Raw genomic sequence first — 55,146 nt, 5'->3', positions numbered from 1 at the left:
ACGCGACGGGTCGCTTTGCGCAGGGCGGCACCGTTGCAGACCAGAGGGTCCGGAACAATGGCGGGGACGGAAGGATCGGCGGCGGACATGGCGGCGGGAACGGCAACGGGAAAGGACAAAGCCATTACGCTACTGCCGGGCCGGACGCGCGTCCAGTTCATTCTTGACAGGTATTGGCATATGCACGTAAATTTTACCGCATCCCGTTCCGGTCACGCCCCATGTCAGCGACGCCTCCGCCACGCCCCGCCAATGCGCGCTTGCAAGCCATGCTTGAGGCGCCCATCGCCCCCACGCTGGCACGCTTGGCATGGCCCAATATTCTGATGATGTCGGCGCAGTCCGCCACCGGCCTGATCGAGACCTGGTTCCTGGCCCGGCTGGGCACCTCCGTGCTGGCGGGCGTGGCGCTGGTGGTGCCGGTGCTGTTCCTGATGGGGAACATGTCGCAGGGCGCGATGGGCGGCGGCATTTCCGCCGCCGTGGCGCGCGCGCTGGGCGGTGGCCGCCAACAAGAGGCGGACCAGCTGGTGCTGCACGCCGTGGTGCTGAACGCGCTGTTGGGATTGGTCTTCTGCGTGTTGCTGCTGGTTTTCGGGCCGCAGCTGTATCGCGCCCTGGGCGCCGAAGGCGAAGCACTGGATGCCGCCCTGGCCTACTCCAATGTCATCTTCGGCGGCATCGTCCTGATGTGGCTGATGAATGCGTTCGCCAGCGTCATCCGGGGCACCGGCAACATGCTGGTGCCCGGCGCGGTGATCTGCGGCGGCGCGTTGCTGCTGATCCCGCTGTCGCCATGCCTGATCTTCGGCTGGGGGCCGTTCCCCGCGCTGGGCGTGGCAGGCGGCGGGTGGGCGCTCGTCATCTACTACGGCGTGGGCGCGCTGATCCTGGGGGCCTACTGCGCCAGCGGCCGCAACCCCGCGCGGCTTGTCCTCAGCCGGCTGCACCCCAACCTGATGCGCAGCATCCTCAGCGTGGGCGCGCTGGCCACGTTGAACCCCTTGCTGACCAATGCGCTGGTGGCGCTGACGGCGGCCCTGGTCGGCGCCTATGCGGGCACGGCCGCCGTGGCGGGCTACGGCATCGCCGTGCGGCTGGAGTATCTGCTGATTCCCATTGCCTTCGGATTGGGCGCGCCCATGGTCGCCATGGTGGCGTCCAACATCGGCGCGGGCCAGCCCGAACGCGCGATGCGAATCGCGTTGACGGGCGGCGCGATGGCCTTCGTGCTGGCCGAAGCCATCGGGCTGGCGGCCGCGTGCTTCCCTGAAGCGTGGTTGCGGCTGTTCGGCGCCGAAGAACACATGCTGCAAGCCGGCTCTGCGTATCTGCGCACGGTGGGCCCGGTCTACGGGTTCTTTGCGCTGGGATTCTCGATGTACTTCGCTTCGCAAGGCGCGGGCCGGCTGAAATGGCCGTTGGTCGCGGGCTGCCTGCGCCTCTTGACCGCCGTGGGCGCGGGCGGCGTGGCGCTGCACCTGACCGGATCGCTGACGGTGTTCTTCCTGATCGCCGCGGTGGCGATGTGCCTGTACGGCTTGATCATCCTGGCGGCCGTCGCTTCCGGCTCGTGGTTCGACCGGGGCCACCTGCGAAACCCCCATCCCGTGGCGCGCTCGTAGCCTCGGGCGCATCGCGCAGCGCGTACGCGACCAGCTCGGCGGCGTAGGCCGGCAGCGCCTCGCGCATGCACAGCACCAGGTCGCGCGCGGCCCAGTCGTCGGCCAGCGCCACGCGCAGCACGCCGGCGGCTCGGCCGTAGCGCATCGCGGCCACGCGCGGCACGATGCCGATGCCCACGCCTTGCCCGACCATCCGGCATACCGCGTCGAAACTACGCAGGCGCACGCGGTACGACAGCACTTTTCCGCCGCGCCGCGCATGGTGCGCGATGTGTTCCTGCAACGCGCTGCCCTCCACCAGGCCCACGAACTCCTCGTCCGCCACCTCGGCCAGCGTGACCGCCGGACGGCCCGCCAACACATGCCCGCGCGGCACGACCAGCGTCAAGGGATCATGGCGGAAAGTCAGCGTATGCAAACCGTTCAGATCGGCCGAATCGGCCAGCACGCCGATGTCGCACGTGCCCGCGCGCAGCGCATCGGCGATCTCGTGGCTAAGCCGTTCTTCCAGGTCCACCGACACACGCGGATGATCCTTCAGGAAAGCACCCAGCACCGGCGGCAGGTATTCGCTTAGCGCCGTGGTGTTGCACAGCACGCGCACATGGCCTTTCAGCCCGTGGCCGTAATGGTCCAGTTCGCCGCGCATGCGGTCCATCTGGGCCAGCACCACCCGCGCATGGTGGGCCAATGTCCGGCCTGCCGGCGTGGGCTCGACGCCGCGAGGCTCGCGCAGCAGCAAGGGCACGCCCAAGGTGTCTTCCATGCTGCGGATGCGTTCACTGGCAGAAGCCAGCGTCATATGGGAACGTTTGGCGCCTGCGGTGATGGAGCCGGTTTCCTGCACGTTCAGGAAGAGCCGCAGGTCGGTCAGGTCGAATCGCATCTGGCCAGCGTAGCACGACGACCCTCAGGCTGAACCATAGGCTATCTATGCCATTTCCCGATATCGATTGCCGGCCATGGCGGCGCAGAATAACGGCAATCTTCCACGAACCCGTTGAACTGAACCGTTAAGGTGACCATGATGACCTTCAATCGAAGCGGCCGTCGGTTGCGGTGGCCAGGCGTCGCGCTGCTGATACTTGCCGTGCACACCTCAGGCAGCGCCATAGCCCAACCGGGCCTTACCGCTTACACCACGCCCGCGCAGAAGTATGCGCTGGCGCTGGAGGCCCAGACCGAAGGAGACGTGCCGGGCATGATGGCCTGGCTGCGCGCCGCGGCCCGTGAAGACCATGCGCCGGCGCAACGCCTGCTGGGCATGGCCCTGATCGGCGGCCCGACGCTGTACGGCGCGGCCCTGCCGGCGGACCTGTGTGAAGCGCGGCAATGGCTGCTGCGCGCCGCGCGCCAGGACGGCGCGCCGCCAGGGGACGTCGCCTACGCCCTGTTCGGCCGGCCCAGGCAGGCACAACCCGTCCAATGCGAGCGTTCATGAATCCGATGGACCTGCTTCCCGGCGGCCCTCCCACGTTGCTGGCATTGACGGCCGCGGTGTTCATCCTGGCCGGCGTCGTGAAAGGCGTGGTCGGGTTGGGCCTGCCCACCATTTCCATGGCGATGCTGGCCCTGATCATGGCGCCCGCGCAAGCCGCCGCGCTGCTGATCGTGCCGTCGCTGGTTACCAATCTGTGGCAGGCGCGGCCCTGGCCGACGCTGTTGCCCACCTTGCGCCGCATCGGCGCCATGCAGGCGGGCGTCTGCGTCGGCACGGTCGTCGGCGCGCTATGGCTGGGCGCACCCAGTGGCCATTGGGCCGGCGTATGCCTGGGGTTGGCGTTGATCGCCTACGCGGGCTGGGGGCTGTTCGGCTCGCCGCTTGGCGTGCCGCGCCGGTACGAACAGGCGCTAGGCGCGGTGGTCGGGGCGATCACGGGCGTGATCACCGCAGCCACGGGCGTGTTCGTGATTCCTGCCGTGCCTTTTCTACAGGCGCTGAACCTGGGCCGGGACGGCCTGATCCAGGCCATGGGCATTTCCTTCACGGTGTCGACGGTGGCCCTGGCGGCGGGGTTGTGGCTGAACGGTGGCTACAGTTCCAGCGCAGCCGGCGCCTCGGTGCTGATGCTGCTGCCCGCGCTGATCGGCATGGCGCTGGGCCAATGGCTGCGCCACCGGCTGTCCCCGCGCACCTTCAAGCTGTGCTTCATGATCAGCCTGGCGCTGCTGGGTGCCTACCAGGTTGCGCAAGGCTTTACGGCATAGCGCCCGGCCCGCGCCCCAAGATCAAGCCGCCAGCCGCCGTTCGTCGACAGAACCGATCGACACCGACATCTCGCGCCAGCGCGCCAACTCCTGCTGCACCGACTGGATCTTGCCGCGTGCCTGGTCGAACGCGTCACGGCCCAGGAACAGATGCAACGGCGCGTACTGCGCCTGCGCCGCGCTGATCAGCGCTTGCGCGGCCTTCGCCGGATCGCTGCCCGAGGCTTGCAGCAAGGGATCGCGCGCCGGCATGGCGGACGCATCGCCGCGACCCGCCACCGACGCCGCGCGCATGGCGCCCGGATACACCAGCGACACCCGCACGCCCCAGGCCGATGCCTCGGCGGCCAGCGCTTCGGTCAACCCGCTGACCGCGAACTTGGCCGCGCTGTAGGCGCCCCATTCCGCGTGGCCGCCGTCAAAGCCCAGGATCGACGAGATGTTGAACACATGCCCGCTGCGTTGCGCGCGCATGCGGGGCAGCACGGCGCGGATCACATTCAACATGCCAAAGACATTGATGTCGAAGGTGCCGCGCAATGCATCGTCGGACAAGCTGTCCAGGGCGCCTTGCAAGGCGTCGCCGGCATGGTTGACCACCACGTCCACGCCGCCGAACGCGGCGACCGTAGCGGCCACCGCGCGGCGCACGTTGCGTTCGTCGGCCAGGTCCACCGACAAGGGCAGAAACTGCCCTTCCAGCTTGGCCCCCACGGCTTCCAGCAGTGCATCGCCATCACGGGCCGTCGCCGCCACCTTGACCCCTCGGTCCAGCAGCATCTTCACCAGTACCAGGCCCAAGCCCGTCGACGCGCCCGTCACCAACCAGATTTTTTCGGTATTCATGCGATTCCCATCCCTTGCTAGCCTGCATGCTTGCAGCCGTCGGCAAGATGCCGTGCGGCCAGGCCAGGCGAAGCGTTCATGCCCGACACTTCGGCCCTGAGCCTGGTAGGGATATTAAGAATCGTGCGGATCGGCGTACAGGCTCGTTCTTGCGTGAAACCTGCCTATTTCTCCGCTGATGCCTGTTGCGCCGCGTCGCAGCGCACGCGCTCAGCCCAGCGCGCTACGGTAATGCTCGCGGTCGAACGCGGGCGCGGTGTCTTGCGTGACGGCGGCGGGCGCCGCCGGTTCTTCCGCCGCCTGAACGCCGAACAGCGAGAGTTCCGCGTTGACCAATGCCAGTATGAAATTCGCCATGATGACTCCTTGAGTAAAGCGTCCCGGCCGGCGGACTGCGCGCCGGCCTTGGTAAGGACTTGAGCGTCATGGTGCGGGCCATGGCGCGCGCCGTCTATTTGCTTTACTCAATGGCGGCGATAAACGCTGGCGATGCCTGCACGGATCAGCGCCCGAAGCGCCGCCGCTGGCCCGTCTGCCTGACGGCCGCCACCAATGCCTGCACCGCAGGCTCGGCGGAACGCAGATACGCGTAGAACCGCGTCATGGGAAGGTCGGGCATGCCGTCATCCGCCGACAGCGCGCGCAAGCCCTCGCGCAGTTGGCTGCGAGCCACGGGGGCCACCGCAAACCCCGCCAGCGCGGCGGCCAGGCAGCCGGCCATGCTGCCGCTTTCGAATACAGGCGCCCATCCTTGCCGCGTGTGCCCCAATGCCGCGATGGCCGCCTCGCGGTACACGCAAGGCTCCGGGAACACGGCCAACGGCACCTGCCGCCCCGGTTTCCATGGCTTGTCCGCCCCCCAGGCCCACACCAGATCTTCTTCCCACAACAGTTCACCTTCGTCCTGCACACGCGAACATTGCTTGCCGAAGACCACGTCAAGCTTGCCCCGCGCCTGCTGGCGCAACAGATCGGCGGTGACGCCTACCTTCAGCTCGATCGAGGCTTCGGGATGCCCACGGTGAAAAGCGTGCAGCACCTCTGCCAGCCACGCGCCCGCGAAATCCTCGGACGAGCCGATGCGCAAGCGCCCCTTCAGGCGCGTGCCGCTCAGCCGGGCCCGTGCCTCGCGTTCCAGATCGACGATGTTGCGCGCGTAGGCATACAGCGTCTCGCCCGCCGGCGTCACCTCGAAACTGCGCGTGGTACGGTCCAGCAAGGTGGCGCCCGCCAATACCTCCAGCCGCTTGATGTGTCCGCTGACGGCCGACGGCGTCAACGCCAGGGCATCGGCGGCCAACGCAAAGCCGCCGCTGTCCACCACCTCCAGGAACGTGCGCAAGAGCGTCAGGTCCAGCACCGCGCCAGAGGAGTCGTTCAAGGTATCCATGCGTGCCATCCTTATATTCATGATTTATTGATAATAGATGCCTATTCATCAAGAATCATGACAAGCCGGACCACTATCGTGACAGCTCCGTCACCGACAGAAGGAACCCGTCATGCCCGCCTACGCCACCGTCCAGACTCCGTTGCTGGATGTCGCCTACCTGGAATGGAATCCCTCCGGATCCCGCACCGCCGTGCTGTTGCACGGCTGGCCCGACAGCCCTGAAAGCTGGAATACCGTGGCTGCACGCCTTGCGGCGGAAGACTACCGCGTGCTGTGCCCCGCGCTGCGCGGCTTCGGCCCGCCGCGTTTCCGGGACGCCGCCACGCCGCGCAGCGGCGAACTTGCCGCCTTGGGGCGTGACCTGCTGGACGTCGTCGACGCGCTGGGCTTGCGGCACCCCCTGCTGGTGGGCCACGACTGGGGCGCGCGCGCCGCGGCCAACGCCTGCGGTCTGCGGCCCGGCGTAGCGGCGCAACTGGTGCTGCTGTCGGTTGGCTACGGCACCAATGATCCGAGCCAGACGCTGTCGCTGGCCCAGGCCCGAAACTACTGGTATCACTGGTTCATGGCGACGCCACGGGGCGCCGAGACGGTACGCGGCGACCGCCGCGAATTCACCCGCTTCATGTGGGACACCTGGTCCCCTGGCGCCTGGTACGCGCCCGAGGACTTCGACGAAGCGGCGCGGGCGTTCGACAACCCCGACTGGGCCGACGTGGTGCTGCATTCCTATCGCCACCGCTGGGGCAATGCGGAAGGCGACCCGGCTTACTTGGCCGACACGGCCCTGCTGACGCCCGCGCCGGTGTTGACCGTCCCGACGCTGGTGCTGCATGGCGGCGCCGACACCTGCAACCAGCCCGCATCCTCGGAAGGCAAGGAGGCATTCTTCCAGGGCGGGTACGCGCGCCGCGTGCTGGATGGGGTGGGCCATTTCCCGCAACGCGAAGCGCCGCAAGCCGTCGCCGACGCCATCCTGGCGTTCTGCGCCAAAACGGGCGCCTGAGCCCGGGGGCGCCCGGACAATCGCCCCTGCTCGGGCTCGACCGGGGCGGCGGCTGGGCAGGCTGCCCCGGAATGGCGGATAATCCCTCTGTTTCCCGCCGCGGCAAGCGGCGGATTTTAGTGGGCGCGCCGCGCCCGACAGCATTCGGAGTCAGCTATGTATCGCGGCATTCAGGCGATTGAACAATTCATGGAATCCATCGGCCTGACCTGGCGCCCCGGCTCGACCGAAAGCGCCGAACTGCGCGTCAGCTACCGCATCGGCAACACTCGCCCACTGGGCATCGACCGCACGCTGGTCGAGTTCCACTGCGATGCCCGCCGCGCCAAAGTCTGGGTGCCGGAGTTTTCGCGCACCAGCTTCCACCAGTGGTTCGAAGTGCCGCTTCAAGATTTCGAGTTCACGCCCGGCGGCTCGATGCTGAAGATCAAGGCCGCCGCACGCGGCAACGCGCCTCCGTACAGCGTGGGGATCAAGCCGCTGGCTTGATTGTCGAGAGCGCCGCCGGGCACCGCCCTTCCCCGCAGATTCACGCAAGCAAAAAAGCCACCCCAAAAGGTGGCTTTGGTGTTGTCAGGCGGCAAGCCTGTGTTGGATCTTCTGCACGATGGCGGCCCTATCGCTTATTGACGGCACGATATCGTTGGCCGCAATAATGAGCCGTTTGGAGTCAAGCTTGGGGACGTCGTCCATGTCGGCGTACACGATCATCGATTCAAAGCTCTCGGCGTATTTGGACAGATGCTGGAGAATAATTGTCGTCAACCTCGCCTTGTCCCTATTCAATACACCAAAGACATATAAAGGCCTTCTACCCGTCTTGATGAAATAATCGACCGGGTAATTCTCGGCATCCGGCACGTGGGGGACCACGTATCCCTCGGTACGGCTCTCGGCAGGCACAATCGACGAGATGATCTCGCCTAAATCGTCGTAAAACGCACTCTCAACCCGCGGCCTGGTCCACAGCCCAAGGTCTTCGACCCGAGTAATGCCCTGACCCAAGGCGAACAAGCCAAACGGCAGGGAATCTCTGGCGACCTCGATGAATAGTTCGCCATCAGCCTCGGCAAGCCCGGATTCGCCCAAGACAGCTTGATAAAGGCGCTCTCGCGCGCCGCTCAAGAGCTTTGCCAAATCGTGCTCGTAGCTGAGCCGCATCAGTGTCGAACCCATGTCCGAAACGCGCCAGCCGGCGTTCATTTCGGTAACGTACGCCATGAAGTTATCGCCGTCCCGGCCCGTCATGGGAAGGCTGACGGCAATCGTCTTTTCGCCATGCGCCACGACGCCTACGTCACGACAAAACGTATGGCACAGGCTCTCACGAAGGGCTTCGACGTCAATCGTCACGGTCTTCAAATAGGGAGGATTGGCTTGGGTTCTTTAGAAGGCCTAGACCGCTCACATTGCAGTCTGATAACAACGCCAACAACGCGCCATCCACATTGGTGTAGCGGGTTGTAGCCTCGGCATAGTGTTCGGCTTTTCGGCCAGCTTCCATGTAGCGCTGAGTCGCTTTGTGGATGTGGCAACAATGCGGCATTTTACGTATTTTGTCGAGTGGGTTCCTGTGTTCGTGATCGCTGCCGTTGTATCGCGCCAGTACCACTTTCTGGCCTGATTCAGCGAGCCAGAGCAACCCGCAGGAAAACCCGTTTTCCAATCGTTGGTTCTGTCGCACGAACAATTGAAAACGGTATCCTGGCCCGACGACGTCATAGTTGATCTGCAGAGAGCCACTCTGGACCTTCTTCCGGGCCTTTGGATTGACAATCTGCTTCGGCATCCGAATCAGGCGATCGATCTCTTCATCCGTTAGAACCACGCCTTTCTCCTTGAGTTTGCCTCGCATCCAAGATGCGACAAGGCCAGGACGATCGTCCAGCAGATGAAATTCTATGGTGTATTCGCCCCCATCATCTTCTCTTAAACCGCATCCAGGACTGAGTCACGGTCACACCCGTTTGTACATGATCGTCGTGGCATCCAGCTTGCCCGCATCATGCGGATCGCGGCTGAAATCGGGGATCTTCCCGACCGCCACATAACCCAACGATGCGTATAGCGGTTCGGCGCTGTCGCCGCTGCGCGTATCCAGCGTGAGCAGGCTGCGGCCGATGCGGGCCGCGTGAGCTTCCGCCTCGCGCATCAAGCGGCGGGCGATGCCGCGGCGGCGGAAATCGGGGTGCACCAGCAGTTTGCGCACCTCGGCGCGATGCGGTTGGTTGGGCGGCGTGTCGCTGTCCAATTGCACCGATCCCGCGATGCGGCCGTCTTGCCGCGCCACCCACAACGCGAGTTTGCCGCCGGCCAGCGCCGGCAGGATCTTGGTGCGCCAGAAGGCTTGCGCGTCGTCGGGCGAATACGGCAGGACAAAACTGACGCTGGCCCCGCCCTGCACGCAGGCATGCAGCAGTTCGCCCAGCGCGGGCAGATTGGCCGCGGCGTCTTCCGCCGTCAGCAGGGTCAATTCAAGGGTAGCGTGGTGGTCGGACATGGCGGTTCAGACGATGAAGAGCAGGTAGCGGGCGCCGCGATGCGGCGGTGTAATGAAAAGGCTGGCGCCGAACAATTGGTAGCGCAGGCAATCGCCCGGCGCCAAGGCATGGGTCTGGCCGTCGACAGTGATGTGCAACTCGCCTTCCAGCATCAGCAAGTGGTGTTCAAGGCCCGGCCGGGGCGAATGGTCGTAGGCGATGCGCGCGCCGGCCGCCAGTTCGCAGGCCAGCACTTCGCCCGCCAACTGCTGCGCGGGCGGCGACACCGAACGCCGGCGGAAGCCCGCGCTGTCATCGACCCACACGGTCTGTTCGCGTTCGGGCACCAGCGGCACGAAATCGTCTTCCACCATCATCATCAGCCGCGACATCGTGAGGCCATGGGCCGCGCAGAGCTTGCCCAGCACGCTGGCGGTGGGGCTGACGTCGGCGTTTTCCAGCCGCGACAGCGTGGCGCGACTGACGCCGGCCAGGCCAGCCAATTCATCCAGGGACCAGCCGCGCTCTTGCCGCAGCGCCTTCAACCGCTGGGCGATGCGCCGGTCCAGATCGGCATCGATTGTCGTGTTTTCCATATACGGGAATTTATTCCAAATATGGAAAACCATCAAGACCCAGCTGGCCGGGGTTTTTTCGGCACAATACGGGCATGCTTTTGGCCAAACCCCTACTTATGACCGCCCTCTGCCTTTCGTTTTTAAGCGGATGCAGCCTGCCTCCGCTGGACAAGCGCAACGAATCCCGGACGCTGACGCCCGAGCAATCGGCCGCCACGTCCTTGGGCCGCGGCATCACGCCACTGGCGGCGGCCCACCCCGGCAAGTCGGGTATCCACCCGCTCTCCAACCCGTATGACGCCTTCGCCGCCCGCATGATGCTGGCGCACGTCGCCGAGCGCAGCCTGGATGTGCAGTACTACATCTGGCACGACGACATGACGGGCACGATGCTGCTGGAAGCCCTGCACGCGGCGGCCGACCGCGGCGTGCGCGTGCGCCTGCTGCTGGACGACAACGGCACGGCGGGTCTTGACACGGTGCTGGCCGCGATGGACGAACACCCCAATATCGAAGTCCGCCTGTACAACCCCTTTGTGCTGCGCTGGCCAAAGCCGCTGGGATATGTCACGGACTTCAGCCGCCTGAATCGGCGCATGCATAACAAGTCCTTCACGGCGGATAACCAGGCCACCATCATTGGCGGCCGCAATATCGGCGACGAGTACTTCGGCGCAACCAATGGCGTGCTGTTCACGGACCTGGACGTGCTGGCGATCGGCGCGGCCGTCAACGACGTATCGACGGACTTCGACCGATACTGGGCCAGCGAGTCCGCCTACCCCGTGGACCGGCTACTGAAGAAGGCGGAACCGGGCGCGCTGGCCGCGCTGGAACAACGCGCCGGCAAGGTGGAAAAGTCGCCCGAGGCCGCCACCTACGCCGACGCCATGAGGCAACTTCCGTTCATCCGGCAACTGCTGCAAGGCGATCTCAGCCTGGAATGGGCCAACACCCGCATGGTCAGCGACGACCCGCGCAAGACGCTGGGCACCGCGCCGCCCGAAGCGATGCTGCCGCACCAGCTGCATGAAATCATCGGCGCGCCGACGACCAACCTGGAACTGGTGTCGCCATATTTCGTGCCCACCGCGGCCGGCACGGAAGCCTTCGCGAAATTGGCCAAAAGCGGCGTCAAGGTGCAGGTGCTGACCAATGCCCTGGAAGCGACCGACGTCGCCGTGGTGCATTCCGGCTACGCCAAGCGCCGCAAGGACCTGCTGGCCAGCGGCGTGGAATTGTTCGAGATGAAGCGCATGTCGGGCGAGGTCGAGCGCAACAAGAGCATGGGCCCCTTCGGCAGCTCGGGTTCCAGCCTGCATGCCAAGACGTTTGCCGTGGACGGCCAGCGCATCTTCGTCGGGTCGTTCAACTTCGACCCGCGCTCGGCCACCTTGAACACGGAACTGGGTTTCGTGATCGACAGCCCGACGCTGGCGCGCCGCATCGCCGACGCCTTCAAGCAGGACCTTCCCGACGTGGCCTACCGCGTCTGCCTGGACGACAAGGGCGACCTGTACTGGCTGGAGCAGCGCAACGGGGAAACCCTTCGCCACGACACCGAACCGGGCACCACGGCGTGGAAGCGGTTTTCCGTCTGGTTCGTATCGCTGCTGCCGCTGGAGCCGCTGCTGTGAGCGTCGCGCAACAAGCGGAGTTCGCCTGACGGCGAGCAGGCGTAGACTGGTTTTTCTCCCATTTCCTGCCTGGCCGCCCCGACGTCATGGATGCCCTGCCCGCCCCCTCCTTGCCGGACCTCGATTGGGTCCGGATCGCCGAATCGCTGGATGCGCATGGCAACGCCATCGCGCCGGGGCTGCTGACGCCCGCGCAATGCGCGTCGCTTGCGGCCGGCTATTCGGCGACGGATGGCTACCGCAGCCGTATCGTGATGGCGCGGCATGGCTTCGGCCGCGGCGAATACAAGTACTTTTCCTATCCGCTACCGCCATTGCTGGCGCATCTGCGCACCGCCTTGTATCCACGGCTGGCGCCGATCGCGAATCGGTGGAACCGGCAATTGGGTATTGCCGTGCAGTATCCGGCCGATCATGCGGCCTTCCTGCAGCGCTGCCACGACGCTGGCCAGCGCCGACCCACCCCGCTGATCCTGGAATACGGCCCGGGCGACTACAACTGCCTGCATCAAGACCTGTACGGCGAACACGTGTTTCCCTTGCAGGTGGCGGTGCTCTTGTCGCGGCCCGGCGTGGATTTCACGGGAGGGGAATTCGTGATGACGGAAACCAGCAGCCGCGAGCAGCGGGCGGACGTGCTGCCGCTGCAACAGGGCGACGCGCTGATTTTCACCGTGAACCAGCGGCCCGTGCCCGGCGCGCGGGGTTGGCGCAGGACCGCAATGCGGCACGGCGTCAGCGCCTTGCGCAGCGGCCGGCGCCACACGCTGGGCCTGATCTTCCACGACGCGCAATGAGCATGACGCTGGATCTGTTTGGCGACGACGACACCGCGCAAAGCGGACGCGAGGCGATCGGCCCCCAATCGTTCGTGTTGCGCGGATTCGCGCTGCCATTCGTCGACGCGCTGCTACAGGGGGTGGACGCGGTCACTGCGCAATCGCCTTTCCGGCACATGCAGACGCCGGGCGGCTACACCATGTCGGTGGCGCTGACCAATTGCGGGCAATGGGGCTGGACGACGGACGCACACGGCTACCGCTATGCGCGCATCGACCCGCTGTCCGGCCAGCCCTGGCCGGACCTGCCGCCCGCCTTCCTGGCGTTGGCGCGGGCCGCGGCGGCCGATGCCGGTTTTCCCGGTTTTACGCCGGACGCCTGCCTGGTCAACCGGTACGAGCCGGGGTCGCGCCTGTCGCTGCACCAGGACAAGAACGAACGCGACTACAGCGCGCCCATCGTCTCCGTGTCGCTTGGCATGCCCGCCATCTTCCTGTTCGGCGGCAACGAACGCTCGGACAAAACCCTGCGCGTGCCCTTGCTCCACGGCGACGTAGTGGTCTGGGGCGGCGTGGACCGGCTGCGGTATCACGGCGTGATGCCGATGAAGGATCTGCCGCACCCCAAGCTGGGCAGCCAGCGGATCAATTTCACCTTGCGCAAGGCAGGTTGAACGCTGCCCCCCGGGCGCATGAGGGTTCCCCGCGTCTGGTCGGCCGTGCGCGGCGGCCCTACTATGTCGCACCCTTGGCCCTGCGCACCCGCGCCCGCGACTCTCCATGCGTATCCGTTCCAGCCTGTTGCTTGCCAATTTCCTGCTGTCGACCCCGCTGCTGGCGGCGCCGCCCGCCGACCCGCCTGCCGTGATCCGGAATTCGCTGGGCATGGAATTCGTGGCCATCCCCGCCGGCACCTTCCAGATGGGCAGCGACGAAGCGCCCGAGACGCTGGCGCGCGACTATCCGCAATATCCCAAGGACCGATTCGCCCAGCTGTTTGACGAAGCGCCCGTGCATACCGTGCGCATCACCCGCCCGTTCTACCTGGAACGCACGGAAGTCACGGTGGGCCAGTTCCGGCGCTTTATCGAAGCCTCCGGCTACGTGCCGGAATCCGAGGCCGACGGCACCGGCGGCTACGGCTACAACGCCGCCTACGACCCCGACCGATCCGATAGCGGTGACGCCTTCGAAGGCCGCGACCGCCGCTATTCGTGGCGCAATCCGGGCTTTGCCCAAACCGACGACCATCCCGTGGTGAACATCAGCTGGAACGACGCCCAGGCCCTGGCCCGCTGGCTCACCCAGAAGGAAGGCCGCACCTACCGGCTGCCCACTGAAGCCGAATGGGAATACGCCTGCCGCGCCGGCAGCCGCACGCGCTACCAGAACGGCGACGATCCGGCTGGCATGCCCGACGCCGGCAACGGTTTCGACGCCGACGCCCAACCGCTGTGGCCGAAATGGCAGGCATTCGCGTCCGCGCGCCACGACGGACACACCTTCACCGCGCCCGTGGCCAGCTACGCGCCGAATGCGTTCGGCCTGTATGACATGCACGGCAACGCCTGGGAATGGGTGGCGGATTGGTATGGCGAGGACTACTACGCCCATTCGCCCACCCACGACCCGCAGGGCCCCGGCAGCGGCAATGTGCGGGTTCGCCGAGGCGGCTCCTGGCACACCTGGGCGCTTTACACCCGGTCGTCCTACCGCAACTGGAACACCCAGGAAACCCGCTATCCCCTGGTGGGCCTGCGGTTGCTGCGGGAGGCCGATAGCCGGTAAAGCGCCGCGGCGGGTTAGCATAGCCGCACGCTTAACCTCAAAGAGAGTCCTGACATGCATTCGCTGGGCCGTCTTGTCCTTCTCGTGAACGACTACGACACCGCCATTTCTTTCTACCAAGACAAGCTCGGCATGGAGGTGTTCGTCGATATGCCCGTGGGCCCGCAGCGGTACGTGCACCTGCGCCTGCCGGCACAGCCTGCCGTGGGCGTCTGGCTGCTGCAAGCCCTGACCCAGGCGCAGCGCGACCGCGTCGGCGACCAGACCGGCGGCCAGCCGGTCGGCGTGTTCTACACCGACGACGTGGTGCGCGATCACAGCCAGTTCGCCGCCCGGGGCGTGCGCTTCACCAAAGAACCCGTCCATGACGACGCCACTGTCTACGCCCACTTCATCGACCTGTACGGCAACGAGTTCGTGCTGGTGCAGGTGAAGAAGTAGACCCTGCCGCGTGTCCGCCATGACGTCGGCCAAACCGAAGCAGGACTGGATACTGCGCGCCGCGCCCTCGGGCCACGTGGAGCGCATCGAAGCCTACTTCGGCGGTCATGGCTACGACATGCACCGCCACGACACGTACGCCATCGGGCGCACGCTGTCGGGCGTGCAAAGCTTCCACTACCGCCGCGCATTCCGGCACAGCCTGCCAGGCAGCACCATCGTGCTGCATCCCGACGAGCCGCATGACGGCCAGGCAGGCACCGAGGCCGGCTTCCATTACCGCATGATCTACGTCGAACCCGCGCTGATCCAGCAGATTTTGGGCGGCCGTGCGCTGCCGTTCGTCCCGGGCGGCATCTCGGCCGACCCACGGCTGCACGCCGCCAGTGGCGCGCTGCTGCAAAGCACCCAGGCCGCGATCGACCCCTTGCAGGAAGACGATGCGCTGTATGACCTGGCCCATGCGCTGTGCGCCGCCGCCGGCCGTCCGCAAGGGCGCCGCGCCGCCGATTACGCCGCGGCCGAACGCGCCCGCCAGTTCATCCACGCATCGCCGGGCCAACCCATCACGCTGGACCAGTTGGCAGAGGCGGCGGGCACCGACCGCTGGCGCCTGTCGCGCGATTTCCGCGCGCTGTTCGGCACCAGCCCCTACCGCTACGTGATGCTGCGCCGGCTGGATTTGGCCCGCCGCTTGATCGCCGCTGGCCAGCCGCTGGCGGACGCCGCGGCCAGCGCCGGTTTCACCGACCAAAGTCACCTGACGCACCGCCATGTCCAGACTTACGGCATGACGCCGGATCGCTGGCGACGGATGTTGCACGGCTGACGGCCGCCCCCCCCCGGAAACCTGCAAGAACGTACAAGACGGGGCGCGGCCAGGCGCCCTATGCTGCGGGCGTCCTTTCCTTTCGAGCCCACGTCATGTCCCTTATTCCCGCTATCAATATCGCCGGCAAACTGTCGCTGTTCTCGGAACACTGGCAGCCCAAGGTCATCGCCCAGATGAACGACTACCAGTTCAAGGTGGTCAAGGTGCAAGGCGAATTCGTCTGGCACAGCCATGCCGACACCGACGAGACCTTCATCGTCGTCAGCGGCCGCTTGCGCATCGAACTGCGCGACGGCCATGTCGACCTGGGCCCTGGCGAAATGACGATCATCCCGAAGGGCGTGGAACACAAGCCATGCGCGCAGGAAGAAACGCACCTGATGCTGATCGAGCCCTGTGGCGTCGTGAATACCGGCGATCAGGGCGGCGCGCGCAGTGCTCCCAACGACGTGTGGATTTAAGCCCCCGTTCTGCTAACGTGGCAATCACCCAGGAGAAAGCCATGTCCAAAGTCATGCTCGTCACCGGAGGCAGCCGCGGCATCGGCGCCGCCGTCGCCAAGTTGGCCGCCCGCCGCGGCTACGCCGTCGGCGTCAACTATCGCACCCATGCGGGCGCCGCCGACGCGGTCGTGGCCGACATACAGCGCCAAGGCGGCCACGCCGTCGCCATCCAGGCCGACGTTTCGCAGGAAGACCAGGTGCTGCAGATGTTCCGCACGCTGGACGAGCGCCTGGGCCGGGTGGACGCACTGGTCAACAATGCCGGCATTCTTGAAAAACAGATGCGCGTCGACGACATGGACGCCGACCGCCTGCTGCGCGTGCTGTCCACCAATGTCATCGGCGCCTTCCTCTGCGCCCGCGAGGCCGTGCGGCGGATGTCGCCCCGCCATGGTGGCCAGGGCGGCGCTATCGTCAATGTGTCGTCCGCGGCCGCGCGCCTGGGTTCGCCCAATGAATATGTGGACTATGCGGCGTCCAAAGGCGCGCTGGATACGTTGACCATCGGCCTGTCCAAGGAAGTGGCGCCCGAAGGCATCCGCGTGAACGGCGTGCGCCCCGGCACCATCTACACCGACATGCACGCCAGCGGCGGCGAGCCCGGCCGCGTCGACCGGCTGAAAAGCGTGATTCCGCTACGCCGCGGCGGTTCGGTGGAAGAAGTGGCCGGCGCGGTGCTGTGGCTGTTCTCGGACGAAGCCGGCTACACCAGCGGCTCGTTCATCGACGTGTCCGGCGGCTCTTGACTCTGCCGGCCGGGCGGGCGTCGTCATGTGTTGCCTTTCGACTTCACGCCCGGCGTAATCACGCTTTGTTCCCGCGGCGTGGAAATGCGCGCTTCCACGCGCCGCAGCACGGCCAGGACAAACAAGGCCAGCAGGGTGCTGACCAGCGCCGTCGCCTCGCGGCCCATGCCGGCCGCCACGCCGATCGCGGCAGTCATCCAGATGCTTGCCGAGGTGGTCAGCCCGCGGATTTCACGTTCGTCACTTAGCTTGATGATGGCGCCCGCGCCCAGAAAGCCGATCCCGGCGATCACGCCCTGCAGCACGCGGCTGATGTCGCCCACCTGCATGCCGCCCTGCAACGGCACCAGCACGAAAATCGCCGCGCCCAGCGCCACCAGCATGTGAGTGCGCAAGCCCGCGGCCTTGCCGCTGCGTTCGCGCTCAAAGCCCAACAGGCCACCCAGGATAACGGCCATGCCCAGCCGCAGCACGATGCGCGTGGCTTCGCCCACGTCCGGGATGTCCGCGAATTCACTGCGCACGGTGGTCCAGATTTCCAGCCAGATTTCCGACATCGCCACGTCCTTGTGGATCAGGTGGATTCAGCATAGCAGGCGCACGCGCGAACGCGCCATGCGGCGTTCAGGCTGGCACCCGGCCCGCAACTGGTTTACAACCTAAGCGTGTCCCGCAGGGGCGGGCGTCAATCGACAGGAGCGCTTCATGGACTTGCAGCTGGCCGGAAAACGCGTGCTCATCACGGGCGCATCCAAGGGCATCGGCCTGGCATGCGCGATCGCTTTCGCCCGAGAAGGCGCGGACCCGATCCTGGTGGCGCGGGACGATGCCGCGCTGCACCAGGCCACGGCCTCGATCCGCGAACGGACGGGCCGCGCCGCGCAGGCGATGGCCCTGGACCTGGCGCTGCCAGGCGCCGCCGAAAAGCTGGCGAAGGACACGGGCCCCATCGACGTGCTGGTGAACAATGCGGGCGCCGTACCGGGCGGCGCATTGGACCAGGTGCAGGACGAACGCTGGCGCGCCGGCTGGGACTTGAAGGTGCATGGCTACATCAGCCTGGCCCGCCATTACTACCCGGCCATGCGCGATGCCGGCGCCGGGGTCATCGCCAATATCATCGGCATGGCGGGGGCCGCGCCGCGCGCGGACTACATCTGCGGCGCGTCGGCCAACGCTTCGCTGATTGCCTTCACCCGCGCGCTGGGCGGCGAAGCGCCGCGCCACGGCGTGCGCGTCTTTGGGGTGAACCCGTCACGCACCCGCACCGACCGCGTGCTGACGCTGGCCCGCCAGCGCGCCCAGGCCCGTTGGGGCGACGAGACGCGTTGGCAGGAAACCCTGTCCGATCTGCCGTTTGGCCGCCTGATGGAGCCCGAAGAAGTGGCCGACATGATCGTGTTCGGCGCGTCGCCGCGCGCCGGCTACCTGAGCGGCACGGTGATCGACCTGGACGGCGGCGAACAGTACGCCAACCACGCGCGCTGACGGCGCGCGGCAGGCCCCGGCGGCCTAGCGCCCGCCGGCCTGCCAGCCCGCCAGCAGCGCGGGCAGTTGATTCATGTCGGTGAACACATGGGCCACGCCCACGCCACGCAGGGCCTCGGCCCCGCTGTGGCCGTTGGCGTCCGGGCTGTACCCGAACACCGTCGCACCCGCGGCCACGCCAGCAGTGGCGCCCGTGACGGTGTCTTCCACGACGGCGCACCGCTTCGGGTCCACGCCCAGCGCCAGGGCGGCAGCCAGGTAGACGTCCGGGAACGGCTTGCTGCGCGGCATTTCGTGGCCGCTGAAGACACGTCCATCAAAGCACTCGGCAATGCCTACCTTGGCCAGCTGCAACTCGACCTTGAGGCGGTCCGCGCCCGACGCCACCGCGATACGGCCGCCCAACGCCACGTGCAAGGCGCGCACGGCGTCCGGCGCACCAGGGATTTCCAGCAGGTCGCGGTCCAGCGCGGCATTGCGGCGCTGACGGAATTCGTTGAACCACTCGGGGCCCAGTTTGGCGCCCGTGCGCGCCTCGATCAGCGGCAGCTCGTCTTTGACGGCCTTTCCGGTAAAGAGGCGCATCGTCTCGTCATGCTTGATGTCCCAACCCAATTCGTTCAGCATCTCGGTCAGCACACCGCTGGTGATGGGTTCGGAATCAACCAGCACGCCGTCACAATCGAACAGCACGGCGTCAAAGGGGAAATCAGTCATTGCAGGCGGCATAGGGGGGTTCGTGAAGCCGTCAAGCATACTGCAAGGCCCGGAACGGTTCCCTCGAGACCGCTGCGGCCATCGCAAGCAGCGGAGTGACCCGCGCCCCGTCCGCGCTCTATCCTGCCGGAATGCGCACGCCTTCCCGCCCCACCATGACGCCTGACCTCCTGTCCCTTCCCCCGTACGATTGGAACCTTGCCGCCCAGGACCTGGACGCCGAAGGCTGGGCGTTGCTGCCCGGCTTCTTCCCGGAGGACGCCGCGCGGCGGCTGGCGCTGTCCGGCGCCGATCCGGCCGACTTCGAGCCGCTGCGCGCGGCCCTGTACCGGCAGTTGCTGCCCATCGCCCGCCGCTGGGCCGCCGCATTGCAACAAGACGCGGCATACCCGGACGACTTTCCGACCTGGGCGCAATGCAACCGCCAGGCCGGCCAGACACGGAGCCTGTCCGGCCTGCATCGGCTGTCCACCGATGGCTATCAGCCGCTGATCCAGCATGCCGACGGCGCGCACGTCTTCCCATTGCAGCTGGTCGCGCTGCTGTCGGAACCGGGCGTGGATTTCACCGGCGGCGAATTCGTCATGACCGAACAGCGCCCGCGCATGCAATCGCGCCCGATGGTCGTGCCGCTGGGATTGGGCGATGCCGCGGTGATCGCGGTGTCGCACCGCCCCGTGCACGGCGCGCGCGACATCTACCGCGTCACCGCCCGGCAGGCGGTGAGCCGGGTGCGCTCGGGGGAACGGGCCGGCCTGGAAGTAGTGCTGCACGACGCGCCGTGAGGTCTCATCCGTCCCGCTGCAAGAAAGCCAGCAGGTGTTCGGAGAACGCCTCGTGGCACTCTTCAGTCACGAAGTGGCCGCAATCCGGGATGATCACGCCGGTCAGGTCGGCGGCGTTGTCGCGCATCGTGATCAGCGGCGCGTCGCGGGTCGCGTGCTCCGTGCCGATGGCCAGCACCGGCATGCGCAGGCGGGCCTTGGAACGCGCCTGGTTCTGGCGGATCGTCTCGGGGATGGCGCGGTAGTACGCAAAGCCACTGCGCAATGCGCCCGGCGCCGAATAGGCGTCGATATAGACGTCGGCGGCGACGCGGTCGCGCCGGTGCGACCACTTGTCGAAGATGAAGCTCAAGTACGCGCACTCGCGTCCGGCAATCAACGCTTCCGGCAGGTCTTGCACCTGGTTGAACATGAAATGCCACAGGAAGATGTTGTCTTCCGGCGGGACGAATACCGGCGGCGCGGGCGCCAGGCCCGGAATCACGGCCTCGGTCAACACCAGGCGGCGGACGGCGTCGGGAAAGTCGCTGGCCAGGGCGTACGCCACCCACATGCCGATGTCGTGGCCGACCACGTGATAAGCCGTGTGGCCCAGCTGTCCCATCAAACGGTGCAGCACGCTGGCGACCGCGCCCGTGTCGTACCCGTGGGCGGGGCGGCCGGAGTCGCCCGTGCCCGGCGGGTCCACGGCAATCGCCGTATAGCCCGCTTGCGCCAGCGACTTCATGATGTGGCGCCACGTAAACCAGGTCTGCGGCCAGCCGGGAATCAGCAACACCGGCGGGCCGTCGCCCATGACCGCGCAATGCACGCGGGAACCGTCCACCAGCACGTACTGGTGCGTCACGGCGTCGGCGGGGGTGAAGAAGGTAGAGAGTGAGTGCGTCATGATTCTGTTTTCGGCGCTTATGCCAAGCCCAGCAGGGCATGGATCTGTTGTTTGTCGATGGCCCCGCCAGCGAAATCGTCGAACACCTTGGACGTGACCGGAATGATGTGGCGGTTGATGAATTCCACCCCCTCGCGCGCCCCCGTCTCCTGGTCTTTCAGGCAGCATTCCCACTCCAGCGTGGCCCAGCCGGCATAGTCGTGCTGCGCCAGCTTCGAGAAGATCGACTTGAAGTCCACCTGCCCGTCGCCCAGCGACCGGAAGCGCCCCGCCCGGTTGATCCAGGATTGGTAGCCGCCGTAAATGCCCTGCCGGCCGGTGGGATTGAACTCGGCATCCTTCACATGGAACATGCGGATGTGGTCTTTGTAGATGTCCAGGTATTCCAGGTAGTCCAGCTGCTGCAGGACAAAGTGGCTGGGGTCGAAAAGAATGGCGCAGCGGGCATGGCCGCCGACGCGTTCGTGGAACATCTCGAACGTGATCCCGTCATGCAGGTCTTCGCTGGGATGGATCTCGAAACACAGGTTCACGCCTTGCGCGTCGCAGGCGTCAAGCACCGGCATCCAGCGTCGCGCCAGTTCGTCGAATGCCGTCTCGATCAGCCCTTCGGGGCGTTGCGGAAACGGAAACAGATACGGCCACGCCAACGACCCTGAGAACGTGCCCATATCGCTCAGGCCCAGGCGCTTGGCGGCGCGAGCCGAATTCAAAAGCCCCTGTTTCGCCCAGGCCGTCCGGGCCTGTTGATTGCCGCGCGCCTCCAATGGCGCGAAGTTGTCGGCCATCGCGTCGTATGCCGGGTGCACGGCCAGGAGTTGGCCGAAGATGTGCGTGGTGAGTTCGCTTACGACCAGCCCATGCGCGGCCAGCGTACCGGTGACCTCGTCGCAATAGTCCTGGCTGGCGGCGGCCGTCTCGGCATCGAAAAACCGCTTGTCCCATGCCGGGATCTGCAACGCCTTGAAGCCCACGCCCGCCGCCCATTCCGCGATAGCCGGCAGGCTGTTGAAGGGCGCCGCGGCGTCGCTGAACTGCGCCAGATGCAGGCTGGGTCCCTTGATCGTCTTCATATCGAATCCTTAATTGTTTGTCGATCGACAAAGAATAGGCGATAAATCGGCGCGACGCAAATGCAAGGGCGGGCGGTACACTGCCTCCAGATCATTTTCCCGAGACCGTGATGGCAGGCAGACCCAGAGAATTCGACCGCGACCTAGCGCTTCAGCAAGCCATGCTGGCATTCTGGAAACAGGGGTATGAAGGCACGTCGATGGCGGATCTGGTGGCGGCGACCGGCCTGGCCTCAGCGCGGCTTTACGCGGCCTTTGGATCCAAGCAGGACCTGTTCCGCGAAGCCGTGGCGCGATACGAAGCGGGTGACGGCGCGTTTGCGGAAAAAGCGCTGGAGGCCGACGACGGGGTGCGCAGCGCCATCGAGAAGCTGCTGACCGACGCGGTGCTGACCTACACCCGGCGCGGGCGCCCACAAGGCTGCATGGTGGTCAGCGCCGCCACCAACTACGCCGCCGAAAACGAAGACGTCATGGCATGGCTCACCACGCATCGCAAGGCGCGTACGCAAGGCATCATCGACCGGCTTGAATCTGCCGTGCGAAGCGGCGAACTCAAACCCGGCACGGACGTGCAGGCGTTGGGCGACTACTACGCCGTCGTCCTGCATGGCCTGTCCGTGCAAGCGCGCGACGGCGTGGGCAAAGCGCGCCTGCTGGCGATGATCCCCCCGGCGCTTGGCGCGCTGGATGCGGTGTTGCGCCAGGGCCCTTCAAGGCCCTAACGCGCACCGGCTTTCAGTTTTCCGCCGTGATGTGGCCATCGGCCACGACCTTGGCGAAGACCGCCGTCTGCGCCTTGATGAAGGCGCGGAACTCGTCCTGGCTCATCGGCTGCACTTCGCCGCCCAGCTCGCGGATGCTGGCCACGAACTTCTCGTCGCGCAACGCGCGTCCGATCGCGGCGGCCAGTTTCTGCTGCGTGTCTACCGGCGTGCCCGCCGCGACGAACACGCCAAACCAGTTTTCAAGCGCGTAGTCCTTCAAGGGGGCATATTCGGCCACGGCGGGAATGTCCGGCGCGAACGAGGCGCGCGTGGCGGAGGTGACCGCCAACGGCTTCACCTTGCCGCTCTTGATGAAGGGCAAGGCGCCCGCCAGGCTGACGAAGGTCAGGTCCACGCTGCCCGCGGCCACATCCACCAGTTGCGCGGACGCGCCCTTGTACGGCACGTGGACCATCTTGATTCGGGCCAGCGACTGCAACAGCTCGCCGTTCAGGTGCTGCGGGTTGCCCACGCCGCTGGTTGCATAAGTCAGCTTGTCGGGATGCGCGCGGCCATAAGCCACCAATTGCTCCACATTGGCCACCGGCAGCTTGGGATTGGCGACCAGCACGTTGGGCACGCGGGCGACCAGCGCGATCGGCACCAGGTCCTTTTCCGGTTGGTATTGCATCTTGGCCTTGAAGACCAGCGGGTTGATGGCGGTTTCTCCCGCCGAGCCCAACAGCATCGTCGCGCCGTCCGGGGCCGACCGCACCACCGCCTGCGCGCCGAGCATGCCGCTGGCGCCCGGCTTGTTTTCCACCACCACGCCCTGCGGCATTTCGCTGCGCAGCCGTTCGGCCAACAAACGGCCCATGCCGTCGACGCCGCCGCCAGCGGCAAAAGGCACGATCAGGCTGACCGGGCGGCTGGCGTCGGCGGCCCGGGCGGAGGGAAACGGGAGGAAGGCGGCCACCGCCAGGGCGGCGGCGAGCAATCGGATTTGGGGCATGGTGTGTCTCCTGAGCGGCCTGTCCGGATGGCGGCCGGGTTTTTACTTAATTGCATTTTATAGATGCAATATGCAAAACTGGCAGCTATGGAAAACACCAATGCCCGACTGCGCCACACCCGCTTCACGCTGGACGGGGCCACCTATACCTGCCCGGATCTGCCCGCCACGTTCGGCGCCGACTATTTCCGGCTGCCCGTCGTGCTGCGCCTGCTGTTGGAAAACGTGTTGCGCAACGTGCAAGGCGACGAGCGCGACGCCGCGGTGGCGGCGCTGTTCGGCTGGCTGGCCCACGGCACCAGCGATGCCGAAATCGCTTTCCAGCCAGGCCGGGTGCTGATGCACGACACCACCAGCACGCCCGCGCTGGTAGACATCGCCGCCATGCGGGACGCGCTGGCCGAAGCCGGGATGGACCCCGCCGTGCTGAATCCGGTGTTGCCCGTGGACGTGTCGGTGGACCATTCGCTGGCGGTCGAAGCCTACGCCCGGCCCGATGCCGCGACGCGCAACCTGGACCTGGAACTACGCCGCAACGCCGAGCGCTACCGCTTTTTGCGTTGGGCATCCAAGGCCCTGTCCAACGTGCGCATTCATCCGCCGGGCACCGGCATCATGCACACCATCAACCTGGAGCAACTGGCCACGGTGGTCTGCCAGGGCGACGGCGGTGCGTTGTATCCCGACATGATGATCGGCACCGATAGCCACACACCGATGATCAACGGGATCGGCGTGCTGGGCTGGGGCGTCGGCGGTCTGGAAGCGCAGACGGTCATGTTCGGCATGCCCACCCTGCTGCGCATTCCGGACGTGATCGGCGTCCGGCTGACCGGGGCGCTTGCTGCAGGCGTCACCGCCACCGACCTGGCGCTGACGGTGACGCAGCGGCTGCGCGCCATCGACGTCTCGGGCGAATTCGTGGAGTTCTTCGGACCGGGCGTCGGCACGCTGTCGGCGGGCAGCCGATGCGTGGTGGCGAACATGGCGCCCGAGTACGGCGCCACCACCGGCTACTTTCCCATCGACGGCGAGACGTTGGCCTACCTGCGCCAGACGGGCCGCGCGCAGACCGACATCGCGCGCATCGCGGCCTATGCCGAACGCACGGGTATCGCGCTGGACCCGGATGCCGCTCCGCGCTATACCCGCGTGGTCGAGATCGCGCTGGACCGCGTGCAGATGCATGTGGCCGGCCCCAAGCGGCCGCAAGATCTGCATCCCTACGGCCAGACCCGCGCCATTCTGGCTGCGCTGAACTTCACGCCGGCGCCGGCCGCCCGCCGCGACCTGCCCCGCTACCCGGTCGCCCTCGCCGCCATCACCAGCTGCACCAACACGACGGATCCCCGTTTGCTGATGGCGGCCGGACTGCTGGCCCGCAAGGCACGCCAGGCCGGCCTGCGCGTGCCGTCCTGGGTCAAGACATCGCTGGGCCCGGGCTCCCCCGCCGCGGCCGATTACCTGGCCCGCGCCGGCTTGCTGGACGACCTGGCCGCGGTCGGTTTCGACATCGTGGGGTACGGCTGCACCACCTGCATCGGCAATTCCGGCCCCCTGCCCGACAGGGTGCGCGACGCCATGCAGGCCGGCGCGGTCCACCCCGTCGCGGCCCTGTCCGGCAACCGCAATTTCACCGGCCGCATCCACCCCGACCTGGACCTGGGTTTCCTGATGTCGCCCCCGCTTGTCATTGCCTTCGCGCTGGCCGGCGACGCCGAACGCGACCTTAGCCGGGAACCGGTGCAGGTCACAGCCGACGGCCGTCCGGTGCACTTACGCGAGTTATGGCCGGACGACGCCGACATCGATGCCGCGCTGGCCCAGGGTTTGCGGCCCGCCGATTTCCGCGCCGCCTTCAAGATCGCCAGCGCCAATCCGGCCTGGCAAGCGCTGCAATCGCCGGACACGCCCCGCTTTCCGTGGGACCCCGCGTCCACGGCGCTGCGGCGTCCGCCCTTCGCCTCGACAAGCGCTGGCAGCCAGCTTGGCCGTTACACCGCGCACCCGCTGCTGGTGCTGGGCGACGACGTGACCACCGACCACCTGTCGCCCGCCAGCGCCATTCCGCCCGACAGCCTGATCGCCGACTTCCTGGTGGCCCGCGGCGATGACCGTCATGACCTGAACGTGTTCGCCTCGCGACGCGGCAATTGGGAGGTCATGATGCGCGCGGCGTTCTACAGCAAAAGCCTGACGAACCTGCTCTGTCCGGATGCCCCCGTGGGCCACACGCGCCATGCGGGTAGCGGCCGCGTGGAACCCATCTGGGAAGCCGCTGAACACTACCGCCGCGAACAGCAGTCCGTGGTGCTGTTGGCCGGGGCGCGCTTCGGCACCGGCTCGTCGCGCGACTGGGCGGCAAAAGGGCAACGCCTGCTGGGCATCCGCGCCGTGCTGGCCGTGAGCTTCGAACGGATTCACCGGTCCAATCTGATCGGCATGGGCATCTTGCCCCTGAGGCTGCCCGAGGGCGTCACGCCGGCCACGCTGCGCGTGCAGTCCGGCGACCGCATCCAGATCGATGCCCCGGCGGATACGCTGGCGCCGCGCATCGCCGTGCCCGTGCGCATCCTGCGGGCCGATGGCCGGGTTGACGCGCTGCACGCCACGGCCGCGGTCGAGACCCGGCTGGACGTGCGTTTGTTGCGGATGGGCGGCGTCATTCCCGCTATCCTAGCGGATACTCTCCGGCCATCTTCCCTCCCATGAGCGCGCAAACCAATACCGTCACGAAGATCCTGGACCTGATCCGGCAAGACCGCCTGCCCGGCGGCGCGCACCTGACCGCGCAAAAGCTTGCCGACCGGCTGCGGCTGTCGCGCTCGCCCGTCAATGACGCCCTGGGCATCCTGGAGCAGCATGGCATCGTGGCGCGCAAACCCAACCGCGGCTACTTCCTGCAGCAAGGCTACGACGCCCTGCCCGACGCACGCGCCGGCCTGACGCCGCCCTCCGTCGACGACATCGTGACGCAAAGCTACTTCAAGCTGGCCGACGAGTTGCTGCGGGGCGAACTGCCCATGCAATGCAGCGAGGCCCAGTTGCGCGTGCGCTATGCGTTGACCCACGCGCAAACGCAGACGCTGCTGGCCCGCGTGTCGCAGGAAGGCTGGGCGCAGCGGCGACCTGGCTACGGCTGGGAGTTCTCGTCCATGATGACCACGCCGGACAGCCTGCTGCAGTCGTACCGCTTGCGTCTGGCGCTGGAACCCGCGGCGTTGCTGGAGCCATCGTTCCGCATTGAAAAATCCGTGATCGAACGATGCCGCGCCGCGGAAAAACACTTGCTGGACGGCGGCATCGCCACCGACACCGCCGACCAGTTGCACGAACGTGGCGTGCGCTTCCATGAATCGCTGGTGGAGGCGTCCGGCAATCCGTTCTTCATCGACACGATCAAGCGCGTCAACCGCGTCCGGCGCCTGCTGTCGTACCGGTCGATGCAAGACCGCAGCCGCTACCAGCAGCACTGCGACCAGCATCTGGAAATTCTTGACCTGCTGGAACGCGAACGCAACGAAGACGCCGCCGCCGCCTTGTCCAGCCACCTGCGCAGCACGTTGGATAACCTGGCCCGCATCAGCGGCATCCTGACTTTTTAGGCCGCGCGCCTGGCGCGCATGGCCGCTTTCTTTTCAAGCCGAGGATCGTTCCATGCACGTCTACATCGGTTCCCGCACCACGCGGGAACGCCATGCCCGCGGCGAGGGCATCAGCGTTTTCGACTATGCCCAGGACACCGGCACGCTGACGCTGACCCAAGTCGTCGGCGGCCTGGTCAACCCGTCTTATCTGCTGCCGCACCCCGCGCTGCCCGTGCTGTACACCGTGCATGGCGATAGCCATGAGGTCAGCGCCCTGCAACGCGACCCGCGTACCGGCGCGCTGACGCCATGGCGGCAGCAGGACTGCCAGGGCCGCAACCCGGTGCATCTGGCGCTGGCCCCGGCGGGCCGTTACCTGATGGTGTCGAACCACCTGAGCGGCACGCTGGCCGTGCTGCCCGTCGGCCGCGACGGCGCGCTGGCGCCCGTGGCGCAGTCCGTGCCCATGGCCGGCGAACCCGGGCCGCACCGCAAGGAACAGCCCTTCGCCAAACCACACTACAACCTGGTCGATCCATCCGGCCGCTATGTGCTGGTGCCCGACAAGGGCCTGGACCGCGTGTTCCTCTATGCCCTGGAGAACGGCGGCATCAGCGCCAACCCCGCCTGCATCACCGCCACGCGCGAAGGCGCGGGGCCGCGGCATGCGGCGTTTCACCCCGCCGGCCGCTGGCTCTACGTCGTCAACGAGCTGGACAACACGGTCGCCGCCTACTCGCTTGCGGCTGGCTCGCTGCATCCCTTCCAGATACTGCCGACGTTGCCCGACACCTATACCGGCAATAGCCGCGCGGCCGGCATCTCCCTGGATGCGCACGGCTGCCACCTGTATGTGTCCAACCGGGGCGACGACAGCATCGCGGTGTTTCGCGTGGACCCGGCCAATGGCCGCCTGACGCCCGTGCAGCATGCCGCGTCCGGCGGCAAGACGCCGCGCTTCTTCACGCTGTCGCCAGACGGCCGCTTCCTGTTCGTGCTGAACGAAGACAGCGACACGCTGGTGCGCTTTCGCGTCAATGCGCAGGACGGCGCCCTGACCCCCGACGGCTACGCGCTGCGCATCGGCAGCCCGGTCTGCATGGTGTTCGCCCGCCGCCACACCTGAACGGGACGGCGGCCGGCAGGCGGTCAGAAGTCCATCGACGCCGACAGCATGAGCGTGCGCGGCACGCCTTGCGACACCGTGCCGTAGGACGCCACGCCCGACCAGTAGGCGCGATTGGTCACGTTGACGACATTGGCCCGGAACGTCACGTCCTTGCCCTGGATCTTCGTGGCATAACGCGCACCCACGTCAAACGTCGTCCAGGACGGCACCGACTGCGTGTTGGCCTGGTCCACGTATTCGCGGCCCGTGTACATCATGCCGCCCGTCAGCGTCAGGCCCGCCACCCATGGCGTGTCCCATTCCGCGCTGAGATTGGCCGAGAACTTCGGCACACCCACCGGCCGGTTGCCCACCGTGGCCGGGTTGCTGGTGCGCGTCAGTTCGGCGTCCAGATAGGTCACGCCGCCCAACAGACGCAGGCCGCGCACCGGCTCCCCGGACAGGGTCAGCTCCAGGCCGCGGTTGCGCTGTTCGCTATCGGCGCCATACACGCCGTTGGTCAACTGGCCGCTGGGCTTCGTGATCTCGAACGCGCTGAACGTCAGCATCGCGTCGTCCAGGTCCACCTTCACGCCCACTTCCTTCTGCTTGGACTTGTAGGGCTTGAACACCTGGCCGGCGTTGGACGCGGTGGCCGGCGCCACATCTCCCTTGCTCAGCCCTTCGATGTAGTTGGCATACAGCGACACGTTGTTCCAGGGCTTGATGACCAGGCCCGCCAGCGGCGTGGTGGCGGTTTCGTCATAGCTGACGGTGCGCACGCCGGTCGTGGCGTTGAAGTTGCGCGATTCGATGCGCTGCTGGCGCACACCCAACGTCAACTGCGCGCGCTCGTCCAGGATGCTCATCGTGTCGGCCAGCGCCAGGCCCGACAGGTCCGACGACGACACCTTGGGCACATTGGCCGGCGCCGGAATGTTCTGTTCTGGGCGCGTGATGGGGTGATAGATGTTGGAGGTCAGCGGCGTGCCGGAGACGCTCGCCTGCAAGTTGCGGTCGCTGTACAGGCTGCCCATGAAGCTGATGGCATGGCGCACCGGCCCGGTGTCCAGCTTGGCGCGCAGCCCCGCGTTGTACGTGCTGCGTTCCACCTTGAAACGGAAGTTGTTGGGCGTCACCCGCGTGTCGCCGGCGCTGTTGACGATGGTGGGCGTCTGGTCCGACAGGCGCGACACCTCGGTGTCCGATCCGCCCGCATCGGCGAATACCGTCAGCCGGTCGCTGACGTCGTATTCCACGCGCAGCAGCGCCGACTGGCCGTCGGACTTCCACCAACCCCAGGGCTGGGTCGCGTTGCGGCGGCCATCGGCGGCATGCGGCACGTCGATGCCGGCCGCGACCAGGAAGGGCCGCGTCGGCGCATCCACCTTTTCGTTCTGCGTCAGCAAGTCCAGCGACGCGCGCAGGCGTTCGCCCTGATAGTCCAGCGACAGGGCGCCGATGTCGGTTCGGGAATACAGGTTGTCCAGCGGCGTGTCGCCCTGGCGGTGCATGCCGTTGACGCGCACGCCCCATTCGCCGTCGTTGCCAAAGCGGCGGCTCAGGTCCACCCGGGCGCCGAATTGCGAATCGCCCACATAATCGGCGGACACACGCGTCAGGTCTTCCGCCAGCGACCGCTTGGGCACCATATTGATCACGCCGCCCACGCCGCTATTGGGCGACATGCCGTACAGCAGCGCCGCCGGCCCCTTCAGCACTTCGACGCGTTCGATGTAATCGGTAAAGACGTGGTAGTTGGGCGCTACGCCGTAGACGCCATCGAACGCGATTTCGCCCAGGTTGCCTTCGCCGATCGGAAAGCCGCGGATGTAGAACGAATCCGTCACGCCGCCGATCTGGCCCGTGAAGCGCACCGAGGGCTCGGCATTCAAGGCATCGGCCAGCGTCACGGCCTGGCGGTTGGCCAGCAATTCCGACGTGTAGCTCGTGATATTGAACGGCGTATCCATCACATCGCGATTGCCCAGCAATCCCAAACGGCCGCCGCGCGCCACCTGGCCGCCGGCGAACTCGGCCGGCAAGGCCGAGGGGCTGACACCCGCTCCCGCGACGGTGATGCTGGGCAGCAGGGTCGCGGCGTCGCTCTCGCCCGCGGGCAGCTTGCGCAAGGAATATGCGCCCGCCCCCTGTTCCGCCAAGGCATAGCCCGATCCGCTCAACAAGCGCGTGAAGCCTTCACGCACCGTGTAGGCGCCCGTCAGGCCCTCGCTTTGCCTGCCCGTCACCAGGGCCGGATCGAAGGAAAGCGGCACGCCCGCCGCCGCTGCGAATTGGGCCAGCACGTCACCCAGCGGACCGCCGGCGATCGCGTAGGACTTGCGCGCGGTGGCCGCCCCCGAGCCTGCGGCGGCCGATGCCGCGGCGGCCGTCTTGGCATCCGCCGCCGCGACAGGCGCGGGCGCGGCGGTCACGGCCAGCAGCATCAGTCCCATGCCGGTAGTCTGGAACATTGCCGCCAACGGCGGCAGGACGGCCTTGCGACGGGGCAGGCGCGACGAACGGGAAATTCGGGAAACCATGAAACGATCCTTCGTAGGGAACTGGGTGACGCTCGCATGTCGCGACGATTCACCCGGTACACCGGACGAAGCGGAAAAAAGTGTCAGCGGATTGGCGATTAATTTGTAACGGAAGGGCGCGGCGCCACCGTGACCCAGAACGGCGTCACGCGGCTGATCCGCACGGGCAACGTTTTCTCCAGCAAGCGCAGGCTGCCGTCGGTATCCGACAGCGGAAACGCACCCGACACCCGCAGTCCCGCCACGGCCGGATCGCAACGCAGGACGCCCGGGCGGTAGCGCGCCAGCTCATCCACCAGGTCGGCCAGGCGCCAATTGCGCACGGCCAGCATGCCTTGCTCCCAAGACGTCGACGCCGCATCGGCCGCCGCCAGCGGCTGGACCTGATGGGCGTTGAATACCGTCTGCTGCCCGGCCGGCAACACCACCGCCGCCACACCCGGATCTTGCGGCTGGATTTCAACCGCGCCGTCGAACACCGCCACCCGGATGCTGTCGCGTTCATCGCGCACCATGAAGCGTGTGCCCAATGCGCGGATCGTGCCTTGAGACGTCCGCACAATGAAGGGACGATGAGCGGGCGCCGGGTCGCGGCCGGTCGTTAGCAGGATTTCGCCGGCGCGCAGCCACAGCAAGCGCTGTTCGGAGGTGTAGAGAATATCGACCGCGCTGGCCGTGTTCAGCACCAGCCGGGTGCCGTCGGCCAACTCCAGGTGGCGCTGTTCGCCCGTGGCGGTGCGCACGTCCGCGGCCCATTCGCGCCACGGCAGCGTGCGCCATCCCGCCCAAGCCGCCGGCCCCAGCACCAGCAAGCCACCCAGCGCCCGGATGGCCTGCCGCCGGCCGGGCCGGTCCAGGCGGCGCAGCGTGTCGCGCCCGATCGCGGGCGGCACCTGGCCAAACCCGCGCACCATGTCTTCCACCCGTTGCCACGCGGCACCGTGCGCGGCGCTGCGGCCGCGCCACCGGTCGAAGGCGGCGCGGTCGGATGCGGACAGGGTTTCGGATTGAAAGCGCACCAGCCAGCCGGCGGCCTCTTCCAGGATCACGGGGTCGATCGCCGCGCTCATGCCGCGTGGACCTGATAGGCGATCAAGCAGGCCGTCAGCGCCTTCTGCATGTGGCGCTTGACGGTCGCCAACGACACCCGCTGGCAGTCGGCGATGTCGGCATAGGCCATGCCGTCGAACTGCGACATCAGGAAGATCTCGCGCGTTTTCACGGGCAGGGTCCGCAACGTGGCGTCGATGGCGTGCAGGGTTTCGAGGATCAGCGCGCGTACTTCCGGCGACGGGACTTCCGGCGCGGGCAACTGCGCCACCACGGCCAGATAGGCCTCTTCCAATGCGCGCCGCCGCCAATGGTCCACCACCAGCCCCTTCGCGATATGGGTCAGCAGCGCGCGCGGCTCGGCGCCCATGCCTTCCTTGCGCCGGCCGCTCATCACACGCACGAAGGTGTCGTGGGCCAGATCCGCGGCGTCAAACGAGTTGCCGAGCTTCTTGCGCAACCAGATCGACAGCCAGCCGTGATGGTCACGATAGAGCTTCGTGACGGTATCGGCGGGCAGGAAGTCGGACGGAGGCAAGGCGCACCTCTTGGTAGCGTGTAAATGGGAACGATTTCTATTTTATCTTATCTCTGCCCGCCCGCCATTCCTCCTTCGTTCTCCCCCTTGTTCCCCCTGTTCGGCGCCCGTCGGTCGGATAAAATCAATCACCCTCAAGTCATCGTCGATAACACCATGCAGAACGACTCCCCCATGCCCTCTTTCCTTGCTGGCGGCGGCGAAATGGGCTTGCGGGTCGCCGCCTTCGACTGGGCGGCCACGCCACTAGGACCCATCGCCGAATGGCCCAGCGCCTTGCGCATCGCGACCGGCATGGTGATGGCGTCCCGATTCCCGTGTTGCCTGGTCTGGGGCAAGGAATTGATCACGCTTTACAACGACGCCTTCACGCCGATCCTGGGCACCAAGCCCGATGCACTGGGCCGGCCGTTCAGTGAAATCTGGCACGAAGCATGGACGTTGATCGGGCCCATCGCGGAACGCGCCTTCGCGGGCGAAGCCACCTTTATCGAAGACTACCCGTTGCAGATCGTGCGTTCCGGGCAGCCTGAAGACGCCACCTTCACCTTCTGCTACAGCCCGGTGCGCGACGAGGCGGGCACGGTGGTCGGCATGATGGACACGGTCATTGAAACCACCTCGCGCGTCAACGCCGAACGGGCCCAGGCCGAGGCGTTGCGGCAGGCCGAGGACACGTTGCGCCAAAGCCAGAAGATGGAAGCCGTGGGCCAACTGGCCGGGGGGCTGGCGCACGATTTCAACAACCTGCTGATGAGCATCACGGGCAGCCTGGAATTGCTGTCCATGCGGCTGGCCCAGGAACGGCACAACGACCTTGAACACCATATCCAGGTTGCGCAAAGCGGCGCCCGCAGGGCCGCCGCGCTGACCCACCGCTTGCTGGCCTTCTCCCGGCGCCAGCCGCAAGACCCCAAGGCCACCGACGTCAACCGCCTGGTGACCGGCATGGAGGAACTGATCCGCCGCAGCATCGGTCCGGGCATCACGCTGGACCTGGCACGCGAACGAGGATTGTGGCCCGCATGGGTCGACACGCATCAGCTGGAAAACGCCCTGCTCAATCTGTGCCTGAACGCGCGCGATGCGATGCCCGGGCAAGGCACGCTGGGCATCGCGACCCGCAATGTCGCGCTGGAAGCCGGGCCGGCGCGGGATCTCGGGCTGGCGCCGGGCGACTACCTGCTGCTGCGCGTCACGGACACGGGCCGCGGCATGGCGCCCGACACGGTGCAGCGCATCTTCGAACCGTTCTTCACGACCAAGTCGGCCGGTCAGGGGACGGGGCTGGGCCTGTCCATGCTGTACAGCTTCATCCGGCAATCGCGCGGGCAGGTCCACGTCCATTCGCGCCCGGGCCAGGGCACCGCGATGACGCTGTACTTCCCCCGCTATCTGGGTGCCATGGCGCCGCTGGAACACGCGGCCGTCGATACCCCCCCGGTCGCGGCCCGCGGCGAAACCATCTTGATCGCGGAAGACGATGCCGCCGTCCTGGCGGTGGCCGCCGAGTCCCTGAAAGAGCTGGGCTACACGGTGGCCGAAGCGGCCGACGGCGCGGCCGCCCTGCGCCACCTGGCGTCCGCCGAACCACTGGACCTGCTGATCTGCGACCTGGGCTTGCCCGGCGGCATCAATGGCCATCAGGTCGCCGAGGCCGCACGCCAGCTACGCCCCGGCATGAGAGTGCTGATCATGACCGGGTCGGGCCTGGACGGATGCGACGCTTCCTCGCTGGGACTCGCCGTGCCCATCCTGCCCAAGCCCTTCGCGCTGGAAGACCTGGCGCGCCAGGTCCATGCGCTGATGCACGCGTAGCCTCGCGCCGCGTTCTCCCGCCGTGAACTACAGCTTGGGCGCGTAGCGCACCGTCAGCATCACATTGCGCGGCTCGCCGTAGTAGTTGTTGCCGGACAGCGTGTTGTAGGACGGCACGTAGTACTTCTTGTCGAACACGTTGTTCAGGTTCAGGGCGAAGCTCAGTTCCGGCGTGGCCTGGTAGCCCAGGCGCGCATTCCAGACCGTGAAGCCGGCCAGCTTGAACTCGCGGTCCGAACTGATTGTGTCGGTCTGCGTATTGACGCCAGCGCCCACGCTGACGCGGTTCATCATGCCCGGCAGCTTGTAGTTGGCCCACAGGCGCAACATGTGCTTGGGCGTCCAGGTGTTGAAGACCGCGCCCTGGTTGTCGGGGTCCGACAGGTACTTGGTGGTGTTGTAGGTGTAGCCGGCGTACAGCTCCAGGCCCTTGACCACTTCGCCCGAAATCTCGGCTTCGACGCCCTGGCTGCGCACTTTGCCCGACGCGCGCGAGCAATACCAGCCGTCGCACGCGAAGCCGGCGTCGTAGTCATTGACCGCACGGTTCTTGTGGTCGTAGCGGAACACCGCCAGCGATGTATTCACGCGGCCGTCCATCAGTTCGCCCTTGACGCCGACTTCGTAATTGTTGCCCTCGATCGGCTTGAGCAGGCTGCCGTCCACGCCGCGCGCGGTCTGGGGTTCGAACACGGTGGTGTAGCTGGTGTAGGCGGACCAGTTGTCGGTCAACGCGTACACCAGCCCGACGTAAGGAATGAACTTGCCCGACGTGGTCGAGGTAGTGGTGCTGCCGCCACTGGAATAACCGTAGTCGTACCAGCCCACGCGGCCGCCGCCGATCAGCGCCAACGACTCCGTGGGCTTGACGCGCCACGTGCCGTATAGCCCTTTCTGGCGAATGTCGTAGCTGCTGCGCGAGTCATAGCCGCTTGCCGCGGCGATGCTGTCCATGTCCTGCCACGGGCGATGGTGGTCGATATCGAACACGTTGCCGCCGGACTGCCAGGCACGCGTGAAGCGGTCCGCCGTCGTCAGCTTGGAGTAGGCCGCGCCCACGACCACCTCTTGTTCCATGCCCAGCGCGGTAAAGTTGCCGCTGACCGACATGTCCAGCCCACGCTGCTTGCTCTTGAAGTCCACGCCGAAGTCGCCGTAGCTCAGCCCGCTGCCGTCCGGCATGATGGGGCCGACTGCGCGCTGATGCACCGTCGTGTTCTTCTCGTTCATGGCAACGCCGGCCAGCCTGAACCGCCACGCGTCGTTAAAGCGGTGGGTCACGTCGGCATTGAAGATGGTCTGATCGTTCTTCGCGCGGTTCCAGGTGGACCCGGTGAAGGTCGAACGCGGCAGATCGATGTCGCCGCCGTCCTTGTAGCGCGGATAGGCCACGAACATCGGCCGCGAACGGCTATAGCGATTGCTGATGCCGATGCCGACCGTGGTGTCCTCGGTCACGTCGAAATCCAGCGCGGCATACAGGTTGCGCGTCTTTTCCCACGCGTAGTCGACGAAGGAATCGCTCCGGTCCTCGTCCAGGACCACGCGGCCGCGCAACGTGCCTGCCGCGTTCAACGGCCCGCCCGCGTCCAGCTGCAAGCCATAGTCGTCCCACGATCCGGCCTTGCCGGTGATGACCACCGACGGCTCCGCGCCCCCGCGCTTGCGCACCAGGTTGATCGCGCCGCCCGGGCTGCCGGCGCCTTGCAGCAAACCCGCCGCGCCGCGCAGGATTTCCACGCGGTCGTAGAACACCAGCGAATCCTGCTCCCAGTTGCCCAGGCTGTAGCTGTTGCGCAGCAGCGCCACGCCGTCGTATTGCAGCAGGTCCACGGGGAAGCCGCGGGCGTTGATCGCCACGCCCGGCCCCACGCCCTGCACGCCCACCATGCCCGCCGTGTTGTTGATGGCGTCAGGCAGGCTCGTCATGTCCTGGTCATCCATGCGTTGGCGGGTCAGCACGGTGATGGACTGCGGAATGTCCTTCAGGGCCTGGGTGGTCTTGCCGATGGTGACGGCCGGCGACGTGTATGACGCCGTTCCGTCCGTGGTGGCGTTGTAGCTGCCCGTCACGGTCACCGGCGCCAGCGTCGCGGCCTGGCCCGCAACGGGAGCTTGCCGCAAGCGGAAGCCGCCCTCGGGCCGCGCCACCGCTTGCAAGCCCGTGCCCGCCAGCAAGCGCTCCAGCGCGGCACCCACCGGATACGTGCCGGTCACGCCACCGGTCCGGGCGCTTGCCGTCAAGGCGGGATCGGACGCCACCATGACACCGGCCTGCACGCCAAACGTCCCAAGCGCCGCGCTGAGCGGACCCGCCGGGATACTGAAGGCGACGCCCTGCTGGCCCGCCCCCGCCTGCGCGTGCACGGCGGACGGCCACGGCGCGGCCAGTACGACGGCAGGCAGCGCCAGGCGCAGCGCGGCGCTCAGGCGGGTACGGGGCAAGGTAAAGCGGGCAAGGACCGCGGCGCGGGCAGGACGAGAAGACATGAGAGGATTCCCTGGCACATGAAGGATCGGCGCAGCCGTGGAGACGGACCGTACCGGCTGCTTTCCTTACATGAAGCGCGAAGTCAGGATTTCCGCCGTTCCAGTTACAACTCGGACGCAAGACACGGAAGCGCGGCTCACGCGAGCCCGACCGTGACCCAATAACGCGTGTAGTGGCGAACGCGCACGGGCAGCACTTCTTGCAGCATGGCCAGTACCTTGTCGGTATCGGCCAGCGGGAAGGCGCCCACGACCCGGAGCGCGCCCGCCGCGTCGGAACAGTTCAACAGGCCGGGACGATAGCGCCCCAGTTCGCGCAGGAAGTCCGACAAGGGCAGTTCATCGGCGATGAACATGCCGTTCAGCCAGGCAGTGGTCGCGGGCGCCAGCGGCCCGGCCACGACACCGACGCCGGGCGAGAAGTCGGCCTGTTCACCGGCCGGTACGCGCCGGGGCGCATCGGCGGGCCCCAGGCCGCGCACATCCACCGCGCCTTCCAACACCGCCACGCGCATCGCTCTGCCATCGTCCAGGTCGCGCACCAGGAAGCGCGTCCCGACGGGCGTCAGCACACCGCTGCGCGTGCGTACCGTGAAGGGCCGGCCTTGCGGATCCTGCGCCGTGGTCACGAGGATCTCGCCTTCGCGCAGCACCAATTCGCGATGGCTGGCGGTATAGCGCAGGTCCACCGCGCTGCCCGTGTTCAGTTCCAGCAACGCGCCGTCCGGCAACGTCAGCACCCGCCGTTCACCCGTGCCGGTGCGCAGGTCGGCGGTCAGGCGGCTGATCGTGCCGCGTTCGCCCACCGCCCACGCCGCGAGGCCCATCCCGGCGGCCGACACCATCCAGCGGATCGCGTTGCGGCGCGACTGGATCAGCGGCGCCTGTCGCAAGGTGCGTCCGGCCACGCCGCTGCCCGCCTCGGTCACGCCCAGCGCCACGTCGCGCGTCAGCGCGCTCAGCCGCTGCCACGCCAATTCATGGGCGGGCTGGGCCTGGCGCCAGCGCTCGAACCCCGCGCGGTCGGCGTCGGTCGCACCCTCGCGCAGGCGCGCCCACCAGTCAGCGGCCTGGCGGATGACCTTGGGATCGATCCGGCCCGCCTCGGGCGCATGCGGCCGCAGCAGTTTGGCGCTGTCCATCCGGCCGACGCTCACCCGTAGACCGCCGTATAGCAATGCACCAGCGCGCGCGCCAGCGACTTCTGCACCGCGTTCGGCGTCAGGCCCAGCTGCTGCCCGATTTCGGCGTAGGACAAGCCATCGATCTGTGCCATCAGGAAAATCCGGCGACTCATCATCGGCAGGCTGTCCAGCAATTCGCACACCTGTTCCAGCGCCTCCAGGATCAGCGCCCGGGCTTCCACCGACGGTTCCACCGCGGCCGGCTGCAACGCCAGTGATTCGGCATAGGCCGTCTCCAGCGCCGCCCGGCGCGCGCGGCCGATCAGCAGCCGCGTGGCGATCGTGCGCAGATAGGCGCGCGGCTCGCTCAGCGGTTCGCGCACATTGGCGCGGATCAGCCGTTCAAAGGTGTCGTGCGCCACGTCGGCCGCATCGGACGCATTCCCCAGCTTGCGCTGCAGCACGCCCCGCAACCATTGGTGGTGGGCCAGATAGACGGATTGCACCTCGGCGCGAGGGGCGAATGAAGAAGAAGGCATGACGTGGCGCCCCGGCGTCGCCGCCAGATACCCGAACAAAATGAAAATGATTCGCAATTATAGTTATCTTCGATCCTTTTACAAGAATTGCGAATTTGCGCCGGGAAGCCGTATAAGCGGCCAATGCATCGCGACGGAGCCGAGGGATTGCGAATGCGAGGCGGGGGTGCTGGCGGCGGCCCGCCAGCACGCAGCCGCTTAGAACTTCGCGGTCAGGTTCACGAACACGCTTCTGGGTTCGCCGTAATACACCTGGTTGCCGATCCCGCCCAGGTAGTACTTCTTGTCGAACAGGTTGTTCAGGTTCAACTGCGCGGTCAGGTTCGAATTGAAGTCGTAGCGCGCCATCAGGTTGTAGATGGCGTAGGCCTTCTGCTTGACGGTCACGGTGTCGTTGCCTGCGCTGACATCGCTATAGGTCGAAATCTGCCAATTGACGCCGCCGCCCACCGTCAGCTTGTTGAAGTCGCCCGGCAAGCGGTACGTCGTGAACAGCTTGGCCATGGCGCGCGGGCGCTCCGGGTTGACGGACACGCCTTGGGCATCGCGGCTGGTGTAATAGGTGCCGCCCGCGTAGGCGTTCCAGCCCGTGGCCAGTTGGCCGCTGACTTCCAGTTCGACCCCCTTGGTGGTGACGCCGTCCGCCGTGGTGTAGGCCTGCTCGACCGAGCCCGGCACCAACACGTCGCCGTCCAGCACGGCCACCTTGCTTTGCTTGACCTTGAACAGCGCAAGGGACGTGTTGAGCCTGCCGTCCAGGTATTCGCCCTTCACGCCCACTTCGTAATTCTTGCCCTGCGTCGGATCCAGATAGTTGCCGTTGCGGTCGCGGTTGTCCTGCGGCTGGAAGATGTCGGTGTAGCTTGCGTAGGCCGAATACGTGTCGTTGATGTCGTACACCACGCCGGCGTACGGGATGAACTGCGAATCCTTCTGGTCGCGCGTGTCCGACTTGGATTTCCAGGTTGCGTAGCGGCCGCCCGTGATGGCGGTCAGGCCGTCCGCCAGCGACCAGCGCACGGCGCCGTATGCGCCTTCCTGGTGCGTGACGGTCGGGCGCAGGCTGGCGTCGGTCCAGGTAGGCTGCGCGAACGATCCGTCCCATTGGTAGAAGTTTCCGGTGCTGGCCAGCGAACTGCTGTCAAAACCGTAGCGGTAGAAATCCTCGCCGTAACGGCTGCGCATCGCGCCCACCACGACCTCGTGCTTGCGGCCCAGCAGCGTGAACGGCCCCTTCGCCTGCACGTCCAGCGACGTCTGCTGCGCGTAGGAATTCCAGTAGCCCGGCAGCGCCCGCAGGCCCGTGCCGGTTTCGCGGTCCAGGGCGCCGTACAGGTACAACAGCTTGGCGTCGTACTTGCTCTTGCGCTGCGACCAGTCCGCGCGCACTTCCCAATCGTTCTCGAAGCGGTGCTCCAGCGTGGCGAACATCGTCTGGTTGGTCGTGTGCCAATACGTCCAGTCCGCCGCCGTGGTCTTGGACCGGCGCCAGTCGGTGGCGGTGCCGTCGCTGAACACCACGGGCAGGCTGCCCCAGGTAGAGGCGCGCGGACGCTTGTCCTGATAGTCCGCCCCCACGCTCAGCCGCGTGTTCGGCGTCAGGTCGGCATCGATCACGCCGTAGAACACCTTCTTGTTGGCGTGGTAAAGGTCAATGTAGGAGTCGCGCCCCTGGTAGAGCGCCACCATGCGCGCGCGCACGGTGCCTTCCTCGTTCAGCGGCGTGGACATGTCCACGGTGCCGCGGTACTGGTTCCACGAGCCGAAGCCCGCGCTGACCGACCCCGTGAATGTCTTGCTATTGGCGTGCTTGCGAACCAGGTTGATCGACGCGCCGGGGTTACCCGCGCCCGTCATCAGCCCCGTCGCGCCGCGCACCACTTCAATACGGTCGTAGACGAACGAATCGTTGTCGGATTCGCCATACATGGACAAGCCAATCGTGGTCGGCACGCCGTCGTATTGCAGGCTGTCGATGTAGAACCCGCGCGACCAGAAGTCGGTGCGGTCGGTGTCCTCGCTGACCACCTGCACGCCCACGACGTTGCCCATCACCTCGTCCAGCGAACGCAGGTTCTGGTCTTCGATGCGCTGCCGCGTCACCACGCTAACGGATTGCGGCGTCTCGCGCAGCGACAAGGTCAAGCCCGTGGCGGCGGCCGTCGCCGGCGTAGTGTAGGACCCGGTGCCTTCGGTGATGGCGGGATCCGAACTGCCCGTCACCGTCACGGGCGCCAGGCTGGTCACGCCGCCGTCGCGCGACAGGATGATGCTGTCGCCCTGCCAACGGTATGCCACGCCGGTGCCTTGCAGCAGGCTGCGCAACGCTTCCTCGGGCGGCAGGCTGCCCCGCAGGCCGCGGGAGCTCAGGCCCGCCACCACGTCGGGCGCATAGAACACGCGCACCTTGGTCTGGGCGGCCCATTGCATCAGGGCGTCGCCCAGCGGTTGCGCGGCGATGTCCACCGAGACGGCGGCGGCTTGCGCGCGCGCGGCGTCAGGCGCGCCGGCCAGCGCCAGGCCCAGGGCCAGCATCAGGGTGGAAAGCATGAAACGCGGTGCGGTGCCCGGACGGCGCATCGCCGCGAAGGAATGACTGCTTGTGGGATGGGTCACGAATATCTGCTGTTTCGGTTCGACGGAGGGGGTTGCGCGCCCGAAGCCGGGCGTGCGGCGCGTGCGCCTTCCTTCGTAGAACGCCTCAACCGCAGATAAACCTGAATCTCATTCCCATTTATTTTGTAACAGCGCCAGGCGCGCTCAATTCGCGTAGATGTCGATGGGGCCGCCCGGCCGCGGCGCCAGGCGCACCGGCGCCACCGCCGGCAAGGCGTCGACCAACGCTTCGGGTCGATCCAGGGTGAACGACGCCGACACCCGCAGGCGGCCCGCCTTGTCATCGGCCAGCCGCAGCGGCGTGGCCAGATAGCGATTCATGTCGCGCACCACCTCGGAAAGCGGCGTGTCCTTGAACACCACCCGCCCCTCCCGCCAAGCCGTCGCGGTCTGCACGTCGGCGGGCGCAGGCACGCCGATCGCGCCGCTGCCCGGCACCGTGATGCCGTGGCCGGCCCGCAACACGGCATGGCCCAGGTTCCACCAGTGGCCGCCCGATACCTGCACCGTGCCGGACGCCACCAGCACCGCCACCTGATCCGCATCGCGGCGCACATCAAATACCGTGCCCGTCACGCGCACCCGACCGCTGCCGGCGTCCACGATGAAGGGCCGCGCCGCGTCGGCGCTGACGGTGAAATTGATTTCTCCGCTTGCCAGGTCCACCTGCCGACGCCCCGCATACAGCTTCACCTGGGCGCGAGTGCCGCCGTTGACCTCCAGCACCGACCCATCCGGCAAGGTCAGTTGGCGGCGTTCCCCGCGTTCGGTACTGACCATCGTGGTGAACGACGGGGCTTCCACCGGCAAGCTCCACCAGATGCCCCACGCCACGGTCGCCAGCCCCGCACAGGCCAGGGCGACGCGCAACACGAACCGGCGCTCGCGGCGCGGTTGCGGGCGTGCCGGCACGGCGCCACCCAGCAGGCCGCGCACCTGATCCCGCGGCAAACCGGCGGCGGCAGTCCCCAATTGCTGCATGCGGTCAAATTCGCGCGCGGCATCGGGATGGGCGCGCCGCCAGCGGGCGAACTCGCGCCGGTCGCGTCGCGTCAATTCGCCCGAGTGCCAGCGCGCGAACCACCACGCAGCGGTGGCCGGCTCGCGCGGATCGTCGCGGTCGTTCGAAAAAGGCATGCTCATGGATTGTGTTCGCGCAGCCGGTCGCGCACATATTCAATGGCGCGCATGACATAGCGCTCGATCATATTCTTGGACAGGCCCATATGCGCCGCCACCTCGGCCTGCGTCCAGCCTTCGATGCGGTTCAACACGAAGGCCTCGCGGCACTTGGGGGGCAATTCTGCCAGGACTTTGGCCAGATCGTCTGCCAGCCTGGCGGCGCGCACGGGCGCGTCGGCGTCTTCCAGCACCTGTTGGTCGGCCTCGTCCAGGTCGTCCCACGGTATGTGTTCCGCGCGGTCCTGCCTGCGCCACCGGTCGATCAACCGGTGCCCCGCCGCCTGGAACAGATAGCCGCGCGCTTTCAGGGCTACGCTGGCATCCGCTTTCAACAGGCGCTCGATGGCGTCATGCGCCGCGTCCTCGGCGTCGTGGCGGTTGCCAGTGCGCCGGCTCCATACGCCCACCAGCTCGTCGTAGTAGGCGAGCCAGCCAGTGCGGGGCGAGGAAGGGCGGGACATGGACCAATCGGGCAGCGAATGACGGCAGGGCTGCGAGTTTTACAAATAATTCTCATTATCGCAACCGCACCGTCGCATACCCGCCACACATCAGATGACGTATCCGCCACCCTGCACCGCCCTGCTAGTAATCCATGGGGATATGATTTTGCGCCGCCCGGATCTCTTGTATATGGCGTTCGGCCTCTTCTTTTTCGGCGTCTGGCGGCAACGGCCGCCAATCCACCATGTTGCCGGGCGTCTTCACCGGCATCCAACCCAGCACGCTGTACAGCGTGATGGCCGTGCGCCCCGTGTCGAACCGGGTTTCGTAATAGCCCTGCCGATCCGGCGCCGTATCGCCGGACGTCCAATCCAACTGAGACATCCATGTCTCCTTATTGAAGCTTATTGGCTGGTGCGCCTACCCCGCGAAACGGGCCAGCAACCGCTTGATCGTATAGCGCTCCCTCAAGCCTGTACTGCCACCTTGCGCCCGCTTTGCAATTCTTGACAGAGGGGAATCCCTAGGATTTCACGGCATTTCGATTGCTAAACCGCGAAAACAGAGACTAGGATGTAGCAAAAGATTCTTACAAACACGGCAGCGGATTCATTCGCTGGCACGGATCCTGCGCAAAACCGCCATGCCGAAATCAACGCTGCCGCGTCACCCGAAGGACCGCCTGGCCGCGCTGGCCACCGCCGGCTCCTTGCGAGCCATCCGCGAAGGCCTGCTTTGGACCTTGCCGTGCCTGCTGGTCACCGCCCTGTTCCTCGTCGTGTCCGTGGCGGCCCGCCAACTGGGCCTGCCCGTCGCCCTCGTCGAGCTGCTGGCCGGCATCCATGACCGGCTTACCGGCATCATGCCGATTCTGGCCGGCGCATCCATCGGCTACATGCTGTCGTTCCGGCATCATGTCCCGCACTTGCCCACCGCGTTCCTGTGCCTGTCTTACGTGGTGATCGCCGAAGGCCTGATGGCGCCCTATCCGCTGGCGGCGTCCACGCTGGTGCTTTTCATTGCCATCATTTCGCCATTGCTGACCGTGCCTTTGATGGCGTGGCTGCATCGGCGCCGCTGGACCTGGCTGGCGCCGGACGGACTGCTCGGCGAAAACGTCCGTGACACCCTGAACATGGTCGTGCCCGGCCTGCTGACGGCGGGCCTGGTCGTGATGGTGCTGTCCGCCGTGCTCAGCATTCCCGGCGTCGCGCAATTCAACATTCCGTTGAATCTGGCCTCGCTGGAAAGCCCCTTCACATCGGGCGCGCTGACGGCCGGCCTGGACTCGCTGCTGTGGTTCTTCGGCATTCACGGATACCACGCGATGGCGCCCGTCATGAGCGTGATGGATCAAGCGACGCTGCTGAACGCCGTCAGCCACGCCGCCGGCTACGAAGGCATGTATGCCCTGAACAGCACCCTGCTTGGCGCCTTCGTCTTTATCGGGGGTTCAGGCGCGACGATGTCGCTGGTGGCCGCCATCCTGGTGTTTTCGCGCAGCGAACCCCTGCGGCTGCTGGCGCTGGCCAGCCTGCCCGTGGGCCTCCTGAACGTGAACGAAATCCTGCTGTTCGGGTTGCCCTTGATCCTGAACCCGCGGCTGCTTGTCCCGTTCATCCTGGCGCCGGTGGTCAACGTCGTCATCGCGCTGGGCGTGGTGCACCTGGGCTGGCTGCCGGCCGCCGCGACGGCGCTGCCCCTGACCTCGCCCGTCCTGTTCAACGCCTACATCGCCGCAGGCGACAGCCTGGCCGGCGTGGTGTTGCAGATCGTGCTGGTCGGCATCGGTGTCTGCCTGTATGCGCCGTTCATCCTGGCGCAGGAACGCAAGCGCCGCGACAGCGCGGCCGTCTACTTCAAATCGATGGACACGACGTTCCTCCGCCTGCAAGAGGAATCGTTGCTGTATGGGCAAGACCCCATCGTGAAAACCTACACCGACCGCGCGCGCCGGGTCACGGAAAACGCCCGCATCCGAGCGATCAGCCAATACGATTTCTATCTGCAATTCCAACCCCAGGTGTCGCTACGCAGCGGCCTGTGCACCGGCTGCGAAGCCCTGCTGCGCGCCACGGGCCCGCAAGGCACGCATCACGCGCCGGTGGAATTCCTGCGATGGCTGGCAGACGCCGACCTGATGCGCGAGGTGGACCTGTGGGTGGCCAAGCAGGCGGTGTTGCAATGTCGGGAATGGCGCAAGCGCGATTTCATCCTGCCGATGACCATCAACGTCACCCCTGGCACGCTGACGTCCGGCGTCTATCTGGAAAAGCTGATCAGAGTGCTGGCGCAGGCCGGCGGCCAGATCTCGGTGGAATTGACCGAGGACGCGCTGGTGGAAGACGCCCAGGCGTTGCATACCGCGTTCGATCGCCTGCATGCGATTGGCGCCCGGGTCTACATCGACGACTTCGGGACCGGCTATTCGGCCCTGAGCTACCTGCACCAGTTCCAGATCGATGCCGTCAAGATCGACCGCAGCTTCGTCATCGCGCAAGACTCCGACCGCGGCGCCCTGGTCATGAGCGGGCTGCTGCGCTTTTGCGAGGCCTTGAACCTGCAGATCATTGTGGAAGGAGTGGAAACGGACCAGCAACTGATGGCGCTGGCCTCCCCCGCCGAGATCATCGTGCAGGGGTGGTACTACAGCAAGGCGCTGTCAGGCGACAGCGTGGTGGACTTCACGCGCCGGCGGCAGGCGGGCTCGCCCCTGCCGGCGCATCCTCCGTCCCCGGCGCCTACTTGATGCCGATGAACGGCAAGGCGGCGCCCGGCACCTGCGTGGACGGCAGCACGCCGTCCCATTTTTCAACGGCGTTCAGGCTCACCAGGTTGGTGTTGGCGGCCAGCGCCTCGGCCTTGGCGCGGATCGATGCCGCCTCGGCGTCGCCGCGCATGCGGATGCCGTCGGCTTCGGCGGTGAACTGCTGACGGCGCGCGTCGGCTTCGGCCTTGGCCTTGACCACCTGGATCTCGGCGTTGATCATCGCCGTTTCCTTCTGCTGGCGCGTCGTCTCGATCTGCACCTGAGCCAGCATGCGCTGTTCGATGGAATGCTCATAGGCCTGCGAGAAACCCACTTCCTCGATCTGCACGCCCACCACCTGCACCGGAGCGCCTTCCATCGTCTTCAGCACCGCGTTGTTCACGTCCAGGCCCAGCTTTTGACGTTCCTGGATGGCGCGCACGGCGGTGTATTGGCCGAACACGTTCTTCACGGCGTCGGGCGTCTTGCGCTCCAGCACGCGCATTTGCAGATTGCCGATGGTGCCGTATTCGGAATACAGCTCGGCCACATGCTCGGGCGGCACGCGATACGTCACGGACACGCGCAGGTGGGCCGGCTGCTGGTCGTAGCTGTAGGCCTCCAGCTTCTCGAACACGAACGTGTGGTCGCGCACCGACACCGTCATCACGTTGTCGATAAACGGCGTCTTGAAGTCCAGGCCCGGTTCGGACACGCGCACCAGCTTGCCGTTGCGCAGCACGACGCCGCGTTCGCCCTGATCCACCTGGAACCACGAACCGAACGCCATGAACAGGATCAGCAGGAACAGGATCCCTGCGCCGATAGCGACCTTGATACTGCGCGGCTTGACCGCGCCGATCGTCTTGACCATCTGAATGTCTGTCGGCTTCACTTGGAATCCCTATCTGTTTTTGAACGTTTACGGTCCGAGAGCACGGCCGCGATGCCGCGGGCCAGCAAGTAGGCGACCACTGCCGCGCCAACCAAGATCAGGAAATACCTCATCGAGCGTCCCCCCCCGGGAAAGAAGGATCGGATTCTAGCCCGAGGCGGGGACGGATGGACCCTCGCGACAAGCATGAGTGTTGCCAGACTTTGCAGAACGTTGCTGAGCATGCCGCCTCTGCTACGCTTAACTGCTTATTCAGCTTGAAAAGAGACGCCTCCGATGCGCATCGCCTGCCTGCATACCGCCCACAGCAACATCGCCGTCTTCGACCACGCGGCGGCAAGCGTATTCGGCAACCCCGCACGCGCCACGTTGCAGCACCACGTGCGCCCTGACCTGCTGGAGGCCGCGGAACGAGCGGGTGGCATGACGGAGGGCATCGCCGACGCCACGCGCGCGGCGATGCTCGCGCTGACGGTCTCCGCGGATGCTCTGCTGCTGACCTGTTCCACGCTGGGGCCGGCGGCCGACTCGCTATCGGCAACGCATGCCGTTCCCGTGCTGCGCGTGGACCGCGCGCTGGCCCGGGACGCGTTGCGCAGCGGCGGATCCGTCGTGGTGCTGTGCGCGGTCGCGACCACCGTGGCACCCACCCGGCAGCTGTTTGAATCGGTGTCTGACGCGCTGCCCCAGCACCGGACGGCAACCGTGGAGGTGCGACTGGTTGCTGGCGCCTGGGACGACTTCAAAGCGGGGAACGTGGACGCGTATCTGCGCGCCATCGCAAACGCCGCGGAAACTGCCTACGCGCAAGGCGCGGACACCGTGGCGCTGGCACAGGCTTCCATGGCTGGCGCGGCCGCATTTACCCGGTCGGACAAGACGCCATTGAGCAGCCCGGCCGCCGGCCTGCGGGCGGTGTTGGCGGCGATGGAAATGTCGAACGCTCAGGGCGCGATCTTCACGCCGTAGTACTGCAACCCCAGCCGCGACAACACATCGGGGTAGTCCCAGAACGCATGGTCCAGCGACTCCATCTCTTCTTGCTCCGCATCGGTCATGGCGCCGTAGATATCGTTCAGCGCCACCACCTCGGGCAAGGCCTCGAAACGGTCGATCAACGCGCGCATGCGCGACAGCACGGCCAACATGTTTTTTGCGCCAACCTTGCGCAGGGCCTGCAAGGCCAACTGGCAGGTCGGGTCGCCCCAATTGCACAGGAACTGCATGAAGCCGCCGTTATTGATGTCGGCTTCCATGCGCCATAGCGCCACCAGTTCCTGGTTGGCAAGCGGCAGGCGGTCCAGCTTCCATTCGGCCGCGGCCAGCGCGGCCATCGCCTGTTCATAGCGTTGGTCCCAAAGCAGGTCCAGCACGTTGAGCATGCCTTGAGCCGAAGGCGCCAGCAGCGCGGGCCAGACCACCCCAAAGCCATCATCCACCGATTGCCATTGCTCGCGTTGCGCGGGCGTCGCTTTCTCCAGCCGGATGTAGCGCGTGATCGGCTCGGACAGCACGTGGCCATTGGCCAACGTCAACAACAGATGCGTATCGGTCAAGCCGATGGATTGAATGCGGTAGGGGGTCAATGACATGTCAAGAACAGCAGATTCAGAAGCGGGCAACCTTACCGGGCCGGCGCTTCCGTGTCGAGCCGCCATCGCGTAGGCAGCGCTCGCATCAGGCCGCACACTGTTACGTCCGCAGGGCAAGGCCATCTGCTACCGTAGTTGTGCTGCACCGCGCCACCACTGGCGCGGCAGCCACGACAGAGACCGACTATGCCACGTCCTTCCGAGTCCACTCCCCTGATTGGCGTGATCCCGCCCTATGTGCTGGACCGCCTGGCGCAACATGCCGATGCCCGCGTCAGCATGCCCGCCGTCAAAACGCTCATCATCGACCAGCAACAGCGCGGCTTGCGCGAAATGGCCGGGCAACCGCCACGCGCCACGCTGGCCCCGGGGCGTCACGCCACGCCCCCCGGCACCCCGCAACGCGCGGTGCATGACGCCGACAACACCACGACCCTGCCAGGCACGCTGGCGCGCGCCGAAGGCCGGCCAGCCAGCGGTGATCCCGCCGTGGATGAAGCCTACGCGCATCTGGGCGCCACCTACAAGCTGTTCTGGGACGTGTACAAGCGCCACTCCATCGACGGCCATGGCCTGCCGCTGGTCGGCACCGTGCACTACGGCGAAGACTACGAGAACGCGTTCTGGAACGGCGCGCAGATGGTGTTCGGCGACGGTGACGGCGAAGTCTTCAACCGCTTCACGATCGCGGTGGACATCATCGGCCACGAACTGACGCACGGCGTGATCGACACCGAGGCCGGCCTGCTCTACCAGGGCCAGCCCGGTGCGCTGAACGAATCGCTGTGCGACGTCTTCGGCGCGCTGGTCAAGCAGTACGCGCTGGGCCAGAGCGCCAGGCAGGCGGACTGGCTGGTGGGCGCCGGCCTGTTCACCGAGAGCGTCAACGCCCGCGCGCTGCGCTCCATGGCGGAACCCGGCAGCGCCTATGACGACCCGCTGTTGGGCAAAGACCCTCAGCCCGCGCACATGCGCGATTACGCCGATACGCCGCGCGACAACGGCGGCGTCCACATCAATTCCGGCATCCCCAGCCGCGCCTTCTTCCTGGCCGCCACCGCGCTGGACGGGCCGGCGTGGAAAGGCGCGGGGCAAGTCTGGTACGACACGCTGTGCGACAAGCGCCTGCGTCACGATGCCGACTTCAAGGCCTTCGCCGCGCTGACGCTGACGGTCGCCGCCGAACGCCAGGGCGCTGCCGTGCAACAAGCCATCGCAAAGGCGTGGGCCGCCGTGGGAGTCCTGTCATGATCGATCTGCCGCCACTGGACCTGGTGCTGCTGGTGCGGCTAAGCCGCGAAGGCGGCCTGGCGTACCTGCCCGCCCTGTCGCAGCCCCGCAGCATCAACTTGTCGACCTGCTCGCCCGGGGTACGCCAGGACGTGTCCGACGCGCTGCAACGCGCCGCGCCTAAAGCCGTGCCCGAATGCAGGCAAGCGGGCGGCGACCAGCGCTACTTTCACATTGAAATGGTAATGGACCGGGACGACCAGACGGCCGTCAGTTTCGACGTGCCGGAAGCGGATGCGCCCGACACGCTGGTCCGTCTTTGGAACGCCCACGCCGGCGCGGTGTAAGCGCCTCCCAGGCCGTTATTGCGCGGCCGTCGCGGTAGGTACCGCATGCTCGCGGAATCCGCCAATCTGCATCGCGCGACCGGCATACAGCCCAGTGATGGCCATCGCCACGCAGAGCGCGGCGCAGGCGCCCAGCGCCACGCTCCAGCTATTCAGCCTGTCGTGCAGCGCCCCCATCAGGGCCGGCCCGGTCGCCGCGAACAGATAGCCCACGCACTGCGCCATGCCGGACAGCGCCGCGGCCTGCTGCGCATGGCTCGCCCGCAAGCCCACGAACGCCAGCCCCAGGATGATGCCCCCGCCCGTGCCCAGGCCCAGCAGCACGATCCATAGCGTGGCCCAGGCCGGCACCGCGATCAGGCCGGCCAGGGCAACGAACGACGACGCCGCCGAGCAAAACGCCGCGCCGCGCTGATCCTTCAAGCGGCTTACCACCGGCGCCAGGAATAAGGCGGGCCCGGCCGACATCAGTTGCAGCAACCCATGCAGCGAGCCGGCACGCTCGGCCGAATAGCCAGCATCTTGCAAGATGGCGGGCAGCCAGCTCACGGCGACGTAGAACACGAAGGAATTGATGCCCAGGTAGAGCGTCACCTGCCAGGCCAGCGGCGAACGCCACAGGCGGCCGCCATGCGGCGCATGCGTCGTGGTCGACGCGGGCGCCGTGTGATGGGACAACTGCGGTAGCCAAAGCAACAGGCTGACGACGGGGAGCGCCAGCAGGCACAGTGTCGAAAAGCGCCAGCCGCCCGCCGACAGGCCGGCCAACGGGATGGCGATGGCCGAGGCCACGCCGGCGGCGACGCTCATGGTCAGCACATAGGCCGACGTCAGGCCCGCTACGCGCTGCGGAAAGTCACGCTTGACCAGGCTGGGCAGCAGCACATTGCCGATCGCGATGCCGGAACCGATGATGGCCGTGCCCGCATACAGCCCCCAGGCCGCGCCCTGCGTGCGCGCGACGATGCCGAACGCGATCAGCAGCAGCGCGCCGAACAACGCGCGTTCAAGCCCGAAACGGCGCGCCAGCCCCGCCGCGAACAGCGACACCACCGCGAACGCCAGCAGCGGCAACGTGATCAGCATGCCGGCCGCGGTCGACGACAGGCCCAACTGTTCGCGGATCATGCCGATCAGCGGCGCCACGCCGGTCACCGGCGCGCGCAAGGCCATCGCGATGCAAAGCATGCCCGCGATAAGCAATACCGGACGGGCGCCGGGACGAAAGGAAGCGGGAATTCGAGTCATGCCGCCAGCTTACGCACTCGCCGCTTTACCGAATTTCGAGACAATGACAAACTATCCCTAAATTCCGCCATTCCCGATCTACCCGTAGCCTTCCCTGCGCCGCCCATGCGCCCCTACTATCCGCCCCCGCCCTTCGACACCGATTCCCCGGCGCAACGGACGTTCGCGATGCCCGTGGACGCAGCAGATCAGGACAACGAATCGCCCACACATTGCCACCACATGGGGCAGTTGGTGCTGGCGCTGCGCGGCGGCGTGACTTGCTCGGTGGCGCAAGGCCTGTGGATGGTGCCGCCTCAGTGCGCCGTCTGGATTCCAGGCGGCGTGCCGCACAGCAATCGCGTCACGGCGAACGGGCGCGTCTGTTTTCTATTCGTTCCCGCCGATGTCCCCGGCTTGCCTGCCCAATGCTGCACGCTGGCGGTCACGCCGCTGGTGCGAGAATTGCTCGTGCATCTGGCCCACTTGCCGACCACGGAGGCCGCCACGCCCGCCAACCGCCAGTTGGCGGACGTGCTGGTCGAACAGTTGACGCACATGCCGACCGAACACCTGCACCTGCCGATTTCCCAGCACCCCCGCTTGCGCCAGATCGCCGACGCGCTGAACGCGGACCCGGCCGACCGCAGCACGGTCGCGCAATGGGGCAAGCGTGTCGCCATGAGCGAACGCACGCTGGCTCGCCTGGTGCAACAGGAAGTCGGCATGAGCTTCGGACGATGGCGCCAGCAACTGCACATCATCCTGGCCCTGCAACGCTTGTCGGCCGGCGTATCCGTGCAACGCACCGCCGAAGACCTGGGCTACGAATCGGTCAGCGCGTTCATCACGATGTTCAAGAAAACGCTGGGCAAGACGCCCGCCCGTTACTTCGCGGACAAATCAGACGCGACCGGCGGATAGTCCAGCTCGCCCGACTTCATCAGCCCGCTTGCGCGGGCTTCGCGCATCTCGGGCCTGCGCGCCGCCCTTATGCCTGTTTCGGCCCTGCCACGATGAACAGGCGCGGAAACGGCAGCAGCACGGTGCCGTCGGCAAGCGCCGGATAGGCCTCGGCGATCAGCGCCTGGTAACGCGCCAGGAACCCGGCCTGCTCGGCGGCGTCCAGCTTGTCCAGATACGGACGCAACGCCGTGCCCTTGAACCACTCCACCACTGCGGCGGCGCCCGCCAGCGGATGGTGATAAGTCGTGCGCCACACGTCCAGCACGCCGCAATGCGGCTTCAGCAGTTCGTAATACCAAGAGGCGCTGTGGCGCGGCGGGTGCTTGACACCACCCGTCTTGGCGGCCCACGGCGCTTCGCCGGCCACTTGTCGCGCCAGACGGTGCGCGGGCTCTTCCATGTTGTCGGGCGTCTGCACGGCCAGGATGCCGCTCGGGGCCAGCTTGCCGACCAGACGCGGGTACAGCGTGGCGTGGTCGGGCACCCATTGCAGCGCCGCGTTCGCCAGGATCACGTCGAATTGCTGCGGCGGATCCCAGGTGGCGATATCGGCCAGTTCGAAGTCCAGCGTGGGCAGGCGCTTGCGAGCGGCCTGGACCATGTCTTCCGAACTGTCCATGCCGATGACCTTCGCATCTGGATAGCGGCTGGCCAGCACCTCCGTGGAGTTACCGGGGCCGCACCCCAGATCCACCGCCAGCCCGACGGACGGGTTGGGCAACGCGGCCACCAGGTCGAGCACCGGCCGCGTGCGCTCGTTTTCGAAGGCGGAATACTGCTTGGCGGACCAACTGTTGTTGCTCATGACGGCTCCTTGCCGGACGACGGTATACGGTCGGACTCTACGCCTGGCGTATCCATATTACAAATATAGAAACAGAGACGAATTCATATCTGCTGAATATGAATAATGTAGAAAAAAACCCGCCGGGGCCAGCCGGCGGGTTCTCCACTGCGTCGATGCAATGCTTGCGTCTTCAATTACTGCGTCTTCAATTCAGCCGACCGGGTTTTCCACAGCGAGAACAGCACGCCGCCCAGGATCAGGCTGAAAGTCACGCCCAACGAAATCGCCGCCGGCACCTTGCCGATGAAACCGACCAGGAAGATCTTCGTGCCGATGAACACCAGGACCAGCGCCAACGCATACTTCAAGTAATGGAAGCGGTGGATCATCGCCGCCAGGGCAAAGTACAGCGCACGCAGGCCCAGGATGGCGAAGATGTTGCTGGTGTAGACAATGAACGGGTCCGTCGTGATGGCGAAGATTGCCGGCACCGAGTCCACCGCGAATACCAGGTCCACGAACTCGATCAGCACCAGGGCCAACAGCAGCGGCGTCGCGAAACGCACCTTTTTCGACGTGGCCGGATCCGTCTCGGTCACCATGAACGCGTTACCGCGCAGCCCCTCCGTCACACGCATGTGACGCTTCAGGAACTTCAGGATCGGATTGGTGGCGATGTCGGGCGTCTGGTCGGCGATCATCCACATCTTGATGCCGGTGAACACCAGGAACGCGCCAAACAGGTACAGCAGCCAGCCGAAGTTGCTGACCAGCGCGGCGCCCAGCCCGATCATGATGGCGCGCAGGACGATCACGCCCAGGATGCCCCAGAACAGCACGCGATGCTGGTATTGCCGCGGAATCGCGAAGAAGCTGAAAATCAGGGCGATCACGAAGACGTTGTCCATCGACAGCGACTTTTCGATCATGAAGCCGGTGTAGTAGGCCATGCCGCTGGCGGCACCCAACTGCCACCACACCAAGGCGCCGAACAACAGCGCCGCGCTGATGTAGCCCGCCGACAGCAACAGGCTTTCACGCACGCCGATCTCGCGGTCTTCCTTGTGCAGCACGCCCAGGTCGAAGACCAGCAAGCTGACGACGATACCGATGAATAGCAGCCAACTCCAGGTCGGTGTCCCTAGAAAATCGGCCATGAAGAAGGTGATCAGAGTGTCCATGAGTGCCCCGCTGTGTTCGAAGGTGCCCATGATCCCGATCTTGCCCAAACGGAGAAATCAGCTTGAAAGTGAGTTAAGGTTCGAAAAAACCGAAGTGAGCCAGACATGCTGAACTACCGTCATCTGTACTATTTCTGGATGGTCGCCAAGGAAGGCGGCTTTTCGCGCGCCGCCGAACGGCTGGATATGGCCATCCAGACCATCAGCGCCCAAGTGCGCGAACTGGAGAAAAACCTGGGCCACCAGTTGCTCAAACCGGCGGGCCGCGGCGTCACGCTGACCGACGCCGGCAAGGCCGCGTTCGCCCGGGCCGAAGAGATCTTCCAGATCGGCCACGTACTGCCCCAGGAAGTGCGCGCCGCCGCCACCAAGCCCGTCATCCGGCTGTCCGTGGGCTTGTCCGACGGCATCTCCAAGCTGGCCGCCCACGCCCTGCTTGGCCCTGTGCTGGACACCCCGGACCTGCGCCTGACCTGCCACGAGGGCGAAGTCGAAGAACTGCTGGGCGAATTGGCCCAGCATCACCTGGACCTGGTGCTGGCCGGCCAGGGCGCGCCCGCCAACCCCAACCTGCGGCTGACCAGCGACCGGCTCGTCTCCTCGCCCGTGGACTGGTACGGTCCCGCCCGGCTGGTGCGCAAGTCCGACACGCTGGACTTTCCCCGCTGCCTGGAGCGCCTGCCCGTGCTGCTGCCGACGGGGCACTCCGTGCTGCGCCAGACCCTGGACCGCTGGTTCAGCGAGCAGGGGGTGTTTCCCAACGTGGTGGGTGAATTCGAAGACAGCGCGTTGATGTCGGTGTTTGCTGCCCGCGGCTTGGGCGTATTCCCGCTCAGCCGGCTGGGCGGCGACGACATCGGGCTGCTGCGCGGCTTACGCCCCCTGGCCCGGTGCGACGATGTGCAGGAAGAGATCCATGCCATCCGCAACCGCCGCGGCCAGCACCACCCCCTGGTGCAAACGGTGCTGGCGCATGCCAAAACTTCGGTTTTTTCTTAATGTTTGTCACATCAGTGCTGGTTTTTCAGAAATAGAATCGGTTCTATCCTGTCGGTTCTTTGAAATCGGAGTACCACTGCAATGAAAAAATTCATCTGGCTCGCTTTTGCCGTGCTTGCCGCACTCTGGACCGGGCTGGTGGCGCTGACCTTGCAACTGACGGACTGGGTCCTGGCGACGATCGCCACGGCACAGGTGCCCGGGGCCGCGCTGGACACCTCGCAATGGGTGGCGCCCGCCTGGGCCGCCGGGTGGGTCGATCCCGCCTGGCTGCAGTCGCTGCAAGCCGGCCTGGTCTGGGCCGCCCAGGGCCTGAACCAGATCCTGCCCGTGGCCGGCAGCCTTGGCACGCTGATCTCCGTGCTGGGCTGGATTGTCTGGGGCTTCATCATCGCCTGCCTGCTGGTCGTGGCGCTGATCTTGAACTGGCTGGCGGGCAAGCGGCAGCAGGCTGCCGAGGCGCCCGGACGCCAAGTGGTGTAATAAGGCTGGCAACGCGCCACCCGGCACGCTGCCTCCCACCAGGAGCGTGCCGTGCTTACCCGATCTGTCCCTGCCCTGAGCTTGTCTTTGGCGGCCTTGCTATCCGCCGGCGCCCAGG

At 66.4% G+C, this 55,146-nt stretch carries 56 protein-coding genes (1 of these 56 cut by a window edge); 27 read left to right on the top strand and 29 right to left on the bottom strand.

Translation table 11 applies throughout. From position 1 onward, the window contains the following. A protein-coding gene (locus ACE039_RS25520; RefSeq protein WP_105556320.1) for a MarR family winged helix-turn-helix transcriptional regulator crosses the window boundary here: on the bottom strand, positions 1–89 show its beginning. 388 nt of this gene lie to the left of the window's left edge; 89 of the gene's 477 nt are visible here — the first part of the coding sequence; its start codon is at positions 87–89; the stop codon falls past the left edge of the window. Between the two features lie 132 nt (positions 90–221). On the opposite strand from ACE039_RS25520, the gene ACE039_RS25515 reads away from it, so the two are divergent. Further along, a complete protein-coding gene (locus ACE039_RS25515) occupies positions 222–1,625 on the top strand; it encodes an MATE family efflux transporter (RefSeq protein WP_485823661.1) in 1,404 nt (467 codons plus the stop codon). Here ACE039_RS25515 and ACE039_RS25510 read toward each other — a convergent pair. Further along, on the bottom strand, positions 1,546–2,511 hold the full coding sequence (locus ACE039_RS25510) for a LysR substrate-binding domain-containing protein (RefSeq protein WP_485823660.1): 966 nt from the start codon (positions 2,509–2,511) through the stop codon (positions 1,546–1,548). The genes ACE039_RS25515 and ACE039_RS25510 overlap by 80 nt on opposite strands. A 141-nt stretch (positions 2,512–2,652) precedes the next feature. Here ACE039_RS25510 and ACE039_RS25505 point away from each other — a divergent pair, with 141 nt between their 5' ends. Together ACE039_RS25505 and ACE039_RS25500 are read left to right on the top strand one after the other, a co-directional pair. Then, positions 2,653–3,066: an SEL1-like repeat protein gene (locus ACE039_RS25505; RefSeq protein WP_448710800.1), complete on the top strand. Its 414-nt coding sequence runs from the start codon at positions 2,653–2,655 to the stop codon at positions 3,064–3,066. After that, positions 3,063–3,833, top strand: a complete 771-nt coding sequence (locus ACE039_RS25500; RefSeq protein WP_448710801.1) for a sulfite exporter TauE/SafE family protein — start codon at positions 3,063–3,065, stop codon at positions 3,831–3,833. The genes ACE039_RS25505 and ACE039_RS25500 overlap by 4 nt, the downstream gene beginning before the upstream one ends. A gap of 21 nt (positions 3,834–3,854) precedes the next feature. Here ACE039_RS25500 and ACE039_RS25495 read toward each other — a convergent pair whose 3' ends face one another. The 3 genes from ACE039_RS25495 to ACE039_RS25485 all read right to left on the bottom strand — a co-directional run bounded on the left by ACE039_RS25495 (position 3,855) and on the right by ACE039_RS25485 (position 6,069). Then, the gene (locus ACE039_RS25495; protein ID WP_485823659.1) at positions 3,855–4,679 is read right to left on the bottom strand and encodes an SDR family NAD(P)-dependent oxidoreductase; all 825 of its coding nucleotides are present in this window, start codon (positions 4,677–4,679) and stop codon (positions 3,855–3,857) included. A gap of 210 nt (positions 4,680–4,889) precedes the next feature. Next, positions 4,890–5,036 (bottom strand): hypothetical protein, encoded by a 147-nt coding sequence (locus ACE039_RS25490; protein WP_448710803.1) that lies wholly within the window; start codon positions 5,034–5,036, stop codon positions 4,890–4,892. Between the two features lie 145 nt (positions 5,037–5,181). Next, complete coding sequence (locus ACE039_RS25485) at positions 5,182–6,069, bottom strand: LysR family transcriptional regulator (protein ID WP_105556281.1); 888 nt, start codon at positions 6,067–6,069, stop codon at positions 5,182–5,184. Positions 6,070–6,181: 112 nt separating this feature from the next. Between ACE039_RS25485 and ACE039_RS25480 the strand changes: the two genes are divergently transcribed. Both ACE039_RS25480 and ACE039_RS25475 read left to right on the top strand, forming a co-directional pair. After that, a complete protein-coding gene (locus tag ACE039_RS25480; RefSeq protein ID WP_485823658.1) occupies positions 6,182–7,078 on the top strand; it encodes an alpha/beta fold hydrolase in 897 nt (298 codons plus the stop codon). Positions 7,079–7,234: 156 nt separating this feature from the next. After that, positions 7,235–7,567 (top strand): hypothetical protein, encoded by a 333-nt coding sequence (locus tag ACE039_RS25475; protein WP_006222567.1) that lies wholly within the window; start codon positions 7,235–7,237, stop codon positions 7,565–7,567. Between the two features lie 84 nt (positions 7,568–7,651). On the opposite strand, the gene ACE039_RS25470 is transcribed toward ACE039_RS25475, so the two are convergent. From ACE039_RS25470 to ACE039_RS25455, 4 genes are all read right to left on the bottom strand, one after another. Continuing rightward, positions 7,652–8,431: a DUF1828 domain-containing protein gene (locus tag ACE039_RS25470; protein WP_485823657.1), complete on the bottom strand. Its 780-nt coding sequence runs from the start codon at positions 8,429–8,431 to the stop codon at positions 7,652–7,654. Then, entirely contained in the window at positions 8,421–8,933 is a 513-nt protein-coding gene (locus ACE039_RS25465) for a DUF6978 family protein (RefSeq protein ID WP_485823656.1), read from the bottom strand. The genes ACE039_RS25470 and ACE039_RS25465 overlap by 11 nt, the downstream gene beginning before the upstream one ends. A gap of 102 nt (positions 8,934–9,035) precedes the next feature. Continuing rightward, on the bottom strand, positions 9,036–9,578 hold the full coding sequence (locus tag ACE039_RS25460; protein WP_485823655.1) for a GNAT family N-acetyltransferase: 543 nt from the start codon (positions 9,576–9,578) through the stop codon (positions 9,036–9,038). A gap of 6 nt (positions 9,579–9,584) precedes the next feature. Then, a complete protein-coding gene (locus ACE039_RS25455; protein WP_485823654.1) occupies positions 9,585–10,154 on the bottom strand; it encodes a helix-turn-helix domain-containing protein in 570 nt (189 codons plus the stop codon). 74 nt (positions 10,155–10,228) lie between these two features. Here ACE039_RS25455 and ACE039_RS25450 point away from each other — a divergent pair, with 74 nt between their 5' ends. The 8 genes from ACE039_RS25450 (at position 10,229) to ACE039_RS25415 (ending at position 16,862) form a co-directional block, all read left to right on the top strand. Further along, positions 10,229–11,773 (top strand): phospholipase D family protein, encoded by a 1,545-nt coding sequence (locus tag ACE039_RS25450; protein ID WP_310031161.1) that lies wholly within the window; start codon positions 10,229–10,231, stop codon positions 11,771–11,773. A gap of 86 nt (positions 11,774–11,859) precedes the next feature. After that, the gene (locus ACE039_RS25445; protein ID WP_105556276.1) at positions 11,860–12,570 is read left to right on the top strand and encodes a 2OG-Fe(II) oxygenase; all 711 of its coding nucleotides are present in this window, start codon (positions 11,860–11,862) and stop codon (positions 12,568–12,570) included. Positions 12,571–12,572: 2 nt separating this feature from the next. Beyond that, positions 12,573–13,226 (top strand): DNA oxidative demethylase AlkB, encoded by a 654-nt coding sequence (alkB, locus tag ACE039_RS25440; RefSeq protein WP_485823653.1) that lies wholly within the window; start codon positions 12,573–12,575, stop codon positions 13,224–13,226. A 106-nt stretch (positions 13,227–13,332) separates the two neighbouring features. Then, positions 13,333–14,340, top strand: a complete 1,008-nt coding sequence (locus ACE039_RS25435; RefSeq protein ID WP_485823652.1) for a formylglycine-generating enzyme family protein — start codon at positions 13,333–13,335, stop codon at positions 14,338–14,340. Between the two features lie 54 nt (positions 14,341–14,394). Next, on the top strand, positions 14,395–14,781 hold the full coding sequence (locus ACE039_RS25430; protein ID WP_105556273.1) for a VOC family protein: 387 nt from the start codon (positions 14,395–14,397) through the stop codon (positions 14,779–14,781). A gap of 19 nt (positions 14,782–14,800) precedes the next feature. After that, complete coding sequence (locus tag ACE039_RS25425; protein ID WP_485823721.1) at positions 14,801–15,610, top strand: AraC family transcriptional regulator; 810 nt, start codon at positions 14,801–14,803, stop codon at positions 15,608–15,610. 95 nt (positions 15,611–15,705) lie between these two features. Beyond that, positions 15,706–16,074 (top strand): cupin domain-containing protein, encoded by a 369-nt coding sequence (locus ACE039_RS25420; protein ID WP_448710816.1) that lies wholly within the window; start codon positions 15,706–15,708, stop codon positions 16,072–16,074. Between the two features lie 41 nt (positions 16,075–16,115). Then, the gene (locus ACE039_RS25415) at positions 16,116–16,862 is read left to right on the top strand and encodes an SDR family oxidoreductase (RefSeq protein ID WP_448710817.1); all 747 of its coding nucleotides are present in this window, start codon (positions 16,116–16,118) and stop codon (positions 16,860–16,862) included. 23 nt (positions 16,863–16,885) lie between these two features. Here ACE039_RS25415 and ACE039_RS25410 read toward each other — a convergent pair whose 3' ends face one another. Then, positions 16,886–17,419 (bottom strand): MgtC/SapB family protein, encoded by a 534-nt coding sequence (locus tag ACE039_RS25410; RefSeq protein ID WP_448710819.1) that lies wholly within the window; start codon positions 17,417–17,419, stop codon positions 16,886–16,888. A 148-nt stretch (positions 17,420–17,567) separates the two neighbouring features. On the opposite strand from ACE039_RS25410, the gene ACE039_RS25405 reads away from it, so the two are divergent. After that, on the top strand, positions 17,568–18,350 hold the full coding sequence (locus ACE039_RS25405) for an SDR family oxidoreductase (protein ID WP_310031171.1): 783 nt from the start codon (positions 17,568–17,570) through the stop codon (positions 18,348–18,350). A gap of 24 nt (positions 18,351–18,374) precedes the next feature. On the opposite strand, the gene ACE039_RS25400 is transcribed toward ACE039_RS25405, so the two are convergent. Beyond that, complete coding sequence (locus ACE039_RS25400) at positions 18,375–19,067, bottom strand: HAD family hydrolase (RefSeq protein WP_485823651.1); 693 nt, start codon at positions 19,065–19,067, stop codon at positions 18,375–18,377. Positions 19,068–19,222: 155 nt separating this feature from the next. On the opposite strand from ACE039_RS25400, the gene ACE039_RS25395 reads away from it, so the two are divergent. Beyond that, positions 19,223–19,852 carry a 2OG-Fe(II) oxygenase gene (locus ACE039_RS25395; RefSeq protein ID WP_485823650.1) on the top strand — a complete coding sequence of 210 codons (630 nt, stop codon included), beginning with the start codon at positions 19,223–19,225 and terminating at the stop codon, positions 19,850–19,852. 4 nt (positions 19,853–19,856) lie between these two features. Here ACE039_RS25395 and ACE039_RS25390 read toward each other — a convergent pair whose 3' ends face one another. After that, entirely contained in the window at positions 19,857–20,741 is an 885-nt protein-coding gene (locus tag ACE039_RS25390; protein ID WP_485823649.1) for an alpha/beta fold hydrolase, read from the bottom strand. Positions 20,742–20,758: 17 nt separating this feature from the next. After that, a complete protein-coding gene (locus ACE039_RS25385) occupies positions 20,759–21,814 on the bottom strand; it encodes a sugar phosphate isomerase/epimerase family protein (protein ID WP_485823648.1) in 1,056 nt (351 codons plus the stop codon). A gap of 110 nt (positions 21,815–21,924) precedes the next feature. On the opposite strand from ACE039_RS25385, the gene ACE039_RS25380 reads away from it, so the two are divergent. Then, on the top strand, positions 21,925–22,539 hold the full coding sequence (locus ACE039_RS25380) for a TetR/AcrR family transcriptional regulator (RefSeq protein ID WP_105556265.1): 615 nt from the start codon (positions 21,925–21,927) through the stop codon (positions 22,537–22,539). Positions 22,540–22,552: 13 nt separating this feature from the next. On the opposite strand, the gene ACE039_RS25375 is transcribed toward ACE039_RS25380, so the two are convergent. Continuing rightward, entirely contained in the window at positions 22,553–23,533 is a 981-nt protein-coding gene (locus ACE039_RS25375) for a Bug family tripartite tricarboxylate transporter substrate binding protein (RefSeq protein ID WP_485823647.1), read from the bottom strand. Positions 23,534–23,620: 87 nt separating this feature from the next. On the opposite strand from ACE039_RS25375, the gene acnA reads away from it, so the two are divergent. From acnA to ACE039_RS25360, 3 genes are read left to right on the top strand one after another with little or no spacing between them, the layout of a single operon-like run. Beyond that, the gene (gene acnA, locus ACE039_RS25370; protein WP_485823646.1) at positions 23,621–26,245 is read left to right on the top strand and encodes an aconitate hydratase AcnA; all 2,625 of its coding nucleotides are present in this window, start codon (positions 23,621–23,623) and stop codon (positions 26,243–26,245) included. Further along, entirely contained in the window at positions 26,242–27,138 is an 897-nt protein-coding gene (locus tag ACE039_RS25365; protein WP_448710832.1) for a GntR family transcriptional regulator, read from the top strand. The genes acnA and ACE039_RS25365 overlap by 4 nt, the downstream gene beginning before the upstream one ends. Before the next feature lie 52 nt (positions 27,139–27,190). Then, positions 27,191–28,246, top strand: coding sequence for a lactonase family protein (locus ACE039_RS25360; RefSeq protein WP_485823645.1), 1,056 nt, complete (start codon positions 27,191–27,193; stop codon positions 28,244–28,246). A gap of 23 nt (positions 28,247–28,269) precedes the next feature. Here the strand turns inward: ACE039_RS25360 and ACE039_RS25355 are convergent, their stop codons facing one another. The 3 genes from ACE039_RS25355 to ACE039_RS25345 all read right to left on the bottom strand — a co-directional run bounded on the left by ACE039_RS25355 (position 28,270) and on the right by ACE039_RS25345 (position 32,359). Then, a complete protein-coding gene (locus ACE039_RS25355) occupies positions 28,270–30,771 on the bottom strand; it encodes a TonB-dependent siderophore receptor (protein ID WP_485823644.1) in 2,502 nt (833 codons plus the stop codon). 98 nt (positions 30,772–30,869) lie between these two features. Continuing rightward, complete coding sequence (locus ACE039_RS25350; RefSeq protein ID WP_485823643.1) at positions 30,870–31,841, bottom strand: FecR domain-containing protein; 972 nt, start codon at positions 31,839–31,841, stop codon at positions 30,870–30,872. Then, positions 31,838–32,359: a sigma-70 family RNA polymerase sigma factor gene (locus tag ACE039_RS25345; RefSeq protein WP_448709374.1), complete on the bottom strand. Its 522-nt coding sequence runs from the start codon at positions 32,357–32,359 to the stop codon at positions 31,838–31,840. The genes ACE039_RS25350 and ACE039_RS25345 overlap by 4 nt, the downstream gene beginning before the upstream one ends. Before the next feature lie 156 nt (positions 32,360–32,515). On the opposite strand from ACE039_RS25345, the gene ACE039_RS25340 reads away from it, so the two are divergent. Beyond that, positions 32,516–34,177, top strand: a complete 1,662-nt coding sequence (locus ACE039_RS25340) for an ATP-binding protein (protein WP_485823642.1) — start codon at positions 32,516–32,518, stop codon at positions 34,175–34,177. Between the two features lie 27 nt (positions 34,178–34,204). Here the strand turns inward: ACE039_RS25340 and ACE039_RS25335 are convergent, their stop codons facing one another. The 7 genes from ACE039_RS25335 to ACE039_RS25305 form a co-directional block, all read right to left on the bottom strand. Beyond that, positions 34,205–36,667 carry a TonB-dependent siderophore receptor gene (locus ACE039_RS25335; protein WP_485823641.1) on the bottom strand — a complete coding sequence of 821 codons (2,463 nt, stop codon included), beginning with the start codon at positions 36,665–36,667 and terminating at the stop codon, positions 34,205–34,207. Between the two features lie 137 nt (positions 36,668–36,804). Continuing rightward, positions 36,805–37,809 carry a FecR domain-containing protein gene (locus ACE039_RS25330; protein ID WP_485823640.1) on the bottom strand — a complete coding sequence of 335 codons (1,005 nt, stop codon included), beginning with the start codon at positions 37,807–37,809 and terminating at the stop codon, positions 36,805–36,807. A gap of 11 nt (positions 37,810–37,820) precedes the next feature. Beyond that, positions 37,821–38,330: a sigma-70 family RNA polymerase sigma factor gene (locus ACE039_RS25325; protein WP_485823639.1), complete on the bottom strand. Its 510-nt coding sequence runs from the start codon at positions 38,328–38,330 to the stop codon at positions 37,821–37,823. 198 nt (positions 38,331–38,528) lie between these two features. After that, positions 38,529–40,880: a ferric-rhodotorulic acid/ferric-coprogen receptor FhuE gene (gene fhuE / locus ACE039_RS25320; RefSeq protein WP_448708319.1), complete on the bottom strand. Its 2,352-nt coding sequence runs from the start codon at positions 40,878–40,880 to the stop codon at positions 38,529–38,531. A 210-nt stretch (positions 40,881–41,090) separates the two neighbouring features. Beyond that, complete coding sequence (locus ACE039_RS25315) at positions 41,091–42,089, bottom strand: FecR family protein (protein WP_485811764.1); 999 nt, start codon at positions 42,087–42,089, stop codon at positions 41,091–41,093. After that, a complete protein-coding gene (locus ACE039_RS25310) occupies positions 42,086–42,589 on the bottom strand; it encodes an RNA polymerase sigma factor (RefSeq protein WP_105556250.1) in 504 nt (167 codons plus the stop codon). Before ACE039_RS25310 ends, ACE039_RS25315 begins: the two co-directional genes overlap by 4 nt. A gap of 124 nt (positions 42,590–42,713) precedes the next feature. Next, a complete protein-coding gene (locus ACE039_RS25305) occupies positions 42,714–42,956 on the bottom strand; it encodes a hypothetical protein (protein ID WP_485823638.1) in 243 nt (80 codons plus the stop codon). 259 nt (positions 42,957–43,215) lie between these two features. Between ACE039_RS25305 and ACE039_RS25300 the strand changes: the two genes are divergently transcribed. After that, positions 43,216–45,321, top strand: coding sequence for a PTS sugar transporter subunit IIC/EAL domain-containing protein (locus ACE039_RS25300; RefSeq protein WP_485823637.1), 2,106 nt, complete (start codon positions 43,216–43,218; stop codon positions 45,319–45,321). Here ACE039_RS25300 and ACE039_RS25295 read toward each other — a convergent pair. After that, positions 45,314–46,195, bottom strand: coding sequence for a prohibitin family protein (locus ACE039_RS25295; RefSeq protein WP_485823720.1), 882 nt, complete (start codon positions 46,193–46,195; stop codon positions 45,314–45,316). The genes ACE039_RS25300 and ACE039_RS25295 overlap by 8 nt on opposite strands. 297 nt (positions 46,196–46,492) lie before the next feature. On the opposite strand from ACE039_RS25295, the gene ACE039_RS25290 reads away from it, so the two are divergent. Then, complete coding sequence (locus tag ACE039_RS25290) at positions 46,493–47,185, top strand: aspartate/glutamate racemase family protein (RefSeq protein WP_485823636.1); 693 nt, start codon at positions 46,493–46,495, stop codon at positions 47,183–47,185. On the opposite strand, the gene ACE039_RS25285 is transcribed toward ACE039_RS25290, so the two are convergent. Beyond that, positions 47,161–47,808 (bottom strand): DMP19 family protein, encoded by a 648-nt coding sequence (locus ACE039_RS25285; protein ID WP_485823635.1) that lies wholly within the window; start codon positions 47,806–47,808, stop codon positions 47,161–47,163. The two genes, ACE039_RS25290 and ACE039_RS25285, sit on opposite strands and share 25 nt — an antisense overlap. A 186-nt stretch (positions 47,809–47,994) precedes the next feature. Between ACE039_RS25285 and ACE039_RS25280 the strand changes: the two genes are divergently transcribed. Continuing rightward, positions 47,995–49,059 (top strand): M4 family metallopeptidase, encoded by a 1,065-nt coding sequence (locus tag ACE039_RS25280; RefSeq protein ID WP_485823634.1) that lies wholly within the window; start codon positions 47,995–47,997, stop codon positions 49,057–49,059. Then, complete coding sequence (locus tag ACE039_RS25275; protein WP_485823633.1) at positions 49,056–49,385, top strand: protealysin inhibitor emfourin; 330 nt, start codon at positions 49,056–49,058, stop codon at positions 49,383–49,385. The genes ACE039_RS25280 and ACE039_RS25275 overlap by 4 nt, the downstream gene beginning before the upstream one ends. A 15-nt stretch (positions 49,386–49,400) precedes the next feature. Here the strand turns inward: ACE039_RS25275 and ACE039_RS25270 are convergent, their stop codons facing one another. Further along, entirely contained in the window at positions 49,401–50,633 is a 1,233-nt protein-coding gene (locus ACE039_RS25270; RefSeq protein WP_485823632.1) for an MFS transporter, read from the bottom strand. A gap of 105 nt (positions 50,634–50,738) precedes the next feature. Between ACE039_RS25270 and ACE039_RS25265 the strand changes: the two genes are divergently transcribed. After that, a complete protein-coding gene (locus tag ACE039_RS25265; RefSeq protein ID WP_485811765.1) occupies positions 50,739–51,536 on the top strand; it encodes an AraC family transcriptional regulator in 798 nt (265 codons plus the stop codon). A 67-nt stretch (positions 51,537–51,603) separates the two neighbouring features. Here the strand turns inward: ACE039_RS25265 and tam are convergent, their stop codons facing one another. Together tam and ACE039_RS25255 are read right to left on the bottom strand one after the other, a co-directional pair. Beyond that, entirely contained in the window at positions 51,604–52,383 is a 780-nt protein-coding gene (tam, locus tag ACE039_RS25260) for a trans-aconitate 2-methyltransferase (RefSeq protein ID WP_485823631.1), read from the bottom strand. 176 nt (positions 52,384–52,559) lie between these two features. Beyond that, entirely contained in the window at positions 52,560–53,546 is a 987-nt protein-coding gene (locus ACE039_RS25255) for a TerC family protein (RefSeq protein WP_485823630.1), read from the bottom strand. A 105-nt stretch (positions 53,547–53,651) separates the two neighbouring features. Between ACE039_RS25255 and ACE039_RS25250 the strand changes: the two genes are divergently transcribed. Both ACE039_RS25250 and ACE039_RS25245 read left to right on the top strand, forming a co-directional pair. Beyond that, on the top strand, positions 53,652–54,545 hold the full coding sequence (locus ACE039_RS25250) for a LysR family transcriptional regulator (protein WP_416028221.1): 894 nt from the start codon (positions 53,652–53,654) through the stop codon (positions 54,543–54,545). Between the two features lie 81 nt (positions 54,546–54,626). Continuing rightward, positions 54,627–55,028, top strand: a complete 402-nt coding sequence (locus tag ACE039_RS25245; protein ID WP_105556234.1) for a hypothetical protein — start codon at positions 54,627–54,629, stop codon at positions 55,026–55,028. Positions 55,029–55,146 lie beyond the last annotated feature (118 nt).

The organism is Achromobacter maghribensis, from assembly GCF_057334215.1.
This window is presented reverse-complemented; position numbering and strand designations above follow the sequence as displayed.

Bases quoted from the DNA above. Each gene is read 5' to 3' on its own strand.
- ACE039_RS25515 (WP_485823661.1), top strand. From the start codon at position 222: ATGTCAGCGACGCCTCCGCCACGCCCCGCCAATGCGCGCTTGCAAGCC.
- ACE039_RS25510 (WP_485823660.1), bottom strand. From the start codon at position 2,511: ATGCGATTCGACCTGACCGACCTGCGGCTCTTCCTGAACGTGCAGGAA.
- ACE039_RS25505 (WP_448710800.1), top strand. From the start codon at position 2,653: ATGACCTTCAATCGAAGCGGCCGTCGGTTGCGGTGGCCAGGCGTCGCG.
- ACE039_RS25500 (WP_448710801.1), top strand. From the start codon at position 3,063: ATGAATCCGATGGACCTGCTTCCCGGCGGCCCTCCCACGTTGCTGGCA.
- ACE039_RS25495 (WP_485823659.1), bottom strand. From the start codon at position 4,679: ATGAATACCGAAAAAATCTGGTTGGTGACGGGCGCGTCGACGGGCTTG.
- ACE039_RS25490 (WP_448710803.1), bottom strand. From the start codon at position 5,036: ATGGCGAATTTCATACTGGCATTGGTCAACGCGGAACTCTCGCTGTTC.
- ACE039_RS25485 (WP_105556281.1), bottom strand. From the start codon at position 6,069: ATGGATACCTTGAACGACTCCTCTGGCGCGGTGCTGGACCTGACGCTC.
- ACE039_RS25480 (WP_485823658.1), top strand. From the start codon at position 6,182: ATGCCCGCCTACGCCACCGTCCAGACTCCGTTGCTGGATGTCGCCTAC.
- ACE039_RS25475 (WP_006222567.1), top strand. From the start codon at position 7,235: ATGTATCGCGGCATTCAGGCGATTGAACAATTCATGGAATCCATCGGC.
- ACE039_RS25465 (WP_485823656.1), bottom strand. From the start codon at position 8,933: ATGCGAGGCAAACTCAAGGAGAAAGGCGTGGTTCTAACGGATGAAGAG.
- ACE039_RS25460 (WP_485823655.1), bottom strand. From the start codon at position 9,578: ATGTCCGACCACCACGCTACCCTTGAATTGACCCTGCTGACGGCGGAA.
- ACE039_RS25455 (WP_485823654.1), bottom strand. From the start codon at position 10,154: ATGGAAAACACGACAATCGATGCCGATCTGGACCGGCGCATCGCCCAG.
- ACE039_RS25450 (WP_310031161.1), top strand. From the start codon at position 10,229: ATGCTTTTGGCCAAACCCCTACTTATGACCGCCCTCTGCCTTTCGTTT.
- ACE039_RS25445 (WP_105556276.1), top strand. From the start codon at position 11,860: ATGGATGCCCTGCCCGCCCCCTCCTTGCCGGACCTCGATTGGGTCCGG.
- alkB (WP_485823653.1), top strand. From the start codon at position 12,573: ATGACGCTGGATCTGTTTGGCGACGACGACACCGCGCAAAGCGGACGC.
- ACE039_RS25435 (WP_485823652.1), top strand. From the start codon at position 13,333: ATGCGTATCCGTTCCAGCCTGTTGCTTGCCAATTTCCTGCTGTCGACC.
- ACE039_RS25430 (WP_105556273.1), top strand. From the start codon at position 14,395: ATGCATTCGCTGGGCCGTCTTGTCCTTCTCGTGAACGACTACGACACC.
- ACE039_RS25425 (WP_485823721.1), top strand. From the start codon at position 14,801: ATGACGTCGGCCAAACCGAAGCAGGACTGGATACTGCGCGCCGCGCCC.
- ACE039_RS25420 (WP_448710816.1), top strand. From the start codon at position 15,706: ATGTCCCTTATTCCCGCTATCAATATCGCCGGCAAACTGTCGCTGTTC.
- ACE039_RS25415 (WP_448710817.1), top strand. From the start codon at position 16,116: ATGTCCAAAGTCATGCTCGTCACCGGAGGCAGCCGCGGCATCGGCGCC.
- ACE039_RS25410 (WP_448710819.1), bottom strand. From the start codon at position 17,419: ATGTCGGAAATCTGGCTGGAAATCTGGACCACCGTGCGCAGTGAATTC.
- ACE039_RS25405 (WP_310031171.1), top strand. From the start codon at position 17,568: ATGGACTTGCAGCTGGCCGGAAAACGCGTGCTCATCACGGGCGCATCC.
- ACE039_RS25400 (WP_485823651.1), bottom strand. From the start codon at position 19,067: ATGACTGATTTCCCCTTTGACGCCGTGCTGTTCGATTGTGACGGCGTG.
- ACE039_RS25395 (WP_485823650.1), top strand. From the start codon at position 19,223: ATGACGCCTGACCTCCTGTCCCTTCCCCCGTACGATTGGAACCTTGCC.
- ACE039_RS25390 (WP_485823649.1), bottom strand. From the start codon at position 20,741: ATGACGCACTCACTCTCTACCTTCTTCACCCCCGCCGACGCCGTGACG.
- ACE039_RS25385 (WP_485823648.1), bottom strand. From the start codon at position 21,814: ATGAAGACGATCAAGGGACCCAGCCTGCATCTGGCGCAGTTCAGCGAC.
- ACE039_RS25380 (WP_105556265.1), top strand. From the start codon at position 21,925: ATGGCAGGCAGACCCAGAGAATTCGACCGCGACCTAGCGCTTCAGCAA.
- ACE039_RS25375 (WP_485823647.1), bottom strand. From the start codon at position 23,533: ATGCCCCAAATCCGATTGCTCGCCGCCGCCCTGGCGGTGGCCGCCTTC.
- acnA (WP_485823646.1), top strand. From the start codon at position 23,621: ATGGAAAACACCAATGCCCGACTGCGCCACACCCGCTTCACGCTGGAC.
- ACE039_RS25365 (WP_448710832.1), top strand. From the start codon at position 26,242: ATGAGCGCGCAAACCAATACCGTCACGAAGATCCTGGACCTGATCCGG.
- ACE039_RS25360 (WP_485823645.1), top strand. From the start codon at position 27,191: ATGCACGTCTACATCGGTTCCCGCACCACGCGGGAACGCCATGCCCGC.
- ACE039_RS25355 (WP_485823644.1), bottom strand. From the start codon at position 30,771: ATGGTTTCCCGAATTTCCCGTTCGTCGCGCCTGCCCCGTCGCAAGGCC.
- ACE039_RS25350 (WP_485823643.1), bottom strand. From the start codon at position 31,841: ATGAGCGCGGCGATCGACCCCGTGATCCTGGAAGAGGCCGCCGGCTGG.
- ACE039_RS25340 (WP_485823642.1), top strand. From the start codon at position 32,516: ATGCAGAACGACTCCCCCATGCCCTCTTTCCTTGCTGGCGGCGGCGAA.
- ACE039_RS25335 (WP_485823641.1), bottom strand. From the start codon at position 36,667: ATGTCTTCTCGTCCTGCCCGCGCCGCGGTCCTTGCCCGCTTTACCTTG.
- ACE039_RS25330 (WP_485823640.1), bottom strand. From the start codon at position 37,809: ATGGACAGCGCCAAACTGCTGCGGCCGCATGCGCCCGAGGCGGGCCGG.
- ACE039_RS25325 (WP_485823639.1), bottom strand. From the start codon at position 38,330: ATGCCTTCTTCTTCATTCGCCCCTCGCGCCGAGGTGCAATCCGTCTAT.
- fhuE (WP_448708319.1), bottom strand. From the start codon at position 40,880: ATGCTTTCCACCCTGATGCTGGCCCTGGGCCTGGCGCTGGCCGGCGCG.
- ACE039_RS25315 (WP_485811764.1), bottom strand. From the start codon at position 42,089: ATGAGCATGCCTTTTTCGAACGACCGCGACGATCCGCGCGAGCCGGCC.
- ACE039_RS25310 (WP_105556250.1), bottom strand. From the start codon at position 42,589: ATGTCCCGCCCTTCCTCGCCCCGCACTGGCTGGCTCGCCTACTACGAC.
- ACE039_RS25305 (WP_485823638.1), bottom strand. From the start codon at position 42,956: ATGTCTCAGTTGGATTGGACGTCCGGCGATACGGCGCCGGATCGGCAG.
- ACE039_RS25300 (WP_485823637.1), top strand. From the start codon at position 43,216: ATGCCGAAATCAACGCTGCCGCGTCACCCGAAGGACCGCCTGGCCGCG.
- ACE039_RS25295 (WP_485823720.1), bottom strand. From the start codon at position 46,195: ATGGTCAAGACGATCGGCGCGGTCAAGCCGCGCAGTATCAAGGTCGCT.
- ACE039_RS25290 (WP_485823636.1), top strand. From the start codon at position 46,493: ATGCGCATCGCCTGCCTGCATACCGCCCACAGCAACATCGCCGTCTTC.
- ACE039_RS25285 (WP_485823635.1), bottom strand. From the start codon at position 47,808: ATGTCATTGACCCCCTACCGCATTCAATCCATCGGCTTGACCGATACG.
- ACE039_RS25280 (WP_485823634.1), top strand. From the start codon at position 47,995: ATGCCACGTCCTTCCGAGTCCACTCCCCTGATTGGCGTGATCCCGCCC.
- ACE039_RS25275 (WP_485823633.1), top strand. From the start codon at position 49,056: ATGATCGATCTGCCGCCACTGGACCTGGTGCTGCTGGTGCGGCTAAGC.
- ACE039_RS25270 (WP_485823632.1), bottom strand. From the start codon at position 50,633: ATGACTCGAATTCCCGCTTCCTTTCGTCCCGGCGCCCGTCCGGTATTG.
- ACE039_RS25265 (WP_485811765.1), top strand. From the start codon at position 50,739: ATGCGCCCCTACTATCCGCCCCCGCCCTTCGACACCGATTCCCCGGCG.
- tam (WP_485823631.1), bottom strand. From the start codon at position 52,383: ATGAGCAACAACAGTTGGTCCGCCAAGCAGTATTCCGCCTTCGAAAAC.
- ACE039_RS25255 (WP_485823630.1), bottom strand. From the start codon at position 53,546: ATGGACACTCTGATCACCTTCTTCATGGCCGATTTTCTAGGGACACCG.
- ACE039_RS25250 (WP_416028221.1), top strand. From the start codon at position 53,652: ATGCTGAACTACCGTCATCTGTACTATTTCTGGATGGTCGCCAAGGAA.
- ACE039_RS25245 (WP_105556234.1), top strand. From the start codon at position 54,627: ATGAAAAAATTCATCTGGCTCGCTTTTGCCGTGCTTGCCGCACTCTGG.